Genomic DNA, 57671 nt, shown 5'->3' on the forward strand with positions numbered 1-57671 from the left:
ATATCTTTACGAAGAATATGGTCAAATATAGTTTCCTTTTCTGCGATCTTTACCGCTGTTGAGGCGGGCCATTTAGGGTATCCAAAAAGCTTTTCATCTAAAGGAAAAGCATTGAGGTCTTTCAGGTTATGATAGGCCCCTCCCTGCACTACAGCTGCTTTTTGCAGATTTAAGGCATAAATCATCCGGTACAAATTCCTCAATGGGAGTCCAGGTTCAAAAAGAAAGCGGGTGGCAAAGCCAAAGTCACGGGCTTCGAGTTCTTTCTCTAAAGCAATGGTCATGTCTTCGGAATAGTCCTGTCCTATTTTCAAGGCCGCATTGCGGGTGATTTTCAGGTTAAAAGCTCCCTGGATCTCATCATTTGGAAATAAATAGGCTAAGTTATATTTAATGATATCTTCTAAAAACACCACATATTGTGCGCCCTCCACTGGAATTGCATATAAGCGCTGTAAATCTTCAGAAGGAATACTGATCAGTTCCATTCGCTCTTCCGCATCAGCGTTCTTCAAGATCACCACCTGATACAGCTTGTTGTTTTCGGCAAAAAATGCTGTCAATCCATGGTCAATACATTCAGCATGAATATAAGCCAGGACTTCATTAAAAAACAGTTCAGTTACCTTTTCAGAAATGGCTGCTGGAATAGGTTTATTATAGAGCCAATATACCTGCTGAGCTTCCAATGCCGGTAAAATTTGCTGGCTGATGATTTCCCCATAACGCTGTTGCTGCTGGTCTATCTTCGCCTTCGCGAGCTCATAATCCCACATCATCACCGGCATCCTTACCCGGTAAAATTCATCAAGGTTAGAGGAATAGATGGATAGGAACCGAATTCTTTCCAATATAGGCACTTCTGCCCGGCTTGCTTCCATGAGTACGCGTTCATTGAAACTTAGCCAGCTTAAATCCCGGTTAAAATAAATAGCAGAGTCCATAACAGGCTATAAGGTCACTAATACTGAAGCCGTAATAAAGGCCAGTACAGCTGCAATAATTCCAAACATAAACACATTATAGGCAATTCGCAATAAACGGTATTTACGGCCTAAAACTACGCCCTGCGCATATAAATCCCGGATTAAACTGCCATAAAGAAACTCACGGTCGTCCATCATTTTTAGCATTCCACCTTCATAATCCGGCAGCGACATTCTATAGAAATTACCAAAAAACAAAAGGTTCACACGTTTCTGAGCGATATCTTCTGATGTAAAAACTCCTTTAGGAATAGATGGGCGTGTTGCCAGAATAGAGAATACCATGGTCACGACACAAATGATCAATAAGATTAAGGTAGGAATAATGAGATGTGGATTATCTTCCAGTTTCCTGAGCAGAATACTCAGGATCACCGATAAAATAATAGAGTTGGTAGAAATCATGATGTGGGCCTTATTATCAGCCATATCACTCAGCCTCTGGTGGTTTCCAGAAGTGATCCTGAACATGGTTTCAATTCCTTTATCGGGACGGTCACTCTTTTTCTTTTTTTCTTTTTTTATCTCCAATGGGATGTTTTTATCGGTTAGCAGCGGTGCATTTCCAGTATTTAACACTGTAGGGCTATCTGTTGTTTTATGTTCTGCCGCTGCTGCTTTATTTTCCAGCTCTTCCAGGTTTTCTGCTTTTTTCGCATTCAGCAGGTTCTGACAATAAGTAGTGTGGTAATGGTGATTTTTAAACAACTGTATCGTTTTTAATCTCCATTCATCTTTATCCAGTGCCCTGGCGCAGAAAGCTTCTGCTTCCTTACGCATCAGTTTATTTCTTTCTTTAAAAGAATCACTACCTAAATGGTACAAATCGGCATCACAGACAATCTGTTCTAACAATCCATTTGGCTGCTGAGGCATTTTGGTGGCCATGATACAATTGACGATTTTGGTACTGATCTCTTCAGTAAGTCCTTTTTCTTTTAAGAATTCAGCGGCAAGACCTGCTCCACTAGCCTCATGATGCGCACAATCGAAGAAATATCCCAGATCATGAAACCAACTGGCCGCAGTAACAATAAAGAAATCCTCATCTGAAAGCTGATAATGGTTGGCAATCTTGATGGCATTTTCTACTACTTGTTCAGTATGATTTAAGTTGTGGTAGATCAATCTCGAGTCGGTTTTTGCCTGAAAAATGCTGGCGACGTGCAGTCTTAACTGATCTAATATTTCCCTATAATTCATGAGGTATACTTTTGTTTTTCAATAATAAAACAATTTGTCCTATTTGTGGTTGAAGATATAAATATGAGAGTTTTAATTCTCATATTTAATAGAAAGTTTAAAAGATGTCATTACGAAGGTTTTTCTGATTTATATCAGGGTCGAAAGTGATGAGCGTCATATTTATACTTGGGGGGAAGGCTGAACTTTGAACACATCAATTTGCCCCTATGATCTTACAAAAAAACATAGCCCAGGACACCCAATGTTACCATTGCGGTGATGATCTTCCAAAAACGCCCTACCTGCTGGACAGCAAGTCTTTCTGTTGTCTGGGCTGCAAAGGTGTCTATCAATTGCTCTCTAATCATAACTTGGGTAACTACTACGCGTACAACGATGTACCTGGACAAAAACAAAAAGACAAGCATTCTCATTTTGAATACCTGGATGAAGCGGCGATTGCTGCGAAATTAGTGGACTATACGGATGAGAAGACGAGCGTCATCACGCTTTATATTCCAGCCATTCATTGCAGCTCCTGTATCTGGCTGCTCGAACATTTGCACCAGATCAATCCTGCGATCATTCAATCGAGGATTGATTTCTTAAAGAAACAGGTGGTCATCAGCTTTAAAAATCAGGAATTATCTTTGCGTAAACTGATAGAAATTCTGGCTTCTATAGGATATGAGCCACTCATCAGCTTACAGGATGTCGTAAAAAAACAGCAGTCAGACCATTCGGAAGGGCAACTGATCCGCAAAATCGCGGTAGCTGGTTTTTGCTTTGGCAATGTGATGTTACTCAGCTTCCCGGATTACTTCGGACTGAGCGACCTGGAGCAAGAATTCAAAACCTTTTTCGGCTGGTTGAACCTGGCATTTGCCATTCCTGTCGTATTCTATAGCGGACGGGATTATTTTACCTCTGCCTGGACTAACCTTAGAAATGGCATTTTAAACCTTGATTTTCCATTGGCATTAGGCATTGCCGTGATGTTTATCCGCTCTACACTGGAAATTGCAGGCAATATAGGTGCTGGTTTTGTGGACACATTATGCGGTCTGGTTTTCTTCCTGCTGATTGGAAAATGGATGCAGCACCACACTTATCACCACCTATCGTTTGAAAGAGATTACCGTTCGTATTTCCCCGTTGCAGTTACTTTGATTGAAGAGGATAAAGAAAGGCCAGTCCCGCTGAATGAATTAAAAGTAGGCAACAGGATTTTGATCCGCAGCAATGAAATTATTCCGGCAGATGCCATCCTCTTAAAAGGGGAAGCAGAAATGGACTTTAGCTTTGTTACGGGCGAATCTTTACCGGTAAACAAGGTTTTGGGAGAAGTAGTTTATGCGGGTGGAAGGCAATTAAAAGGCGCTATAGAACTGGAAGTCGTTAAACCGGTTTCACAAAGTTACCTGACTCAATTGTGGAACAACGAGGCTTTTTTCGGGGAGAAAACCAGGATCAGAACCTTTGCCGACCGCGCCAGCAAATATTTCAGTATTGTATTGCTGAGTATCGCCATTGGCGCTGCAGCTTACTGGATGTTACACCAGGACACGACTAAAGCCGTTGCCTCTTTTACTGCAGTTCTGATTATTGCCTGTCCTTGTGCCCTGGCTTTGAGTTCTCCTTTTACCCTTTCTGCAGTACTGAGCATTTTCGATAAGAATAAGTTTTACCTTAAAAATACGGCAGTAGTAGAAGAAATGGCACGCATTAATACGTTTGTATTCGACAAAACCGGTACGATTACCAACCCTGAAAACACAGGTTTCACTTTTGAAGGACACATTACCGAAGAAGAAAAACAATGGGTAAATGACCTGGCAAGGAACTCTGGACACCCATTAAGCAGAGAATTGGTGAAATGGCTGAACAGGCCATCCAAATATACGGCGGTCAAATACATGGAAAAGGTAGGCCGTGGAATTTCAGGCATGATCAATGGTCATGAATTGAAGCTGGGCAGTGCATCTTTCCTTGGTTTGAAAATGAATACACCGGCACAAGGCGCCGTAGTTCATATTATTATCAACAACAGATACCTTGGCTTCTTCTGTTCTACACAGCAATGGCGGAATGGATTTAAAGACCTGGTCTTCAAACTGGGTAAAGACGCGGATTTACACCTGTTATCTGGTGATCAGGACCAGGACAAGCAAACCCTGATTCCATTCTTCCCAAGGGCGCAGCAGATGCATTTCGCTCAGAGTCCGCAGAACAAGCTGGATTACATTCGCAGCCTGCAATATTCTGGTAGAAAAGTACTCATGTTTGGTGACGGCCTGAATGATGCGGGCGCTTTGAAACAGAGCGATCTGGGCATTGCGGTGACGGATAACATCAACAATTTCTCACCAGGCTGTGATGCCATTCTTGATGGTGCGAGTTTTGAAAAGATACCTATGTTTATCAAACTGGCAAAGGATGCCGTAAAGGTGATTCACATCAGCTTTGCGATCTCTTTGACTTATAATGCAATAGGCCTTTACTTTGCCGTTCAAGGCATGCTTTCTCCATTGATTGCAGCGGTATTGATGCCCATCAGCACCATCACCATTATCCTTTTCACCAGCATTGCAGTCCGACTGTATGCTAAAAAAAATCAGCTCTTATGAACATCCTCTATCTCCTGATCGGCTTTAGTATTTTATTGGCATTGATCTTTCTTGCGGCATTTTTCTGGGCGAGTAAAACGGGTCAAAATGACGACACGTACACTCCTGCCGTCAGAATACTCTTTGATGATGACATTCAACAGAAAAATGAGGAGATAAAAAGTGATGAAGATCACGCATAGCCACAATTGATGTCATTCTGTAGCTAAGCACACCGACCTAATTTTACATCCATAAACAAGCAATCCAATTTTTAACATGACTGAAAAATTTTACTACGACAACAAGATCGTCAGGAACTTCGCAGTAGCCACCATTATATGGGGCATCATCGGAATGACGGTCGGATTGCTCATTGCCATGCAGCTCTTCAAGCCTGCATTAAATATGGGCTCCCAGTACACGACTTTCGGCCGTATCAGGCCACTACACACCAACGCAGTAATCTTTGCCTTCGTAGGGAATGCGATCTTTATGGGTGTTTACTACTCTTTGCAGCGACTCCTCAAAGCGAGGATGTTCAGTGATGTCCTCAGCAAAATACATTTCTGGGGCTGGCAGCTGATCATCATTTCTGCGGTCATCACCCTTCCTTTAGGGTTTACCTCTTCCCATGAATATGCGGAGTTGGAATGGCCAATAGATATTGCCATTACCGTTATATGGGTTGTTTTTGGGATCAACATGTTTGGAACCATTATCAAAAGAAGAGAGAAACACATGTATGTGGCCATCTGGTTCTACATTGCGACTTTCGTGACCGTTGCTGTTTTACACATTGTTAACTCTTTCCAGCTGCCAATTTCTGCCTTTAAAAGTTATTATTTATACGCAGGTGTACAGGATGCGCTGGTACAATGGTGGTATGGACACAATGCGGTAGCTTTCTTTTTGACCACTCCTTATCTGGGAATGATGTATTATTTCCTGCCTAAGATGGCAAATCGTCCCGTTTATTCTTATAAATTGAGTATTCTCCATTTCTGGTCATTAATTTTCATTTACATCTGGGCCGGGCCTCACCATTTATTATATACTTCTTTACCGAGCTGGGCACAATCATTAGGGGTTGCCTTCTCCATTATGCTGATTGCCCCAAGCTGGGGAGGGATGATCAATGGATTGCTCACTCTTCGTGGTGCATGGGATAAAGTAAGGGAAGACTCCAGACTGAAATTCATGGTAGTCGGGATTACCGCTTACGGTATGGCCACTTTTGAAGGACCAATGCTTGCTTTAAAACAGATCAATGCCATTGCCCATTATACTGACTGGATAGTAGCACACGTACACGTTGGAGCGCTTGGCTGGAATGGTTTCTTAACCTTCGGTATTTTATATTGGTTGATTCCAAGAATCTACAGAACAGAACTATACTCTAAAAAACTGGTTTCTTTCCACTTCTGGATTGGAACATTAGGGATTCTTTTCTATGCAGTTCCTTTATATTTTGCAGGTTTCACACAGGGATTGATGTGGAAAGAGTTTACAGAAGATGGTTTATTGCGCTATCCTAATTTCCTGGAAACCGTAATTCAAATCCTTCCTATGTATGTACTGAGAGCTATAGGCGGTGCGCTATACCTGATTGGTGTCATCGTGATGACTTATAACTTAATCAGAACAGTTCGTTTAGGTAAACTATTGGCGGATGAGCCTGCAGAGGCAATGCCATTGCCAAAAGACTATGTTCCTCAGGGATCTGAGAAGAAATTCCACAGGGTACTGGAGCGTAAACCAATGGTTTTCATGGTACTTTCCTTAATTGTCATCCTGATAGGTGGTATGATTGAGATGATGCCGACGTTTACGATCAAGTCGAACATTCCGACGATTACCAGTGTACAGCCTTATAGTCCGCTGGAATTACAGGGACGTGATTTATACATCCGGGAAGGTTGTGTAAACTGTCACTCTCAGATGATTCGTCCATTCCGTTCTGAAACAGAAAGATATGGCGAATACAGTAAAGCAGGGGAATTTGTGTACGACCACCCGCATTTATGGGGTTCAAAACGTACCGGTCCTGATTTACAGCGTGAAGGCGGTAAATATGGTAATGCATGGCATTTTAACCACATGCTGGATCCACAAACGATGTCGCCGGGAAGTATCATGCCTCCTTACGAATGGCTAATCACTCAGACACTGGATACCACCACTACCATCAGCAAGATCAATGCGATGCGCACTTTAGGTGTTCCTTATGAAGAAGGTTATGAGCATAAAGCGAACCGCGACCTTGACAAACAGGCCAAGGCGATTGCGGCAGACCTGAAACAGAACAACATCAAAGTAAAAGATGATAAAGAAATCATTGCGCTGATTGCCTATCTGCAACGCCTGGGAATGGACATTAAAGCACAATAACCTAAACAACAACATTATGTTTAAGCAATTTTTAGATCAAGTAGATGGAAGCCAGGTGTATTTAATCACCTCCCTTGGCATATTCCTGCTCTTTTTTATCCTGGTCGGCATACTCTTGCTGACCATGAAAAAAGAAGAAATAAAATATATGAGTGAGTTACCTTTAAAAGACGATGTACAATGACGAATTTACTAATTTGGGCCCTACTCATCACTGCAGTGATTATACTTGTGGTTTCCCTACTGGTTTTGAAAGTCATCAAAATCTATGTAAAGGAAACCCTGCATCCTACCCGATTCGCTTCTGAAGAAGAAAGGAAAAAATACTGGCTGGAAGAAGAGCGACGTGCAGCAGCAGCAGCCGACAAACCTTCCTTCTGGACTAAGTTAATGGGGTTGAGGCCGATCTCTGAGGAGAAAGACATCATGATGGAGCATAAATTTGATGGCATTGCGGAATTGGATAACCCTACTCCTGCCTGGTTTATGGTACTCTTTTATGGGACGATCATTTTTGCCATCGGCTATATGCTCAACTACCATGTATTTGGCTGGGGCAAATTACAGGAAGAAGAATATGCGATAGAACTCCGTCAGGCGGAAGCGGATCGCATCGCATTTCTGCAAAAACCTGGTTCGGGAGGTCCGAAAATCAATGAGAACAACATGGAGAAAAGTGACGATCCGGCAGTCATCCAAAAGGGAGCTGCGTTGTTTAAAACAGTTTGTACCCCTTGTCATGGAGAACATGCAGAAGGTGGTGTGGGTCCCAATTTAACGGATGAGTACTGGCTGCACGGTGGTACGCCAAAGGATATTTTCAAGACCATCAAATATGGTGTTCCTGAAAAAGGAATGGTGGCCTGGGAGAAATCTATGAATGCCCAGCAGATCTCAGACATTACCAATTATATCCTTTCTATACAAGGAAGCAATCCTGCTGGCGCGAAAGCACCACAGGGCAAAAAAGATTAACATGTCATCACAAAGCCCAAGTCATTTCAGAGATCAGATCTCCACTTTAACCGACGACGGACAGCGCCGTAAATGGCTCTATCCGAAAGTCATTAAAGGTAAGTTATATCAGTACCGCTCTGTAGTCAGCTATTTTTTCCTGACCTTACTGTTTGCCGCCCCATTTATTAAATTAAATGGGGAGCAATTGGTGTTGTTGAATGTTTTAGAGCGGAAATTTGTATTCTTTGGGGTGATTTTCTGGCCCCAGGATTTTTACCTGTTTGTCTTGGCTTTACTGACCTTTATGGTATTTATCGTCTTGTTCACAGTGGTTTTTGGCCGGGTATTCTGCGGATGGGCCTGTCCTCAGACGATTTTCCTGGAAATGGTATTCAGGAAGATAGAAATCTGGATAGAAGGCGATGCTAATAAACGGAAAAAGCTGGATGATGGCCCGCTAACCAGCGAGAAGTTTTTCAAAAAAGGATGGAAGCATTTTCTTTACTTATTGATTTCCTTCTTTATTGCCAACATCTTTCTCTCCTATTTAATCAGCTCAGATAGCCTGATCAAAATCATAACTGAACCGGTATCACAGCATTGGAGCGGATTCATTTCGATCTGTGTATTTACCTTTGTTTTTTACCTGGTTTTCTCTAGAATGAGAGAGCTGGTTTGTACGGTAGTTTGCCCCTACGGACGTTTACAGGGCGTATTACTCGACAACCAGAGTATCATTGTAGCTTATGATTACGAACGTGGGGAGCCACGTGAAAAGCGCGTAAAAGGAGTAGAAAACGCTGGCGGAGATTGTATAGACTGTAAGCTTTGCGTACAGGTTTGCCCCACTGGAATAGACATCAGGAACGGGACGCAAATGGAATGCGTCAACTGCACCGCCTGTATTGATGCCTGTGATATGGTGATGGAAAAGATTGACCGCCCAACCCGTTTAGTCGGCTTCAAATCGGAGGATGAGATCAAAACGAAACAGCCTTTTAAACTGAACAAAAGAGTCTATGGCTACGCTGCTGTATTGGCATTGCTGATCGGCGTACTCTCCTATCTTTTGATCACGAGAACAGCCGTTAAAACCACCATCCTGCGTGCCAGTGGAACTTTGTATCAAATGAGAGATAAAGAAAAGGCGGTGAGCAATTTATTCAATGCAGAGCTGATCAATAAGACCAGCAAATCACTGAAATTTAAAATCGTACCGGATGATCCAGAGGTGAAAATTCAGTACATTCAAAAACAAGATACCATTGCTTATGGTGGAGTGGCAAAATTGACGTTTTTTGTCATTATGCCGCAGAGAAAATTAAAAACATACAAATCAGATATTGGTTTTAAACTGGTGTCAGATGGCAAGGTGGTAGATACTTTTGAAACGACCTTCATCGCACCGCTTAATGATTAAAGAAATGAAATGGAACTGGGGAACGAAATTGGTAATTGGAATGGCTTGTTTTATGAGCTTCATCATCATCCTTGCGGTCAAGATGTTTAACAGCTCGCCCGATGCGCTGGTAGACAATGATTACTATGAGAAGGGGCTGGCTTATGACAAAGAGTACCACCTGAAAGAACAGGTAAAAACCGACCATGCCAAACCTGAGATCCAGGTAGGTACGGATGGAATTATCCTGACTTTTAAAGCCCCTGCTGAAGGAAAAGTAAACCTGGTCCGCACGGCAGATAAGCGGATGGATAAAATGGTTCAAATCAATACAGATGAGCAGTACCGTGCTGCAATCCCTTTAACAGGGATTGCTAAAGGCCGCTGGAAACTGATCATCAACTGGAATAGTGCAGGTAAATCCTATTTGGATGAACAGGAGGTCATGGTAGAATGAGCAACGAAAAGCTTGCCTTCATGATTGGATTGTTAGGGAGCGTACATTGCATTGGCATGTGCGGTCCCCTTGCCTTTGCTGTGCCCTCCTTAAAACAAGGATGGCTTTTTCTGGTATTGGACAAATTACTTTACCAGTTAGGGAGAATTGTTTCTTATTGTTTCTTAGGACTGGTGATTGGCTTAATCGGACAGCAATTATGGATGGCAGGCTTACAGCAGGTCATCAGTATTTTTAGCGGGATCCTGATTGTGATGGCTGCCTGCTCCAGGTTATTTAAGATTCAAATGCTTAAAAATACCCCTTCGGTATTCCTAAAACCCTTCCATCAGTTATTTGGCTATGCCTTAAAACACAAAGCCAATCATTTGATCATAGGCATCATCAACGGCTTTCTACCCTGTGGCTTCGTTTACCTGGCCATGGCAGGAGCTTTAAATACGGGCAGCTTAACCGGCTCTGCTATTTATATGTTCTGGTTTGGGTTAGGCACCCTCCCTCTCATGTTTATCGCCACACTCAGTATCGGTTTTACCGGTGCATTGGTCCGTAAAAAGATCAACCGCGTGATTCCTTATTTTATGCTTTGTCTGGGAGTCTGGTTTATATTGAGAGGAATGGAATTAAACATTCCTTATTTAAGCCCGGCACCTGTTGAACAAGGGGCTCCTGAATGTAGGTAATCCTTCAAATCATCGTAAATTACTACCCTCATGACACTTACTCCTATAAAAAGAGATATTAAAGATCAGGAAGACATCCGTTTTCTAGTGATTGAATTTTACAATAAAGCCCTCAGAGATGAAGTGATTGGGCCTGTATTTAAAGCGGCAAATTTCTCTTTAGAGGGGCATATTCCGGTAATGGTTACCTTCTGGGAAACCATCTTATTGGATGTGGTCACTTATAAAGGAAATCCTATGCTCAAGCACATTGCTTTAAATAAAGAAGTGCCTTTGCATGGGGAGCATTTTGACCGCTGGATGAAAATCTGGGAAGAAACCATCAGGGCTAATTTTGAAGGGCCTGTAGCGGATCAGGCGATCTCCAGGGCCTCTTCCATCGGACAATTGATGCAATATAAGATCAAACAGGCGACTGCTCCAAATGGCTTATAAACACAAATTGGCGACCGTTTATCACGGTCACCAATACTGACATTTGAGACGTAAAACTAATATTTTTATCCGGTGAGGCTGAACAGTTCCGTTTTCGGTTGATCTGCCCAGTATCTATAATCCAATGCCATGCAGATGTTTCTTAAAAACCGCTTGCCCAATGGCGTTACCCGCAAATGGTCTGTCGACAAGAACACCAATCCATCCAGTGCCAGCCAGCGCATGCGCTGTAAACCTTCAGAAAACTCCGGAGAATTCGCTTCCTCCTCTGTCCAGGAAGTATGTCCTTTACACATGATGTTCAAAATATGCTGACGGGTGATCCTATCTTCTTCATTTAGTAAATGGCCTTTTACCACAGGCAATCTACCTTCATTCACTATCGTTAAATATTCTTCCACCGTTTTCACATTCTGTGCAAATGCTGTCCAGGTATCACTTATGGAAGATACTCCTAAACCAATCATTAACTGACTGTACTGATGGGTATAGCCCATGAAGTTCCGGTGCAGTTTTCCTTTAATTTCTGCCTCATACAAGCTGTCTGTAACCAATGTAAAATGGTCCATTCCCACATCCAGGTATCCTCCATCTTTTAATTTTTTACAGCCCAGTTCATACAGTTCCTGTTTTAACTTTTGAGAAGGAAGATCCAGCTCTGTATACCTTCTCTGTCCTGGTTTAACCCATGGAACATGCGCATAACTGTAAAAAGCAATCCGGTCTGGTTTCAATTGCAGTACTGAATCCAGTGTATCTGAAAGCCCCTGGATCTGTTGGTGAGGGAGACCGTAAATGAGGTCGTAATTGATCGAGGTATAGCCTAAAGCCCTTGCTTTTAAGGTCACTTGTTCTACTTCTTCATAGGTTTGCACCCTATTGATCACCAGTTGCACATGCGGATCAAAATCCTGAATACCTAAACTTAATCTTTTGAAACCTAACTGGTTCAAAGTCATCAAATGTTCGTCGGTGGTATTTCCAGGATGTGCTTCAAAGCTAAATTCGGCTTCCTCATGCAGGTCAGCGTATTTTAGGATGCCTTCCATCAGCAGTTTTAAATTCGCTGCACTGAAAAAAGTAGGTGTGCCACCCCCCAAATGTAACTCCTTGATCAATGGGCGGGTTACAAATAGATTCAGGTACAATTGCCATTCCTTCAGTAAAGCCTCGATATAAGGCGATTCTACTTTATGATTTTTAGTGATCCTGGTATTACAGCCGCAATAAGTACATAAACTTTCACAAAAAGGAAGGTGGATATAAATGCTGATTCCTTCTTTGTCGTTACTTTCCCTAAAGGATTGCGTAACGGCTTTTTCCCAGTCCTTTACTGTAAAATCTGTTGTTTTCCAATATGGAACGGTAGGATAACTGGTATAACGAGGGGCAGCAACATGATATTTCGAGATCAGATGATTCATACTAATGGTGATGAGGTTTACTACCTGGACGTATTAATGAATGCGCCTGATCGCAAGATCTGGAGCAAACACAAGCATTCCCTAAACACTTCTTTTGCTGCCATTTATCCAGATTAACGATGGTTTCTACAGCCAATGCCATAGGCAATTCCTTTTCTGTAAGCGCTATTAATGCATCTAAAGGAACATTGGCAATCTTTATATTTCTAAGTGCAGCTGCTTCCTGATCGATATGACTGGTAGCGGTAGAGCGTGTCGCAATGAATTTCACCCCAAGATCCGCTAACCTGTTGATCACTTGTGCAGAAACATCATCTTCATTGAATACAATGACAGCTTCTTTCCCTGCGGCATAAGAAGCTGTCTCAGAACCCAAAGAATTGGATATCAATGTAATATCATGTTTTTTATTATTGGCAATGGCCAATGGTTCTTTCTCAAAAGACTTTATACTATATGCGACAACTCTCATGCTGGTTCGATTTATTAATAATCAAAGTTAGCATGTAGTGGTAGCGGGGAGAATGAGTTTAATCAATTGAAAATATGATCCTCATCAGTTTTTCATCTGCTGTAGTCTAAGCTGATCGAGCACAATGATCTGACTGCCTTTCCTTTCTATGATCCCTTCATCCTTAAAATCACTGAGGATCCTGCTCACCGTTTCAGTAGCCATTCCGGCCATTGCAGCAAGGTTATCACGGGAAACCCGAAGGATCATTTCCGCATCCTGTACCTCCTGTTTACATAACCTGGCCAATACTTCGGCCATACGTTTTCTAACAGAATGGTAGGCCAATTGCAGTAATTGTTCCTCTTTATCCTGAAGGTTATTGGAGATCAATTGAATAAATTGTCGGGCTACATCAGGATAGCGATTGAGTAAATTATCCATTAAATCTTTTGGCAGCATGCACACCGTGCTATCTTCTACTGCCTCTGCTGTTTCTGCATAGGGTGCATTGAGCAGCAAAGAGGTAATGCCAAAATAGTCTTCTGAGCCATACATTCCGGTCAGCAACTCCCTTCCATCCTCACTTAACTTAAAAGTTTTCACCTTTCCATTCATGACCAGGTAAAGGCCTGAAACATTGTCGCCTTCATAATATACCACTTGTTTTTTCTTCACAGAGCGGACTTTTCTGGCAGCGATGATTTTCTCCAGCTCTTGTAAGCCGGAACTATTGCTGAACAATACACTCAGTTTTTCTAGCGATTGGCTATAAAAAATCTGCTGTTTATCTCTTTTACTCAGTCTGCTTTCTATGGCATTTAACAATTCCACATCATCGAAAGGCTTTGTCAGGTAATCATCAGCACCCATTTCCATTCCCTTACGCATGTCAATGCGTTCTGCTTTTGCAGTCAGGAAAATAAAGGGTATGGTGGCTGTTTGTTCATTTTTATGGAGCAAATACAATACGCCATAGCCGTCCAGCTCTGGCATCATGATGTCACATAAGATTACATCCGGCAATTCACTGATCGCCAGATCTACCCCTACCCGCCCATTAACGGCTTGTAATACTTCATAGTTTGCCAGTTCCAATATCTCGGCAGTACTTTCCCGAATGTCATCGTTATCTTCTATAATGAGTATCAGTGTCTTCTTCATTCGTAACTTATTTATTAAAGGACAAAACAAATTTAGTCCCAGTGTGGAGTGTACTTTCAAAATACAGCTCGCCTCTCATCAGCGTTGCATAACGCAGTACGATATTTAATCCTAGTCCTGTTCCGGGAATATTTCCGGTATTGTTTGCCCGGAAAAACGGCTGAAACAGGTGTTTATGGTCAGATTCAGGAATTCCTATTCCATTGTCTTTTATCGTGACCATACATTGTGAATCTGTAATTTCTGTATTAAATTCAATAAAGGTGTTTTCGCCTGAATATTTGATGGCATTAGAGATCAGGTTGATCATGCAGTTTTTTAACAGGTTAAGGTCTAACAGCACGGTACTTTCCAGTCCGGTATGCTGATAAATGATATTCTGATCCTGTTTGGCCATCATCTGCATTTCTTCGGTGATCTCTTCGGAGAGTTTCACCAGGTCAAAAGCTGTAAAGGTAGGTTCTACTTTTCCTGCTTCCAGTCGTTCCAGCGACAAGAAATCATTTAGTATTGTGGTGAGATTGCTGACCGCATTTTTGATCTTACTGACATGCTTTGTGATGTTTTTATTGTCGTAAGGTTCTGCATATTTATCAATTAGCGAGGCCGAAAGCTGCACTGAACTTAGGGGTGTTCTGAATTCATGGGAAGCCATAGACACAAACCGGCTTTTCAATTGATTGAGTTCCTTTTCTTTTTCAAGAGAAAGACTGACCTCTTCTTTGGCTTCACTTAAGGCCATCACTGTTTTTTTGAGTGATTTTGTACGCTCCTCTACGAGTTCTTCTAACTCCGCAGCATATTCCCTCAGACGCTCTTCTGCTTCTTTTTCTTTGGAAAGATCATGTATAAATCCAGTGTAAATGATTCTATCTTCGTATTGCACCTCACTCACCGCCAAGCGAAAAGGAAAAGTACTCCGGTCTTTTCTCAGACCTTTTACTTCTCTGCCTTTTCCGATGATTCTTTTCTCACCAGTCGATTGATAACGGTGAATGTAACCATCATGTCCGCTTCTATCAGGTTCAGGCATTAGGAATGAGATATTTTTTCCTTCCACTTCACCGATAGTATAGCCAAATAACCTTAATGCTGCTGGATTAAGACTTTCAATTTTGCCCCTGTCATCGATGGTAATAATTCCGTCAATTGCAGTTTCAATAATGGCCTTTAATAACCTCGCCTCTTCCATGTATTAATTTTTACAAATATAATGATAACGATTGCACTGGGCTAATAACCTCAATCATACAAAAGTGTGACTAATATCATGTTTTTAAATGTAAATAGTCAGTTCTTTTGCGATTCAAGTAAATTTTTCTCAGCAAATGAACCATACTTTTCACATTCCAGTTTTAGGCTTAGGCTATTCAATTGATACTCCGTTAAAGGTGGCCAGATATGGCATCTCCTCTGTTGTTTCCATCGTAGATGATGAGTTGACGGAGCGCATGAGAAAATTTCATGCAGAAAAGACAGGAGAAACATTTACACTGATCGACAAAAAAGAATCGGATAGCCGGGCGAGAAGAATTACGGCCTATCTCAACTTACTTGATGTGCTGGTAAAGCAGCAATTTTCCAGTTTAAAGGCACAGTCTTTTGAAGAGGGGACAGACCTGAACCTATATTTCGAGCTGCTGCCAGAGCGATCGATCTGGAGGTTAAAATACCAGGAAATGAAAAGTTTACCGGATGGCCTGCAAAAAACTGCAATGCAATCTGAATTAATTGAAGGCATTACACCTGGTGCAATTGATGTGAATATCATGTCTAAAGTAGACAAGGTAAATTACAATGCGAACCATGAAACTGAGGGTGATGATTTTACAGATGCCTTAGCCGCGATGCGTGGTTTTACAAATAGTACGCTAGATTCCTCCGTGATTATTTCCGCCGGATTGAACCCGCGTTTATATGCCTATATGGAAAAATGTACGGCCTTTTATCCGGATGCAAATGGCGCCTTCCAAAAGAAGATCATTCTTAAAGTCAGCGATTTCCGATCTGCATTGATCCAGGCAAAAATGCTGGCAAAAAAAGGATTATGGGTGTCCGAATTCCGTGTAGAATCGGGATTAAACTGCGGGGGACATGCCTTTGCAACGGAAGGCTTTTTATTGGGCCCTATCCTCGAAGAATTCAAACAAAAACGTGGAGAACTGGCCGCTGAGCTTTACCAAATGTATATTAGTGCACTAAAAACTAAAGAAATCCTTGAAATAGCTTTACCTGAACAGCGCATTACTGCACAAGGTGGAATTGGTACTGCTGAAGAACATGAGTTCCTCCTCAATTATTATGAGCTGGATGCTGCCGGATGGGGAAGTCCTTTTCTCCTGGTACCGGAAGCGACAAATGTGGACGATGAAACCTTAAACCAATTGACCAATGCTGTTGCGGAAGATTATTACCTGAGCAACTCCTCCCCGTTAGGTGTACTTTTCAATAACTTCAAAAAGAGTACTGCCGAAGAACAGCGCCTACAGCGAATAGAAAAAGGCAGACCAGGCAGTCCTTGTACCAAGAAATTCTTATGTACCAACACAGAATTTACTGCAGACCCCATCTGTACTGCATCCAGAGAATATCAGCACCTGAAAATAAAACAATTAAAAGAACAGGAGCTGTCTGAAACCGATTACCAGCGACAATTCCAATCCATTACGGAAAAAGTGTGTCTCTGTGAAGGTCTATGTGCCTCTACCTATATAAAAGTGGGTATTATGAAACCAAAGGAAAGTAAAGCAGTAAGTATATGTCCCGGTCCTAATCTAGCCTTCTTTTCAGGTAAATATTCTCTAAAAGAAATGATCAATCATATATACGGTCGTGAAAACTTGCTGGTTAATATTACCCGTCCTAACTTATTTATCAATGAACTTCATTTATATGTAGATTATCTGAAAAAAGACATTGCCAATCAACTGGAAGAATTAACCACTAAAAAAGATAAATACTTCAATAAATTTAAACTGCAATTACTGGATGGCATCGCTTATTATCGTGCCCTCATTCCAGAATTAAAATTACAGGACAATTTATCAGTCGAGGAAATGCTGAAGCAATTGCTGCTGGCTGAAAAAAGTTTAGGTTAATTCCATACAGACGCTTTAATCGCATACAGACGCTAAAAACATAAGGCCACGTGTTAGAAAAGAACTTTGGTGTACAGTTCTCCCCCCTTCTTTCCGTGGCTTTTATGGAACATATTTTTTCACTATATTAGTTAAAAGGAATTTCGATACTATAATCAAAAATAACATGGAAAAAGAAGCTATGAAATCATTACTGGGCATCATTGACCAGCAAGTTAGTTCTTCGATTTTAGGAGGAATGGAAGAGCAGTACGAAGAATTGGAAAATTTAGGATATATCCACATCAATCGCGACCGTGTTCAGCACGCCGCTTCTATCACCCCTGAAGGCATGGAATTTTTATATCACGATAAAGAATAAGGGAATATTGTCATTAAATTGTTTTTATTTTTCATACTTAAAACTTTTTGACAACAAACTCCGTTATATGATCAGTTTGTTTGGTTTAGGTTGATCTGTGGTGGGTCAGCCATTATTAAAACAGGGATAGATCTCTCCGATTCATCCCTGTTTTTTTTGTTTTAAACACTAGTCTTTAAAGGTTTCAATTGTTAGACTACCATATTTCTATTCGACCACAATACTTCGCCCTCCTCTATTCGTTACATCAAAAGCACAAAACTTCGCACCTTTCTGAAAAGGAATCGCCTGAGTATATATTTTACTGCTGGCTATGGGTTCCTTTCCATCCGTAGTATAACGAATGATGAAGCCTGGCAACTGTATATTTGCCGCTATCTGGCCATCAATCAGTTGTAGTCCTGGAGTTGGAATTCGGTATTTAAACCCACCAGCATAATAATTTAATCTTGGCAGTTCTTTTTTGCCCAGCACATTTACAAATTCCGACCAAGCCTGATCGTATAATACTTTCCCTTTTTCCGGATCTGCTTCCAATGCCCATGCCGGATCTTTTGCCCAGGCACGTTCTGCCAATCCTAATAATTTCGGCAATAGCATATATTCAAATTGTTCGGTTGTTTTGATATTTTCGCTCCATAATGGCGCCTGCAACCCGACAATATTTGATTTGCCAACCTCCGTTAAACCGGCTTTATTTTTATAGCGCTCTGGATTTGCAGGATTTCCTTCCTCATCTTCCTTCATATTCTTATAATAATCGAACGGAATGAAATAGAAAAGCTTGTCTACATCTACATAACCACCCCAATTCTGACCATTTTCTAAGAAGCTTTTGTTCGAAGCCAGGTCTATGTAAAAATTAGTAACTGGTGTTAACACCACTTTATAGCCTTCATTGGCCATTTTATAAGCTAGATCTTCATTGCCATGCAGGTTATTCCAAACATCTACATGAAAATTCTCCTTAAAAAACCGAGGTTCCGGCACCATTTTCATTGCGCCATTTATTTCTTTTTTATGCAATCCTATTTCTTCCCATCCAGATAAGTAGAGCGATTTAGATTGCAGCATTTTGTTCAATTTACTAAAGAAATAGAACCACAATTCATCGGTTCCTTTTACTGCGGGTTCTTTTATAGCGAGTTGGGCTGCAGCTGGTGATTTCTCCCATACACCTGCCGGCACCTCATCACCGCCAAAATGGATCGTAGTTAAGGGTGCATTTGCTGCTTTATGCATGGCGATCAGCTCATTGGTCACCTTTTCCAAAAAGTGATAGCTGGAAGGTAAAGCTGCATTGATCACATTATCATCAAAACCCTGTACGGAGCGATATTTACTCTCATCTTTTAAATCACTTAACAAATAATATTCAGCGGCTTCTTTGTCGCCGGCCTTCATCAAACGGTGGTAACGGGCCTCCATTGCTTTTATGGCCGCTCTGGCATGACCGGGTGTTTCAATTTCTGGGATTACCCGGATATGTCTTGCCTTTGCATACTTCAAGATTTCTATATAGTCTGCTTTGGTATAAAAACCTGTACCAGAATTTAGGCCTGGTTGTGGTCCAGAACCATAAGCAGGTATGATTTGGGCGCTTTCCGTTACAGAATGACCGCGCGTTGCGCCTACAGTAGTTAATTCCGGTAATCCTGGAATTTCCAAACGCCAGCCCTCATCTTCCGTCAGGTGAAAATGAAAAACATTTAACTTATAGAGGGCCATTAAATCCAGGACCTTCAGTACTGCTGATTTGGGTTGAAAGTTTCGGCCCACATCCATCATAAAACCTCTAAAGCCAAACCTCGGATTGTCATTGATCACCGCTGCAGGTATCGCGATCGACTTTTCAACTTTCAACCAGGAACTTGCTGGGAACATCGTTTTCAAGGATTGTATTGCATAAAAGGCACCTGCAGCATCTGATGCTCCAATGCTGATCCGACTCGGAGTGATGGTTAAGGTATAAGCTTCCTTAGCCAGTTTCTCATCTTTCAGAAAAACAATTTCCCCGGCAGCAGCATTTGATTTCCCTGCGGTCTTTTTACCTAATGCGCGACTGATTTCCTGAGACAGCAAAGCGGCTTCATCTGCAAAAGCAGGTATCCCCAGTACATTCACCGCTTTGGTTAAGCTGAAAATACCTTTACCCTGGACATAGTCAGCGGGTGTTGGAAAAACCAATGGCAGTTGATTTACGGGAATATCTTTGATCTTTTTGTTCTCTTCGTAAGCTTTCTTTGCCAGCTCCTGCTCGAAAGTGGTATGAGCTGGCAAATGCTCAAATACTACATTTTTAATTGCAGTACCCTGATCAGGGGTTTTATCCCAAACCAGGTAAAACCCTGAAGGACGTTCGGAAACATTATACATGGTCTCCGTGGCCATGTTGAGTTTAACCCTTCCAGCCGGCGGAACTGCTTTAAAGGAAGGCAATGGCGACAAACGGAATAAAGCTCCGTTAACAAGGCTCACCTTCGCCAATAGGCTATCGGCCCCAACTGTATTTAACACCCTGGAATTGAAGTAAATTTTCCAGCCAGAAGCAGGTAAAGGCACTTTCCCATTGTTCTTAATGGTCAATACCATTCTATCGTTATCATTGGTTTGCGACCAGTTCAGCTCTAAATCGGCAGCAGCCACAAGGCTTGCTTGTTGAGCAGTAGCCGATCCGTTGATGCTGAGCATAAAAAAAGCAGCAAGTACGTAAATTTTCATGAGCATATATTTTTATATGTTTTCAATTGATTCTTATTTAAATCTTCCAATCCTGACATTTGAACGTGCCGTTGATAAAGTAATCAGCGCGAATTAAACCCTGATGTATATCTTTTTCTTGTCTAAAACGTAGCCAATTAACCAGCAGACCAGCATAAAGCAAATCGCAAACAATAGCGAACCAAAAGGTCCTGGGGCAATCGCCTGAAAAAACACCGTATTGATCCAGCCTGCAAAATCAGATTTTGGGAATATGGTATTGATGATCACTAACAAAAGATCCGCTACAATATAAATAAACAAGGGATTCTTCCCGAATACGGTAAAGAAACCCGTCCATTTCACATAAGATTTAAGTTCGATGATATAAATCAATGCAGCGATAATGATGAGGTCCAATCCACAGGTGATCAATACGAAAGAACTCGTCCATAATTTCTTGTTAATCGGGAAAGAGAAGTTCCAGCACCAGGCCAAAAACACCAATAATACGCCTGCGAGTAATAGTCTGGCAATGCTTTCAAAACCTTTTCCTTTTTCCTGAATAAACTTACCTGCAAAGTAACCGATCACTACATTTACACAGGATGGAATTGTGCTTAAAATCCCTTCAGGATCAAAAGGAATACCTTCACCATGATACAGATGCGCATTTCCGAGCAAAAACTGATCGAGGTACTGGCCTGCGTTTCCGGTCATGCTTAATGGATCGCTGGAATTCCCAAAAATGAGCAGCAGGAACCAATATCCAATTAAGAACAAAACACTCAGCACCATGACCCATCTCGTAGATAAATAATGGACCATTAAAGAAACGATCCCATAACATAGCGCTATCCTTTGTAATACCCCCATAATCCGGGTGTTTCCAATAGGAGAAAAACTGATTCCACCGGCCTCATTGTAATGAAAAAACGGGAACCAATACATCAGATAGCCGATTAAAAAGATAAGCAGCGTCCGTTTAAATATTTTACCGAGCACTTCTCTGTCACTCATGAGGGCAAACTTTTTCGCAGAAAAGCTCATGGCATTCCCTACTGCAAAAAGAAAAGAAGGAAAAACCAGGTCGGTAGGTGTAAATCCATGCCATGCCGCATGCTCCAGCATCGAAAAAGGCTGGGCACCACTTCCTGGTGTGTTCACAATGATCATAAAACAGACTGTCATACCCCGGAATACATCAAGGGATAAAAAACGTTGTGGTTGGTTCATTAGCTATAATATAGGTTACAGGTAAATTTAATAGCGAGGAAGGAGCGACATCCGCCCCTCCTTCCTACAAAAGTTATCAATAGAAATGGTCATTTCCTAATTGTATCCTGGATTTTGTTTGAGTACAGATCCCCCACCTACATTGCTCAAATCAATTTGTCGCTGTGGAATCGGGTAAATATCATTTTTACCCTTTATAAATTTTCCATTTCTAACATCAGAAGTTAATTTCCCCTGGTAATTAAAATAAGCATTCAGCTCAGTTTCCGCGATTCCCCAGCGTACCAGGTCAAAGAAACGATGACCTTCCATAGCCAGCTCAATTTTACGCTCAAAATAAATGGCAGATAAAGCATAGTCTTTTCCTTTTCCAGAAAAATCGCCGGCAGGATAAACATTAATTTTATAATTTGCTGCAGGTACATTTGAAAACCCTGCTAAAGGATTTCCAGCATCCAGGTATTGATATACCCAGCCCACTGGGTTTGCCGCACGTGCCCTTACTATATCTACATAGTCCTGAGCTTTAACCAGACTTCCTGCCTGTGCTTCGGCCTCCGCAGCCATCAAGAGTACATCAGCAAAACGAATCACCAGATAATTGATAGAAGAACCTGGCGCCCAGGTTGTTTTATCTTCATCAGTTGCTCGGGTTGCCTGCCAGTAAATATTTTTTTTAGGACCGTACGGACCACCATAACGCTGATCTCTGATCCAGGTTTCTCCAGGATAATTGCCCCAGTCTAAATATGGAATCCCACGTCTTCCTGCTGTCCAGTCCAATCGGGGATCTAAAGTTCCCTGGTCCGGCTGAAAAGGTTCAGCACCTTTAATTCCCATATCATTGGCTACAGCATGGTCATTATAATTGCTCAGGTATGGCAGGCCAGTTTGTTCATCCGTTCTATAATGATTGACCAAATCAATAGAAGGCTGAAAAAACCCACAGCAACCAAAAGGACTCTCGCCATAAGGGAAATTCAGCATATCGCCGTTATTTCCTAATGAAGGACCATTAGCATCTACGTTTGCCGACATCTGAATTGCAAAAACCACTTCGGAATTGTCTTCTTTACTAGGTTTAAAATTATCTGCGAATTCATCATTCAGTTTGTATTTCTTACCGCTGCTGGTGACTCCTGAAGCGATCACGACATCAAATAAATCTCGTGCTTCCTTAAATTTATGCTGGTACAAATAAGCTTTAGCGAGGTAAGCCCCTGCTGCCCATTTATTGACTCTGCCAATCTCCGACTGTGTAGGGGGTAAATTCTCGTAAGCAAATTTTAGGTCCTCGGTGATCCTGGCCCAGATATCGGTATTGTTAGGCTGGTTGTACATGGTGGTGTTCTCATCAATCCAAGGCACCATATTCCACATTTTCTTCAACTCAAAATAATAATGTCCTCTTAAAAACTTATCCTCAGCCTGGATTCCTACGCGTTCTTCAGGCGTCAGATCCGTCGCCTTAGCTAAAATCATCAAAACATCATTTGTCCTTTTGACCCCTTCATATAAAGCTCTCCATTTGGCATTGAAAAAGGAGTTTGTCGCATCTGCATAGAATTTAGCAATGGGATCTATTGCTGGCTGATCGGTTCCATCACTTCCTTTAGAGGCATCCCCACCGGCAATTGCGCCAAATACCCAATTGCTTGGAGAGCCGCCATAAACATCACCACCACCAAAAGAAGTGTTTCCGCCAGCCATCCCATCCAGTGCAGCATAAGCACCGATTAATAAACCATTTACTCCGTTTTTATTGGTCAGAATTTCCTGTGTCAAGGATCCCAGGGGCGGTTGTTCTAATGCTTTCTTGCAAGAAAAAAATGATTGTCCTGTAAAGAATAATACAGTTAACAATAGATATGTTGATTTTTTCATCTCTTTAAACTGTTATGATTAAAATTTCAAATTTATACCCAAAAGGAAGGTACGCTGACTTGGGTAAGCACCATCATCCACTCCATAAGCAGTTTGGTTGTCTGTTTCGCTGGAAGTTCCAATTTCAGGGTCAATACCAGAATATTTAGTGATGGTGAATAAGTTGGCTGCAGAAAGATAGACCCTCAATCGGCCGACGCCGAATTTCTCCAGCGTTTTCGCGGGCAGTGTATAACCCACCTGGATATTTTTAAGTCGCAGGTAAGAACCATTCTCTACAAAATAAGAGTTAGGTACTGCATTGGAACTGAATGTTCTATCTTTTTCCTGAATTGGCGCCTTCGCATTTCTATTGTCAGGAGTCCAGGAATCGTACAGCGCGGTATGACTTTTTGCTCCTCCAAAAGAAGAAGAGAAATCTGTCCACCATTTTACCTGATTCCAGATAGAGTTTCCTTGTACACCGTAGAAGAACATGCTCATATCGAAATCTTTGTAGTTCATAGCCAGGTTTAAGCCATAACTAAAATCAGGATTGGCATTGCCTAGAAAGGTACGGTCGTCCGCATTAATCAGGCCATCACCATTCACATCTTCATACTTGAAACGACCTGGAGCCACCGCATTCTGGTACACGGAATTGGGATCTGAAGTTTGTTGCTGAACCTTTAAATTTGCCGCATCAATTTCCTCCTGCGACTGCCAGAAACCGGCTACTTTATATCCAAAAAACTCACTTACAGAATGTCCAACCTGATTGCGAACGATGTTATTTCCATCAAAACGTCTGGCATCAAGGTCATAATAATTCGCATCACCGGAAACTTTTTGGATCAGGTTATTATAGGTCGTAACCGTTGCCGTGGCACTCATTTTAAAATCCTTACCAATCCGCGTATGTCCGGTAATGGACAGATCAAGTCCATCATTTTTCATCTTTCCAATATTAAGAAAGGGTGTACTTGATGCTCCGGTTGTACCAATCATTTCTGGATTAAACAGGAGGTCAGTAATGTTTTTTCTATAGTAATCAGCTGAGATCTCTAATTTACCTTGAAATAAGGTTGCATCAATACCAATATTGGTATTGGTATTTTTTTCCCATTTAGCACCTGGATTTCCGGTTCTGTTTTTATAAAAACCAGATACTACGTTATTTCCGCCGCCAATGGCATAATAAGAAGGTGCAATATCACTGCTATACGTATCAAATGAATTCCCTTCCGATACATTGAGCTGGTTACCCATTACTCCCCATCCACCTCTGACTTTTAAATCAGAGATCCATTTTACATCTTTCAGAAAAGATTCCTGAGAAATCCGCCATCCTGCGCTTACTGCAGGAAACCAGCCATACACATTTTCCAAAAACTTGGAAGAACCATCTCTTCTTAGCGTACCACCAAACAAATACTTATCATTAAAGTTATAGTCTAAGCGTCCAATTAAGGAGAACATCGCACTGGCAATACGTTCGCTATTGGTATCTTTTGGCCCGCTGCCGGTAGTCAGGTTTGTATAGTTTGGATCAAAAGAAAAATAACCCCTGTTGCTTCCGCTCATTGTACTGTAACGGTTGCGCAGATATTCTGTACCCACCAATGCTTTCAAACTATGTAAGCCGAATTGCTTATTGAAGGATAAGGTATTGGTCCAGGTATAATCAAAACTGGCATAAGAAGATTCTGAATAAGAATTGCTCGTATTGTTTTCTGCATTTTCATACTGAGGATATACAAAGGCCCGGCTATTCCCATTCGAATTGGAACCACCGAATGAACTTCTCAAAGTAAGTGCTGCAGGAAGATCGGCCTCAATATATACGTTACCAAATAGCCGGTTGTCTGTTGCCTTATTGTTTTTGGTTCTGGTAAGCATGGCTACCGGATTAAAGGCATCTCCAAGTGCTCCTCCATAAGAACCAGCAAAGTTACCCCTGATGTCATATACCGGAATAATCGGCTGCTCTCTAAACGCGTGACCAATGGCATTATCACCGGTTAAACCTCCGATTTTAGGGTTTGTACTAATGGAATAAGAAAGATTTTCCCCTACCCTCAGTTTTTTACTGATGTTGAATTGTGTGTTGGAACGTAAAGTATATCGCTCCAGATACGTATTCATTAACGTTCCCTGCTGGTTAAAATAATTAGCAGAAAGCAGGTAATTCCCCTGGTCAGAGCCACCACTTACCGCCACATTATGACTAGTGATTGGTGCTGGACTAAAGATCTCTTCATACCAGTTCGTACCCGTTTTATTGGCACGTGTAATCCGGTAAAACTTTTTGTATTCTGCATCAGAAGTAAAAAATGGGATGACATTATAGAGGCTGGGATTTACTGAAGGATCGCCTTCTTTTGCCCCCTTTGGCAGGATATAATCCGGCAATACATACGTCGGACCATTTCCATAAAGATCATCATTAAGATTGGTTTCTCCGGAATTGATCAACATCTGGCGTTTTAGTGTAGCCATTTCTGTTGGATTAAGGATATTCCATACATTGCCGGTTTTTGGGCGCTGCGTACCATAGTAGGCATCATAAGTCACCTGCACTTTTCCCTTTCCTTTTTTAGTGCTGATTACAATCACTCCATTGGCAGCACGGGAGCCATAAATAGAGGCTGAACCTGCATCTTTTAACACCTGTACAGATTCAATATCATTGGGATTGATATCTGCAACACTTTCCGTTGGCACACCATCTACTACATACAATGGGCTATTGTTCCCGAAAGTATTGATCCCCCGGATCTTGATCTGAGGCTCTTCTCCTGGTTGTCCGGAACCAAGTACGGTTACACCAGAGGCTTGGCCCTGTAACAGATTGGCCACTGATGCTGTGGGTTGTTTCAGCATTTCTGAAACGTTAACCACCGATACGGCACCTGTCAGGTCTTTCTTCTTTTGCGTAGAATAGCCAACTACGACTACTTCACCTAGAGAAGTGGGTTCTTCAGTTAACTGGACGTTGACTACCGTTTTACCTCCGGCTGCGACTTCCTTAGTCATAAAGCCGATATAAGTGAAAACCAGGGTCACATCAGCAGAAACCACATTGATGGCATAATTACCATTTAAATCGGTCATTGCGCCAATTGAAGTCCCTTTTATTTTAACACTCACCCCAGGTAAAGTTTCTCCTTTAACTGAAGTTACCTGTCCTTTAATGATGACCACAGGTTTTTCTACACCTGCTGCTACGGCGGCAAGGCTGCCTTTGTCATATAATAAAATATGCTGATCTACTACCTTATAGGTAATATTTAGCGGTCCAAGCACCTCTACCAGGATATCTCCCAAACGCCTGTTGACGACATTTAAAGAGGTAATCCTTTCAGACCTGATGGCCGAAGGACTATAAATAAACTTCACTTTAGTCAGGCTTTGTATTTCCTGTAAAAGCTGTTTGATTTTACCTTCGTTAATGTTTATGGAAATTTCTTTGTTGAGTACCCCCTGAGCTTCTGCTTTTTTCGCAAAAGTACTGCAGGTGAATAAGATGACAAGAAATATTTGGCTTACAGATATTCGCATTGCTGTTATTATTAAAGCAACAAATCGCTTTTTATTCATACCTTTAGAAGTTTTTGTTCGTTAATGTGAAAAGTTTCGTTCAAAATCATTTTAACTGGCAATGTTCCGCAACATTGTCAGTTTTTTTTTTGCCCTGGGCTGCTAGTAAAAGTCTTTCTTTTTCATGCGCATTTGGTTTAGGTTTAGGTTTAGGTTGGTGAATTAAACAGCCCGGTTTAATGGGCGTTACTTTTACTTTTAATGACGATTGTGGTTCCTGAGATCTCATAAGACGCCTTGATGGCAGCACATAGAAAATCCAGTTTACTGTATAAATTCTGCTCGGTCAGGTCGCCGGTAAACGTGTCCTCCAGCAAGTGCTGATCTGCAATCAGAAATTTGATCCCGTATGTCTTTTCCAGCATGGCAACCACCTCCGCAAGTGGTGCATCGTTAAAAGAAAACAGTTCTTTAACTTCCGTTTTAGTCGTGATATGTAAAGGTTCCGGGTTAGCAACGAGGCTTTGTTCGAAGGTTTGGTCGGCCAGTTTAAACACCGTTTTTTGATTTGGGGTTAAGATCACTTCTTTGCGATGACCCAGAATGCTTTCTACCAGCTCCAGTCTGCCGAAAACTGGAGAAACTGCAACTTTTCCAGTTTTCACAGCCACTTCCGTTCCTTTGCTGCTTCCATTTGTGCTCATCAGGAAACTGGTTCCTAATACTTTAGTGACCACATCTTTACTGTACACCATAAAAGGCCTGGAGGCATCCGGGCTAATCTCAAAAAAACCTGTGCCTTCCAGTACGACTTCACGTTTATCTTTCAAAAAATGAACAGGATACTGGATACTTGCATTTGATTCCAGCATCACAAAGCTACCATCCTCAAAGACTACCTTTTGCGGCTGCTGACCAAGATTCTGCTGCCGTTTAATTTCATTGGATAAGGCTGCAGTCATAAATTGTGGGCTAGCCACCTGCTCTTTAAAGAACAGGTATCCTGTGATTAAACAAAAGCCAGTGATGGCTGCAGCAATTCCAGACCATAACCAGCGCCTTGAATGCTGGATTTCAGGAAGGGGTTCAGCAACTTCAGAAATATCTGTATGAATCCGGTCCCAAAGTTTCTGCTCCAGCGTAGTGATTTCTCTGGGATTGATTTCTTCCAAATCTTCTTTATCCAGCATCCCGTACCATTCTTCAACAACACGTTTTTCTTCCGCTGTACATTTTCCTTCCAGATACCGATCCAATAAAAGATGAAATGCTTCTCTACTCATTCTTATAGCTTTTAAACTATATGTCAATTAAAGCAGGGCGATCCCTAAAGAAAATTAAAATATATTTTTATGCCTATAGAAACAGCAGCACAATTAAAGGGAGTAAGAGGTAATCTTTCAAATGAAACCGCATAGATTTAAGCGATTGGGTGATGTGGTATTCTACGGCTTTTTCGGAGATATTGAGTTCCCGGGAGATGTCTTTCACGGAATAATGCTCCATTCTACTCAGTTTGAATACTTCGCCGGTTTTTTTTGGCAATCTGGCGATGCCCACATTCAGCGCTTCCGACAATTCATTCAGCATCAATAAATAGTCCGTATTGGCTACATAATCATTATTGCAGCTTTTCAGATGATCCTGATATTTTGTACGCACCAGCTGTGCCCTGTAATGATTGATAATATTATACTTCAGGCTCCCAAATAGGTAATTGCTAATCGAAACAATATGGACACTTTCTCTTTTCCTCCAAAGTTCTACAAAAAGGTTTTGTGTGAGCTCTTCTGCCAGTTCCTTATGGTGAACCTTCTTAAAAGCGACCTGGAATACCCCTTTCCAATAACGACTATAGATTTCCTGGAATGCACGCTCGCTTCCGTGCTTAAAAAGCACGATCAACTCATCATCGGTTAGAATTGAGAGATTCATACGGTCGTTAAGATAGGTTAGTTAGGGTCTGGCTATAACAAACTTAACAATTTAAACCGAAGGTTTATCACAAATTCTTTACAATAAATCAGCAAATGACTCAGCAGGATTCTCCATTTCTGCTGAGTCGTTTAAATTAAAATGGATTAAAAAGGAAGAGAAACGTGTACCATCATACGGTTTCCAGCCTTTGCTCTACCGTCCGCAAGATTCTGTGAACGTACATTCTGATAATTTGCGCCCAGCGTTATTCCTTTCAATGCGAGTTCCATACCAGCCACTGCAGATAATGAATAACCGCCGGAAACCTGTACGTCATACTTGTTGTTTTCTACATCTTTTTGTGCGGTTTCATACAATACACCAGCATTTGGTGCTACCGTTATTTTTTCTGCAATCCGAAACTTATAATAAGCCAGTAAATTAGCCGTCAGCTTATTCCCATAGCGATAATCGTATTTATTTTCCGTATTCATCTTATAATTGACATTGGCATTTAAACCCAGGTCATTGTAACGGATATCATAAGCTGCATTGAGTGTAAAATCGGTACTGGCCGTACCCAATTGAAAATTATTAGGTGATTCGCTGACTGCTAAACGTTCTGTCGGTTCATATTTTCCGGTGGGTACTTTTATGCCGCCGCCAATCCAGATCGACTGTACCAATAAACGGTCTCCAAGCGTTCCCGTCTGGTCCAGTAATTTATAATACCCCATCAAGGCAATGTCGCCAAGCCCCGTTTTTGTTCCGTTTCCTGTCTGACTAACCCGTTCGTTAAAATTATAAGGAAGGAAAGCCAGTACCCTGAATTTAGAACCGAAATTCCATCCTCCCCAAACCTCCATACTCTGATAAGTTTCATCAGCAGTGATTGGGGTCCTTTCTCCTAAGGGTCCTAAATGAGTCTGCAAGGTTTTATGCTGATACCTTAACCCTATAAAACGCTTATTATATTCCGGCAAAATCCCAAGGTAATAACTTCCTACACCGCAGCCACAAATGTCACATGCCTTACTTGCAGTGATGATAAACAGCATAAATAGGGTCAGCACTATTGTTTTATTTCTCATTTCTATTTGAATATTATTGTTCTGAAAAGCGTTTATCATTGATAAATACTTCATCGTTCAGCGTTCCTAGGAACGCAGTTAATTTTAATTTGTCTGTTGCCGATAATACCATCCCCAACCTGCCGTTTTTACGAAGCAGGGGATCAAGATTTGGTGTATCTCTTACTTCAGAATTGTAATGCTCCAACATCCCGTCCAACGCTAAAAAACGACCATCATGAGTAAAAGGAGCTGTATACTTCAGGTTTCTCAGGGAAGGCACTTTAAACTTATAGCGATCCGTTTCGATCAAAGTAACCGCGTATAATCCCTGGTCATTTACAGCACTGGTTCCTAAACCATTGTTTCGAAAAGAGCCATCTGTAAATAAGGGTTCTGAGTGACAGGAAGCACATTTCTCCTTAAAAAGAACATAACCTTCCTGTTCATCAGCCGTAAAAACCGGACCTTCTTTTCGCATCACCTGATCGTACTTTGAATTACTGCTCACACACATCAGCATAAATTGCGACAATGCTTTCATAAACCTGGCAGTAGTCACTTCTTCCGTTCCGAAAGCCTGTTTAAACATGGCGGTATATTTAGGCAGCGCCCTGATTTTATTCAAGACATTTTCCAGGTTTTCATCCATTTCCTCATGGGTAGTAATTGGGGTAATTGGCTGAAGATCCAGATCATACACTCCTCCACCCCACATAAAGGCTTTACTCCAGGCCAGATTCATGATCGGCGGAGAATTTCTGGTGCCCAAACGGTCGTCGATCCCATGGCTCACATCATGCCCATGCTGTGTAAATGCTGCAGATTGAATGTGACAGGAACCACAGCTGATCGTATTGTTTCTGGAAAGCCTTGGCTCATAAAACAAGGCCCTTCCCAGCTCAAAACCTTCCTTGGTGACCTCATTATTGGCGAAATTATAGACCGGATCAGGGAAATTTGATGGCTTATGAAAACCTAAAAACCTGTCTATTTCTTCTTTAATAGGATGATCCTTCTTACAAGCCAGAATAAACAAGCCGAATACCAGTAAAACCATCCAATGTTTCTTCCTCATCTTCGCTTAATTTTCAGTGTGATCGTGCTTAAACATATCCACATAATTCCCAGCTACCGTGCTGCTAAAATCATTAAACATCACGTTTGGATGTGCGGCAATGCTGAAAGGAGTCTTTCCGTTAAACACCTTCATCAGGTCTACAAAAAGATGCACATTGCTCTGTCTGTCTTTTCTTACTTTAGCAATTCCCGCAGCATTTAAGTCTATGGTGATCACTTTAATATTATTGATAGTAGGCACGGAATAACCGCCAAAAAAACCGATATGATATTTAAACTGCTTTTTGCCCGTTGGATCTCCCGTGGCATCATCAGAAATTACGTTAGAATTCCCCTCATATTTAAAGAAGATATAGCCGTTGTTCCATCCCCAATACATGCCACCATTCTCATGATCGCCGCCCGCCGCAGGATCTAACACGCCGGTACGCTTATCTATAGGCATTGTGCTGCGCAGGCTATCCACGCCTAACGTAAAAGTAACTTTGGTATAATCTCCTTCCGGTACCTGCACCTTCGCAAAGCGGGAGGCTTTATCTGCCCCTTTAATCAGGAAATAACTGCTATCCGGATTCACGGTATAGCTTTTACCAGCAGCAGTTTCCACCTTAATATTGCTGATAAAATACTGTAAAAAAGAAATCGTAAACTCCTCTCCCGCAGCATTTTTATAAGGACTTCCGGTATTGTTTAGCGTGAAAGTTCTGGCGCCAACAATATTATCGAACTCTATAGATAATGGAGCTAGATTTGTTTCCTGAAACTCAGGAGTGGGACTGTCTTTTTTGGAACATCCGGCAAAGCCGATGCTTAAAACGGACAATAGGCTTGCTATTTTGAAGTATGTATTTTTCATTTTGATTTTAATTAGTCGGACCTTGAAGCTTGTTTTTTATAAATTCATGGTCCGTAAGTGTGTTTAAGAAGGCTAGAATGGCCTTCCTTTCTGTTATTGACATTGGGATACCTGGTTTTCCCTGATCCTGGAACAAGCTGACATCAGTAGTTGAAGACAGCTTGATACCATACTGATAATGATCCAGTACTTCTTTCAGTGTCTTGAACCTGCCATCATGCATATAAGGGGCGCTGAGCACTACATTTCTCAGGGAAGGCGTTTTAAATTTCCCTACATCTGAAGGATTAAAACTGACCCTGAAATGTCCCTGATAAATCCCTTCATTGGCTTCAGAAAAATGATCATCCAAACCATTGTTGTGAAAATTATGGTCGGTAAACAGCACTCCGGTATGGCAGCTGCCGCATTTATCCTGAACAAGGTTCATCCCCAGCAACTCCTCCGCATTCAGCACCGTTGATTTTTCCTGACGGATGTATTGATCATAGCGGGAATTCCCGGAGATTAACGTCCGCTGAAATTGTGCTAAGGCCTTTACCACATCCGCAGATTTGATTGCTGAGTTAAAAACCTGTTTAAAGCGGCTGACATAATCTGGCACTGCTTTCAACTCTGCTTCGAGTTCATACAAATCCTGATGCATTTCGTCTGCACTGGTTAAAGGGCCAAAAGCCTGAGATTCCAGGTTTTTAGCACCTCCATCCCAGAATAGGCCCTGATCTGCCCAAGCCAGGTTAAACAAAACCGGGGCATGGCGATCCAAAGTTTTCCCAGAAGTACCTTGGTTGCTTATGGCCAGGCCATCTGAGAATGCCAGTTCCTGATGGTGACAAGAAGCACAGGAGATCCGGTTATTACCAGACAATCGAACGTCGTAAAACAACCTCCTACCCAATTCAATTCCTTCTGCTGTGAGTCGGTTATCAGGCTGTTTCATCACTGCAGGGAAGTTTGCAGGACGCGGTAATTCCAGGTCATGCAAGCCATCTGGATTCACAAGCTCCGGATCTGACTCCTTTTTACAGGAAACAAATAACAGCAGCAGCAGTATTGCACTGAAAAACGAGGCCTTAATCCCTGTAAACGATCCGAAAAAAGATCGCTTGAAAAAGCCCTGAAAATCAAGCAGTAGAAAAGTTGAATTACGACGCATGATTTATTAATTCACTGCTTTTACGGTAAACACTTTATTGCTGTAATTGGTGGCTACTGCCGCCATAGCCGAAGCTTGTGCTGCACCTACAACTGGAGTAGTCATGACATCAATCCCATCAAAAGCCTTTGCCAAATCCACATTTAAGCTAACCCCAGAGCTCTTTTCGCCACTAACTTTCAAAGTCTGTGGCAAATCCAGGACTACTGTTTTGTAGTTTGCATTTAATCCAGTTTCAATTTTTAAGGTTTTAGAATTGGCGCCCTCAGTGACCTTTCCGGTTGCCGAAGTAAAAATATAGCTGGTCAGCCACATCCAGGAAACATTGGTCATCCCGTTCAATGGGGAGAGCTCTCCGGCCAATAAACTCAGGTTATCATTGTATTTCGGATCCACGCCTACCGCGAATTTCAGTGTTTTATAGTCTCCTGCTTTCAGGTCTTTCAACACCACTTCTTCTCTTTTTGTAGCCGGGTAGACCGTAGTAGGCAGGTCGTTATTTACCCCTGTCAGCGTAATCGTTCCGGTTTCTTCCAGTAAATAGTAGGAACCGGGCACTTTGAATTCTTCACCATTGGTATTCACCAATACAACATTACTGATCCAATACCTGAATTTATTGAAGTTGAAAGTTTTTCCCTCAGCAGTAAAATCGGTATTCAATGCAAAATCCTGATTTCCAAACCTTGCATCGAAGCTAAGGGTGGTTTTTCCGTTAGTTTCAACGGCATTAATTGGATCTTTATCTTTTGAGCAAGCGCTGAATAGCAATGCTGATACCGTCATTAGGGTAAGTATTTTTTTCATTTTATTTGAAATAGTGATGCCATAGTCCTCCCCTTAAGTCGGAAAAATGGACTTTTTATAAAAAAACTGATAAATTGTAAGGGAATAGCGGGAGCTTTTTTTGGTCAAAGAAGCAGCCTGCTATCTTTAAGAATAAATGAAAAAGATGCTGGGAGGCGGGTGAGGAATCTCGTTATTGCTTTCCGGAAGATCAAAAGAAAACTCGCCAGGAAATTCAGGCGTTTTTAAACAAAGCGGAAGCAGAGGCAAATCAATTGCTTTCACAAAGAAAACATCCTGTGCGTTTTTCTTTTGTGCATCTCTTTCCTGTTTCTTTTCTTTTTCCTCTGCCTGTTTCAGCTTTTTAGCGAGGTAACATTTACCATTGCAGTGCATGGCTGGCTTGTCTTTATTTTCACAAAGAACCGTCGCAATGTACTGCTGATTGAGCTCAAACCCCGCGTATACGAAAACCCTGCTGAACTGTGCCAGCAATAAGGTCATCAATAAAACAATTGCGGTAAAGCGTTTAGGCATCTACTTATTTTTTATACTCTTTTAACAGAATATCCATATCAGACATCAACTGCTGTACATCCTTGTCCAGCGTTCCGTCATAAGCCCCTCTGATGCGTTTTTCTTTGTCTACCAGCACCAGGTATCCCTGATGGATAAAACCGCCGGGTGCATTCTTATCTTCTTGTGCGGAAACCAGGTAATTACGTTCCGCAAGGGCATAAATATCATCCCTGCTGCCCCATAAATACTCCCATTTCGTACCGTCAACACCTAACTTTTTCGCGTAAGCTTTCATTCTGGAAGGGGTATCATATTTCACGTCAATGGTATGGGAAGCCAGTTTAACTTCGGGATTGCCTTTATACTTTTCATACACTTTCATTAAATTCCGGTGCATGGTGGGGCATATCGTCGGACAGGAGGTAAAAAAGAAATCGGCCACATAAATCGCTCCATTGAAGTCTTTCTCTGTCACCACCGTACTGTCCTGATTGAAGAGTTTAAAGGCAGGAATCGTTCTAAAAATGCTATCTATCACCGTTTTGCCATCGACCACCCGCTCTGTTTGTTCCAACTGCAGAAAAGGCAACCTTTTCGGTTGGTCTTTACAGCTAGAAAGAAACAAGGCAGCGAGGGTCAGGCCAGCTAAAATTCCCCTCATTACTTTTTGAATTTACTGAAGTAAGCTTCCGATGATTTGATCTCTTTTTTATAAAGGCTGTCGACTGCCACAATCTTTGCTTTTTCCGCCTGGAAATACTGGATGGCTTCCTCATTTGATTTACCGGTAATATCCGGCTCAAATTTATGCATCCAATCGTTCATACTGTCTTCAGCAACCGTCAGCTCCTTCAAAAGCGCCTTGATATTTTCCTTTTCTTTCAGCGTATCGATTTCAGGAAATTTGGTTTTCAAATCTGCCATATTCCGCTGTAACGTATCTAGTTTCATTTGATAGTTTACAATCGTACTATGATCGCCCATAACCAGGTCATGAAATTTCATGACTTCATCGCGTTCTTTTTTATAATCAACAGGGGCCGTGCAGGCCATAGCAGTAATTGCCAGTAGCATTGCGCCAACTAATTTCTTCATTTTTACTCTTTTAAAAGACACCAAAATATTAAGCGCGTCAAAAACAGCGCATTCCCAAAAAGGCATAAAAAGGCGGAAACCCGATTATCAAAAACCAGTATTCGCTTTTTATCCTAAAATTTGTTAATTATACTGGAAATTGTGGAGGGTGGAAAATGGCATTTAGCAGCTCCTGCGGCATTCCGGTAGAAACGGGAACATGTAAGGTAATTTCCGCAAAAGCATATTGTTTGAATACAAATGGATTTACTACGAGTGCATCTTGAATTTGTGTTTTCTGTGCTTGTCTTTCCTGCTTTTGTTCTTTGTCTTGCGCTTGTTTTAACTTTTTCATTAAATAGCACTTCCCATTACATTGCAGCTGGGGTTTATCTTTATTCACACAGAGTTCGGCAGCGATATAACGCTGATTCATCTCAAAACCAGCAAATACAAAGGCATTGGCAAAGTTTACAGTAAGTAAACTGAACAAAAGCAATATGGCTGTTGGTTTGATTAACATCTGGCGCAAAGATAAGGAACAAATCCGGGGATTTACCCATTAAAAGCATAAAAAAAGCAGACCAGAGCCTGCTTTTCATTTGATTATTTTAATATTTTAATCGGTTTCTTGTGTTCATCGATGGCTACAAATGAAAATTCTCCGGTTACCGCTTTTTCGCGGTCTTCGGAGTACATCTGCTCTACATATATTTCGACTCTCACTTTCAAACTCGTATTTCCGATATGTGTAACAGTGCCTATCAGCTCAACAATGGTTCCGGCAGGAATAGGCTTTTTAAAGTCAATCCTGTCGCTGCTTACTGTCACCATAATCTGCCTGCTGAAACGCGTAGCGGTGATAAAAGCCACCTCGTCCATCATGTGCATGGCTGTTCCGCCAAATAAGGTGTCGTAGTGGTTGGTTGTATTAGGAAACACCGCTTTAAAAATGCGGGTCTCAGAAGCTTTAATTCTATCTTCTACGGTAATGCTGTTTTCTGTGGTAATATTATCTTGTACTGTCATTTGATTTTCTTTAATCATTTTCCCTGCGGGGAGGTTCTATTTCCCTCTCAGTTTGCCCCATTTTAAATAGGTAGCACCCCATGAGAATCCAGCGCCAAATGCGGTTAACAATAGCTTGTCACCATACTTGAAATCATCTTTAAAATCCCATAAAACCAATGGAATAGTAGCGGCAGTGGTATTTCCGTAACGTTCAATATTCACTTTCACTTGTGATTCCGTTAAGTTCAGCTGCTCTCCTACCGCCTGAATGATTCTTAAATTTGCCTGGTGAGGAATCAGATAGTTGATTTGTTTGATGTCCAGATCATTTGCTTTTAAGATTGCTCTGCAAGTATCTGTCATGCCCTGGATTGCTGCTTTAAACACTACACGTCCATCCTGGCGCACATAATGCAATTTCTGGTCTAAGGTTTCTTGTGATGCAGGGTGTTTAGAGCCACCGGCAGTAACAATAAGATTTTCCTTACCGCTGCCATCAGTTCTGAAATAACTATCAATTAATCCTACTTCTTCTTCTGTTTGTTCTAATAAAACCGCTCCGGCACCATCACCAAAAAGAATACAGGTATTGCGGTCTTTATAGTTTACGATCGAACTGTTTTTATCCGCACCAATGACAACTACGCGTTTGCATCGGCCGCTTTCAATCATACTTGCGCCTAAGGTCAGGGCATAAAGGAAACCACTGCAAGCAGCGTTGGTATCAATACCCCAGGCATTTTTCAATCCTGCTTTTTCACACACCATACTCCCCGTAGAAACCATCACATAATCCGGAGTGGATGTAGATACAATCACACAGTCTATATCATCCGGATTCACATTCCCATCTTCCATTAACCTCATCAAGGCCTTTGTAGCCATATCCGAAGTGGCTATACTCGCATCATTTACTATTCTCCGCTCCTTGATTCCGGTTCTGGACACGATCCATTCTTCGTTGGTATCCACCATTGTTTCCAGATCATGGTTGCTCAAAACAGTTTCCGGAACATAACCTCCAACTCCGGTTATCACCGCATTTTTACGTATTCTCATTCTGTGTGCTGTATGTATTGAAACAGGCAAGTATACCGATGCCTGTTATATTTTTTTTTGCAAAGTTACGGCTTCTCCAACATATTCCCGCAGTACTTTTGCAGCTGCGGCCATTTCTATCCGTGCTTTTTTTGTTTCCTCTCCAGCTCTGGTCTTCAAACCGCAATCTGGATTTCCACAAACTTGGCCTGCAAGACGCCATGCAGGCGCTTTTTTAAGCAGTAAAAATGGTACTTATTTTGATGAAACACCCGACAAAACACAACCATAAACATCTGATGATGTTTTACTTAGCTCATTAAAACCAGGAAAAACAGCCTATAATCCTATGTAAGCAGGAGCTCCTGCCTGATGTTCAGCGCTGCATTCCTATCCCCATTGTTCTGAATACTGTCATAAAATTCAAAATAACCTATAGGAATGTGAATTTTTCTATCATTTAATACCTTAAACCGCAACAGGCAGAGAGAAACAGAACCTACTGCCTTCTCCTAAGGCACTTTCCACCCAGATCGTACCCCCTTCCGCTGCTATAAAATCTTTAGAAATCGCCAATCCTAATCCTGATCCGGATTTATTATTCCCGTCTGTAGGTACTTGAAAGTACTTATCGAACAACCTTTTTTGGTAAACCTCTTCGATACCTTTTCCAAAATCCCTTACAGAAAACTCGATATGTTCCGCATTTTCAATCACCTGAATCACCACTTTAGATTTTTCAGGGCTATAGCGGAGTGCATTGGAAAGGAAATTGACCAATACCCAGGCTGTTTTTTCCACATCTACATAGATTTTCGGCAGGTTATTTCTGCTGATCAGCTCCAGCTCAATAGATTTTTGCTCTGCCTGGAAGCGTACTGAATCCATGGCATAAATCGCAATCTTACGGGGGTCAGATTTCACAAAATTCAATTGCAGGTTACCGGTTTCTACCTGTGCCAGGTCTAAAAGTTCTGAAGTGATTTTCAATAGTCGCCCGCAATCTTCCCTGATGTGCTGTACCAGTTCTTTCTGCTCTCCATTCATCAAACCTACGCGCTCATCGTCCATCAATTTTAAACTCATTTTTATAGAAGAGATTGGCGTTTTCAGTTCATGGGATACCGTAGCAATGAAATTGGTTTTTGCCTCATCCAGTTCTTTAAACTGCGTGATATTTTTTAAGATGTACACCTCTCCCGCTGTTTTTCCTGTTTGCGACATCGCTACATCAGCCTCCGCATCATAACTGGGAACCGTAATTTCTCTTTTCTCCAGCTGGAAATATGACTCTTTCTGATCGGCATAAATTTTCATCGTTTTCTCTGCTGTTTTATCCTGAAGAATCCGGTTGAGCAGGTCATTTTTTTTCATCAGTTCCTGCGCATTTTTACCGATCACTTCCGGACCATTCAGGTTTAAAAGTTCACCAGCCACTTTATTAAAGAAAAGGATTTCTTTTTTCTCATTTAAACCGATAATGGCGTCCTGCATCTGCTCTATAATCGCTTCAATCCTTAGCTTTTCGGACTGGATTTTGGAGAGGTTGCTATTTTCCCATTTATTCAATTCCTGGGCCATCGTATTAAAAGAAACCGCCAGTTCAGAAAACTCATCAGTACCATTAAATTCCAGGCGCTGTTTGTAATTTTTACGCGAGATTTCGCGGATAGCTTCAGAAAACTCCTTTAAAGGGTTGGCTACGAAACCAGGAAAATTCACGATAAAAGAGAATAGAATCAGGAAGCAGATAGAAGCGGTAAAGATTACATAAAGTGCTGCTTTTTCCACGGCTTTTTGGGCGGTATCATTTTTACGCACAATCGCCGCCATATTCAATTGATCAATCTTTCTCAATTCCGCTCTTAATGCAGTAACGGCCTCATGAACCTGATCGTCAGTGGCACCGGGAAGCATCATGGCCTGATAAGCCTGCCCCAAAGCGGAAACTGCTGCCCCCTCTCCTTTTTCCGTTATATTTTTACCCTCCATGGTCATGTAACGTTCAAACTCCTCCCTGGTAGCGCCGGAAAGCGGTAGAGGCTGTTCGTCCAGTACCGCTCGCATTTTACTGGTATAGCTCAATGTTTCATAGTTATCCTTCAGGATCACCTTTGAACTCAATGAAATCTGATTCATGTAAAACAAAGAAATTGCCCCAAAAAAGAGTACCACAATGAATAGGAATCCGAATCCAAGGCGGAGTTTGGTTTTAATTTTCATGACTGTTAGTTGTTATAAAGAATTATATTCTGGTTAAATTGTCCTTCTATTTTATACTGCGCCAGTGACCTGCATGGAATGGGGATTATCCCATTATGACAAAATCACAAGATCAGTTTCTGTGGTTGAAATGTGTTTTAAAAGCTGGTTAAAAATAGCTGTTCTCCATACGACCTGAAAAATATTTAAATGCGGTTTTCCAATACAAATTGTGGTGACCTCTTTTTCATCTGCAATCCGCATGATGGTTTGCGTGACTTCATCACTTTTCACTTTGATCACCTCTGCGCCAAGCTCTGTCGCCAGCTTAAAATTATTGATCAAATGCCGCTGCAAATCTAACTTAATTCTATTACCGCCCTCATTGCTATTCTGCACATACAACACAATCCAGGGGGAATTGTAATAGGAAGCCAGTCTTGCGGTTTTCCGGATCACCGTCTTCGCCGTTTCATGGTTGCTGGATATACAGGCCAAGAAACGCTCCGGTCTTAATTTGATTTGCTTAGGAATTTCCAGACTGATCTTCCTTTCCAGGCGATGTGCCACCTCCTTCAGGGCCATTTCCCGAAGCTGCAGTATCTTTTCCGACTGGAAAAAGTTCCCCAATGCCCGGGCAATCTTACTCTCATCATATATTTTTCCCGCTTTTAAACGGTCAATCAGTTCATCAGCGGTCAAATCAATGTTGACCACTTCATCAGCAAATTCTAATATTTTATCAGGAATCCTTTCAGTAATGGCAATTCCGGTAATTTTTTCAATTTCCGCGTTCATACTTTCCAGGTGCTGAATATTGACAGCAGAGATCACACTGATTCCAGCTTCCAAAATATCAATTACATCCTGCCAGCGTTTAGTATTCTTGCTTCCTTCCACATTGGTATGGGCCAATTCGTCTACAATAACCACTTCCGGATGAATATTCAAGATCGATTGCAGGTCCATTTCTTCCAGCTCCTTTCCTCTGTAAAAGAGCTTACGTCTCGGAATAATGGGAATACCTCCTAGCAAGGCCTGTGTTTCTGCGCGGCTATGTGTTTCTACATAACCAATCTGCAGGTCTATCCCGTTTTTTAACAATGCATGAGATTCCTGCAGCATCCGATAGGTTTTTCCTACCCCCGCACTCATACCGATATAGACCTTAAACTTTCCCCTTCGGGAGCGCTTTACAAGGTCTATAAAATCTTTTACTGCGCTTGGTTTTTGCTCTTCCATCTGGGCTTACCATTTAATAATCACGTAGGCTTGATCTATCAAATACCACAACAATATCGCCAATAGCAGAGCAACACTCAGCAAGGGGATTAGTTTAACAGCTGTGGTACTATAATTTCTTTTTCTCATGAATAGCTGTATAATATTTAACATAAACACGTTCATCATTTTGAGATCACGAAAGGGACCGGAGGGGGAAATAAGTCGCTTTTGAGCAACAAAATGATGAACATATTTCTTCAACTATGATTTTAAAAAGAGACCGCAATACTTGCAGTCACTGCAGCATTATAATTTACTGCGGATGCGCGACGTGTAAAGATTTTGTCTTTGCTATCATACAGTTTTCCTTCCAATCTAACCACGGCGTTGGTTACCGGCGCATAGTCAAGGTTTAAAGAATATCCGGTTGTTTTAAATCCCTCGGCTGTTCCGGTAGCGATCAGCATTCCCTTTCTATCTTCATAATATTCTACTCTTCCTGCTACTGCCCAATTTGGGTTAAAGCGGTACTGCGCGATCGCTACCGGCGAAAGCACTTCATTTTTCGCAGATTTACCCTTCTCTTTTTGCTGCGTACCATAGTCAAATCCAAGCGTCAGACCTAAATGATCCGTGACCTGGAAAATCCCGTACACATTGTGGTAAAAACGCTGTACACGTATCGAATCTGCACCTTCCGAACCTAAGTAGTTGCTATAATTGACCGTGATCTTATCTGTAGGTTTCCAGGTCAGCTGCAGCCCCCCGGCAGGCTTTGAATTTTCATGCTGACGGGTAATGCGCTGCCATCCGTTTAAGTAAAGCACCGTTGCGCTAAACTTCCCATCAGCGGTTCCGTAACTGATTTTCGCTCCAGTCTCAAAATAGGGCGTATTTTCCGAAGAAATATTCCGGGTCAGTACCCAGCAATCTTTTGATACCGCACTTTCAAAACCGATGTGTGAAGAGAACACCCCTGCATCGATCCATAAGTTCTGAGTTTTTGACAGTTTAACACCTGCATTTGCTTCATAAATATTTTTCAATACCCCAGGCTCAGCAGCCAGGTTTGCATTGGTATAAGAACCGGCCATGAGGGCCATATTTGCACGTACAGCGCCATTGTCGTACGCTGCTTTAATAAACCCTAAGTTCAGGGCTACTTCATTACTGCGGTTATGAGAATAAATAAACCCAGGTCTGTTGTTGTCTGAAGGTCTGTTGAAATCATAACCATAAGACGCTTCTACATAACCTGAGACTTTAATCTTTGATTCTTCCTGCCCATAAGAACAAATGGCAGTGCCTAATACAGCTGATAATGCTATTAATTTTTTCATTGATATATCTATTTTTAACTATTATAAAACTTCCGCCAGTCTATTCACAACGTTTGTAAACACCTGCTGATCGCTTCATTTGTAATTTCATTTAAGGGATTTACACAGGCCCCTTTCCGCCTTTTTTATTGTTTTTTATGGATGAGCTCCAAATTTTCTAAGCATAGTTTCCCCGTCGGGCTGCCAAACCTTATGGTTTGGCAAACGCGTTTAGTTTAGGCAGCACAATCGGGAGGGATACTTATTTTTTTAACTCATCGAGGGCAACATTTAATTTGAGCACATTCACTTTTGACGGACCGAATAGACCGAACAATGGGCCTTCGGTATTTTTCAGTACCAATTCTGCTACTGTCCTATCGCTCAGTTTACGGTAAGCCGCTACTCTTTTGATCTGCATAATGGCTCCGGTTTCTGAAATATCAGGGTCTAATCCACTTCCAGAAGCAGTTACCATATCCGAAGGGATATCTGCTTTTTTCAAATAAGGATGGTATTTCAACAACGTATCAATTCTCTCTGAGACCTGTTTCAGATACTCCTCGTTTGTTGCGCCTTTATTGGAACCTCCGGAACCTGCCGCATTGTAACCTACAGCTGAAGGTCTGCCCCAGAAATATTCTGGTTTTGTGAAGGACTGGCCAATTAAAGCATACCCCACCACCTTACCGTTTTTAGTGATTTTCTCGCCACCTCCTTCACCTGGTGTAAATTTCCCGATGAAAGCAATAGTTAATGGGTAAATGATGCAAAGCAGTACCAGGAGTACTCCGGTTAATCTAAGTGATTGTATGATGTATTTTTTCATGACAATGTGTATTTTAATATTTTATATGATCTTTTTACAATGCGATTAGGCCATCAGGGAAATCACCATATCAATTAATTTTATCCCGATAAATGGAGCGATTACGCCTCCAATTCCATAAATCAGCAAGTTGCGGCGTAACAATGCACTTGCGCCAATTGGCTTATAAGATACCCCGCGTAAAGCAACCGGAATCAATAAAGGAATCACGATTGCATTGAATATCACAGCGGATAAGATGGCTGTTTCCGGGCTGTGCAGATTCATGATGTTCAGACTGCGTAAAGCAGGAATTGACACGATGAACAAAGCAGGTACAATGGCAAAATATTTGGCCACATCATTGGCAATGGAAAACGTAGTCAGGGTTCCTCTGGTGATCAATAACTGTTTTCCAATTTCAACGATTTCGATCAGTTTCGTTGGATCGTTGTCCAGATCCACCATATTACCTGCCTCTTTTGCGGCTTGAGTACCACTGTTCATGGCCACACCTACATCTGCTTGTGCCAGTGCTGGCGCATCATTGGTACCATCACCCATCATGGCTACTAATTTGCCCAATGCCTGTTCTTCTTTGATATAGTTCATTTTATCCTCAGGTTTAGCCTCTGCGATAAAATCATCTACTCCTGCTTTCTGCGCAATAAACTTAGCCGTTAATGGATTATCACCAGTCACCATTACTGTTTTCACCCCCATTTTACGCAAACGCTCAAAACGCTCAGAGATCCCAGGTTTAATGATGTCCTGCAGTTCAATCACACCTAAAGCATGCTCATTTTCTGAAACTACGAGCGGCGTACCCCCATTGCTGGCAATTCTTTTCACCTGCTCTTCAATGTCCATTGGGAAAGGATTTCCTGCAGCCAGCACTATGTTTCTGATCGAATCAAAAGCACCTTTTCTAATGCGTCTGCCATCCTGAGTATCTAAACCACTAGACCTCGTTTCTGCGGTAAATTTGATGAACTTCGAACCTTCAGGAGCAGTAGTAATCAGCTTAGGGTCTTGTGCTGCTGCCAGTTCAACAATCGACTTTCCTTCCGGAGTTTCATCCGCTAAAGAGCTCAGTACACAAGCATCAGTAAAGCTTTTAATGATGATTCCAGCGGTTGGATAAAAGTGAGTAGCCTTACGGTTACCAATGGTAATTGTTCCGGTTTTATCTAATAATAACACGTCAATATCACCTGCAGTCTCTACAGCTTTACCCGATTTCGTGATTACATTAGCCCTTAAAGCCCTGTCCATTCCCGCAATACCGATTGCCGATAACAAACCGCCAATTGTTGTTGGAATCAGACATACAAATAGTGCGATGAAAGAAGCAATCGTAATCGGTGTATTGGAGTAATCAGCGAATGGTTTTAAGGTGATACATACGATGATAAACACCAGGGTAAAACCGGCTAGTAAAATCGTCAATGCAATCTCGTTTGGTGTTTTCTGGCGGGAAGCGCCTTCTACTAAAGCAATCATTTTATCCAGGAAGCTTTCTCCGGGGGCAGTGCTTACCTGCACTTTAATCTGATCTGACAGGACTTTTGTACCACCAGTGACCGATGATTTATCACCACCAGACTCACGGATTACCGGAGCAGATTCTCCTGTAATTGCCGATTCATCGATGGTGGCAATCCCTGAAATGATCTCTCCATCTGTTGGGATGGTATCTCCGGTTTCACAGAAAAACACATCTCCTTTTTTCAATTGATTAGAAGAGCGAACTACAATAGTACCATCGCTCATCACTACTTTTGCAGGTGTTTCTTCTCTGGTTTTACGTAAACTATCTGCCTGTGCTTTACCTCTTGCTTCGGCGATAGCCTCTGCAAAATTGGCGAACAAAACAGTTAATAACAGCACCAGGAATACCACAAAGTTATATCCGAAGGAACCCTGACTGGAATTACTGATGGAATAAATGGTGACAAACAGCATCACAAATGTTCCAATCTCTACGGTAAACATTACCGGATTCCGGATCATCAAACGCGGATCAAGTTTGATAAATGATTGCTTTAATGCGGTATTCACTAAAGCAGGTTCAAATAATATGTTGGATTTATTTTTCATTATAATCTTTTGTTTTTCAATGGTGATCAGGAGATCTCAGCTCTTTTCATCACCATATTTTTGTTTTTTATAGATGCCTAATGTTGTTTTCTTACTTGACCATACTGAAATGTTCGGCTAAAGGACCAAGTGTGAGCGCAGGGAAAAAGGCAAGTGCCGCGATGATCACGATGACCACAAACGTCATCACACCAAACGTTAACGTATCTGTTTTTAAAGTACCTGCAGATTCAGGAATGTATTTCTTCGAGGCCAATAATCCAGCAATAGCTACCGGACCAATGATTGGAAGGAAACGTCCAAGGATCAGCACAAAACCAGTCAGCACGTTCCAGAAGACGTTGTTATCACCCAAACCTTCAAAGCCAGATCCGTTGTTGGCAGCTGCTGAAGTGTTTTCATACAGCATCTCAGAAAAACCATGAAAACCAGGATTATTTAACCAGCTTGCCGGTTTCACCAACCAATCTGCATCCGGGAAATTAGTGACAGTATAAGCGGCAAGGGCCGTCCCAACCAGGATAATAAAAGGGTGTAAAAGCGCGATGATAGAAGCAATTTTAACCTCTCTGGCTTCTACTTTATGTCCGAGGAATTCCGGTGTTCTACCCACCATCAATCCCGAAATGAATACCGCAATAATGATAAATATGAAGTAGTTTAAGATTCCTACACCACAGCCGCCGTAAAAGCAGTTCATCATCATGGCAATCAATTGATACATCCCGGTTAAAGGCATGGCACTATCGTGCATCGAGTTCACCGAGCCGGTCGAAATAATTGTCGTTACTGTGCTCCAGTAAGCAGTTGCGGTAGGTCCAAACCGGATTTCCTTCCCTTCCATCGCTCCTGTGAGCTGACTAACGCCCATTTTTGCAATATTCGGACTGCCTCCAGTTTCAGATATGACGGTAGGCACGAGCAACAACATCATCCCTAAAGTCATGATCCCGAAGATCACCCAGGCCATTTTCTTCCTGCGGATAAAATACCCAAAAGCGAAAACCATGGCAATTGGAATGATCACTTGTGAAATCAATTCCACCATATTGGTGAGGTAGTTTGGATTTTCCAATGGATGCGCACCATTGACCCCAAACCAACCACCACCATTTGTTCCTAAATGTTTAATGGCTACAAAACCTGCTGCCGGACCACGGGAAACATGTACTGTATCGCCTTGCAATGAAATAAACTGGTCTTTACCTTCATAACTGGTAGTGGTACCGTTAAAGGCAAGAATAATAGCAACCACTACTGAAAGTGGCAGCAGCAAACGGGTAATTGCGCGGGTAAAAAACACCCAGAAGTTACCAAGATTAGTCGTTGTTTTATCTCTGAAAGCTTTAAATAAGACTACTGCAGCAGCAATACCTGTAGCGGCACTCACAAATTGTAAGAACATAAATACAAAGTGCTGTGTGAAATAGGTAGCCCCGCTTTCGCCTGAATAATGCTGCAGGTTACAGTTCACCACAAAACTGATGATACTGTTAAAGGCAAGATCCGGTGATTGGCCAAGGTTACCGTCTGGATTTAAAGGCAATTTATCCTGATAAATCAGTGCAAAAAAGCCATAAACCAACCAGACCATATTGATCATCAACAGCGCTTTCATGTGCTGTTTCCAATTCATAGATTCCTCCGGGTTAATTCCGGATAATTTATAGATTCCTTTTTCAAAGGGTTTTAGAAAGTCAGTCCAGACTTTCTCACCTGCAAACATCTTTGCCAGATAGATACCCAAAGGGATTCCGATCAGCAAGGTTAGGGCGTAGGTGGCAATGATACCTAGTAATTCAGTGTTCATAACAGTTAATTAAAATTTTTCGGGTTTAATCAGCACGTATACCATGTAGATAAATACTGCGATTGCGATAATGAATAATGCGATCATAATTTTTAGATTTTCTCGAACCAGTCGATTGATTTGTAGAATACCCAGACCATCAGGAGTAGGGCAAGAAGTAATGCGATTGTTAACATAATATGGTTTGTTTTGACCGGGCTATGCCAATCTATATACCAAAAGAGAAGACCAATACACAAAAGACTGACTATCAATGAATAAAACAGGTTTTTATCAAAACGAAAATATTGGAAATAAAAAAACCCTTCCATTTTGGAAGGGTTTTTTATCATATTGAATGGTTGGTTATTGATCAGTTTAACTGATTTTATACTCTTCCATCTTACGGTATAGGGTGGTTAAACCAATTCCTAATAGCCTGGCGGCTTCCGTTTTATTCCCTCGGGTATGTTTTAATACTTTATTGATGTGCTGTTTTTCCATCACCTGCATTTTCATAGAATCTTCTTCCTGAACTTCAGCATGGAACTCATAAGGCAGCAAATTGGCCGTAGCCACATTCCCATCTGCAAGAATCACCACCCTTTCCATCACGTTTTTTAATTCCCTGATGTTTCCTTTCCAGATATGCTTCATCAGCAAGTCGGAAAATTGCTCATCCATTGTAAAGTCCTGCTTATTCACTTTCGCGGCAAACTCCTTTAAATAATGCCTGGCAATCATCATGATGTCGGTTTTCCTTTGTGCGAGGTTTGGCAGCTCTATAGAAAATACCGAAAGCCGGTAATACAGGTCTAACCTGAACCTTCCCGCATCGGCTTCTTCTTTTAAGCTCCTGTTCGTAGCCGCAATGATCCTGACATTGACTTTACTAGTTTGTGTGTCTCCAAGCTTGATGAAAGTTTGATTTTCCAATACCCTCAGTAATTTGGCCTGCAAATCCAGGTTCATCTCTCCGATTTCATCTAAGAATAAAGTTCCTTCATGGGCTTCTTCCAATAAACCTCTCTTATCCTTGTTCGCTCCCGTAAATGCACCTTGTTTGTACCCAAAAAGCTCGCTTTCTAAAAGCTCCGGATTAAATCCGCTGCAATTCAACGCAACAAAAGGTTTATTTTTTCTGGGGCTTTCATAATGAATCGCCTGTGCAAAAACTTCTTTACCAGTACCAGTTTCTCCTAATAAGAGTACCGTAGTGTCTGTACCAGCAACTTTCTGCGCCAGGTCCAATGCCTCTTTCATGGCTTTCGACTGTCCCAGAATGCTGCTAAAGCTATATTTTTTGCTGATTTTATTCTCCAGGTCATACACCCTGCGTTGAAGTTTCACCTTGTCCATTGCTTTATAAACCAGTGGAATGATCTTATCATTATCATCACCTTTGGTGATGTAATCAAAAGCACCATTCCTCATGGCCATGACCCCATCCGAAATGGTTCCAAAAGCAGTAAGGTTAATGACTTCTACATAAGGCTTTATCTTTTTGATTTCTTTTACCAGCTCTACGCCGTTGAAATCAGGTAATTTCACATCGCTGATCACGACATTCACATCCTGCATGGCAAGGGTTTTCAATCCTTCCTTTCCGGTGTTAGCCTGAAACACCTTAAATCCCTCCAGCTCAATAATCCTGGCCAGAAGGCTGCAGATCTTTTTCTCGTCATCAATGATTAGGACGGTGTCTTGCATATCGTTAATTTCAGCAATTATAATAATTATCTGACACAACTAAGTTTTTCTTGCGGTCATGATGGCTAAATAAATTTTCCAGCATCCAAATGTACGTCACAATTCCAGACCTGATTTCCTCTACATAAATAAATTCATCGGCAGTATGGGATCTGGCAGAATCACCAGGCCCCATTTTTAAGGAAGGCACTTCCAGCCAGCCCTGATCGGAACTGGTTGGAGAGCAATACGTTGTTTTTCCAATTTCTTTACCTGCCATGACTAAAGGATGGTAACCATCAATAAAAGATGGATTCATCACATTTGGCCTTACTTTAACCTGGCAGTTCGTATGGTTTTGAATCGTAGTTAAAATTTCTTTTGGCGTCCAGCTGTGGGTAAAACGGATGTCTACTGTAAATTCGCATTCTCCAGGCACAATATTGTGCTGCAAACCGGCATGGACTTCGGTCACAGTCATTTTAACCGGGCTCTGCAAATCTCCTTCAATGGGAAAAATAAAGTCCGAGAACCATTGAATGTCCTGCAATGCTTTGTAGATCGCATTGTCGCCCTCTTCCCTTGCAGCATGTCCTGGTTTTCCGAAACTGATACAATCTAATACCATAGATCCTTTCTCTGCGACGGCCATTTCCATTTGTGTAGGTTCTCCTACGATGGCAAAAGCAATATTGTGAAGTTCAGGGAGAATAGATTTTAATCCATATTCTCCAGAAGTCTCTTCTTCTGCTGTTGCCGCCAGACAAAGGTTGTAAGGTAGGTTTTCGAATTGATGAAAATGAAGGAAAGCAGCAATCAGAGACACTAGACAGCCTCCTGCATCATTACTGCCCAGACCATACAATTTTCCTTCCTCAATAAAAGGAAGAAAAGGATTGAAATGATAGGCTTTTGTTGGCCGAACCGTATCGTGGTGAGAATTTAACAGCAAAGTAGGTTTTGCAGGATCAAAATTCTTATTGTAACACCAGATATTATTGCGTTTGCGAAAAGTAAAAACATGGTGTTTGTGAAGGAAAGCCTCGATCAGGTCGGCAGTATCCTGCTCTTCGCCACTAAAAGAAGGCGTGGCAATCATTTTTTTTAATAGCTCCAGTGGGTCATCACTCAAAGTATACAGGTCTGGCATTTGACCATTGCGATTATCGTTATGGGTGTTCATCATTGATTTCATTAGGAAGGAAGATTAGTTTTAGAAAAATATCGTTGATAGGATTCGGTGGCAAACTCCTGCGCTTGTACCTGTTTTATCTTTTCAGGGTCGAATAGCATGGCGGTACACAGGCAATTGCATTTTTTCTTGCCTTCCAATACGTCATAGTTGACACAGCTTTTACAGCCTTCCCAAAAATTAGGGTCATGGGTAATTTCCGCAAAGGTGACCGGCTCAAAGCCAAGCTGGGTATTCATCTTCATAATGGCCATTCCAGAGGTGATACTAAACACCTTTGCCTGAGGATACCTTCTCCTAGAAATTTTGAAAACACGGTCTTTTATAGCTCTGGCAACGCCAGACTTTCTAAATTTAGGAGCAACAATTAGTCCGGAGTTGGAAATAAACTGGTCATTCTCCCAGGTTTCAAAGTAGGCGAAACCTACCCATTCCCCAGTACTGGTTACCGCGATTACGGCTTTTTCATCCCTCATCTTCTGTGCAAGCGATTCTGGCGTTCTTTTTGAAATACCCGATCCGCGGGCAATAGCAGAGGATTCCGTTTCCTGAATTATTTCATCTACGTATTTTATATCATTTATGGTAGCAATACGCACAAAGATCATTGGATTTTCCATTAGTATTCTAATTTTACCAAAGCCCTATTCAAAGTCGGTGCCTAAGCAGGAAAAATCAACGAAACTGGGTTTTAACGTTGATTAAGGCAGGAATATTAATTTCATGACGTTCTGATGTCAATAGTAAACCTTACCAGAATGAAAGGGTTAATTTCATTTTAGTTACCTTTACCGAAATTCTATAATCAAAAAATTATGAAGCTAAACTTTTCCATTCCTACTACATTTCTATTTGCGCTCGCTCTCTTTGTTTCTTCCTGTCAGGATACTAAAAAACTGCCTATTCTCGGGCCCAGAGAAGCGGTTACGGTAAAAAATGCAGATGGTTCAATGGGTGTGGATACAGTTTATAAAACTATTCCTGCATTTAGTTTCTTAAATCAGGATAGCGTTTTGATCAATAATGATACTTTCAAAGACAAAATCTATATCGCTGATTTCTTCTTTACGTCCTGTACTACGATTTGTCCGACGATGCACAGAAATATGAAAACCATTTTTGAGGAGTATAAAGAAAATCCGGAAGTGATGTTTCTATCTCATACCATCGACTTTAAATACGACAAGCCATCTGTATTAAAAAAATACGCGGAGAAGCTGGGTGTTGATGGTCCAAAATGGCAGTTTGTATATGGTTCAAAAGACAGCATCTATAAAATTGCAGAAAAAGATTATTTGGTAGCGGTAATTGAGGACAGCACCAATAAAGATGGTTACATTCATCAGGGATGGTTGATGCTGATCGATAAGAACAAACGTATTCGTGGTGCTTATGATGGCACTGACGATAAACAAGTTGCACAGCTTAAGAAAGATGTGGCCGTTTTACTTGCTGAAGATAAAAAATAACCATGCGCAAATTACTGATTTCTATCCCTGTACTTTTCACCTTCATCATGATGATTTACTCCTGCCAAAGTGCGGATCAGGTTACTCAAGATTTGTATTATGTGAGCGGAAGAGACTATTATATCAAATATTGTCAAAACTGCCATGGTGCTAAAGGTGAAGGCCTCGGCGCTCTTGCTCCACCACTTACCGATACTGTTTTCCTAAAAGAAAATAGAAATAAGCTGGCTTGTTTTATTAAAAACGGAATGTCTGAGCCCATTACGATTCATGGCAAGAAATATGAAGAAAAAATGCCCGATTTCCAGACGCTGGGCAATATAGACATTGCAAAGATCGTGGTGTACATCACCAATTCATTTGGAAATAAGCAAGGTATGTATCCTCTTGAACAAGCCAACGAAGACCTTAAAAAATGTAAATAGGTTTTCTTTTTATTACTCCTGTTTTTAAAAGTAAAGGCTGAATTTTCTAACGTTTAGAAAATTCAGCCTTTTTGCTTAGAACGCTATAATATAGGTTTAGCTCTTCTGACCTACGTTTTGCAGATTGGAATTTATGGCGCCGAGTAAAACTAATTATAGTTGCGTCAAATACTCTTTTTTCTTTTGATCGAATTCCTCCTGCGTAATGATTTGCTCATCTAGCAACAGTTTTAAAGTCTTCAACTGTTCAACAGGATCTTTTCCCGCAGCAGGCTGGATCACTTCATCTATTTTATCATGGAATACTTTTCCCATATTCATGGCGGCACCCAATGCAATTCCGGCACCAGCCATACCGCCTTCATTTTTGGCAGCATCTCTTAAGGCGCGTAGCTTTTCTAATTCAAAGTAGGATAATCCACCTTTGGCGGCAGCCATAGCATCTGCTGACACATCGGCAACTCTACCGATTCGAAGTTCGGTTTCTTCATCAAATGAATTTCCTTCTACTCTGAAATCAGTCAGCACAGTCCCTAGTTTCGCAAACTCAACTTCCAGCTCGCTTTTCATTTCCAAGGCAATGCTGTTCAGTTCTGAATCGATTCTCGTAAAAGGGATTTTAGATCCGGAAAGGTACGAAGACAGCATTTGAGGGATACGAGACTGAATCAGATCACGAAACACTTCAGTCGTATATTCCTGTTGTGTACCGGCATATTCCGTAAAAAGTTTTTTCGCATCGAGCAGTCGATAAGAAAAGTTTCCAAATGCAGAAAGCTGTACAGGAATCTGGTATTCCGCATCTATATATTTCACTGGTGATGAGGTCCCCCATCCCTGATTAACCACTTCAGCTTTGCGATAAAAGTATAGCCCCACTTTGTGCTCAGACTCGAAAAGCTGTGCTGCTTTGAGTAAAGAGGTCACAAAAGGATGGTTATCTGTAGCAATATGATACACACCTTCGCTGTCGAGCACATCGGTAACCTGTCCTTCGTAGATCAGGATGCAGCCTTGTCCTGGCGCAATGACTAGCTTACTTGCATTCTTGATCTCGTCTGTAGCGCTGGGATATTTCCAGAGCAGCACATCAGGCTGTTGAGGCTGCCACTCAATAACGGTGGCCAGTTGTTTTTTTAGAAAATTAAAAAATCCCATATCTCCTTTTTTTATTTTGAGTCAAACAAATTATCCGAATCCAATTCTTTAATCACTTTTCCAGCATTGTCTATGATCACTATTTTATTGACACGCCCTGGTGATCCATAATTGTAATAGTTGAAAACCAATCCATTTCGATAACCGTAGAAATTATGGTCATCAAAAGAATACTTTACGACAGGCGGCGTATAGGACCAAATCACTTTTCCTGTTTTGCTGTCGATTTTCTGAACAAAGGGATTACCCTGAGGATTGGCATTCGGCAGTCCTTTAATGTAAAGATTTGCACTATCCTGGTAGACAATATCAGCATCGAAAAACATTCTATCAGGTGTAAGGTCAATGAACCTGGTAAAACGTGGCTCAGCAAACAGTTTTTTTTCATAGGTATACGTACCTGTATACCTACCAGAGCCTGTGGGGTCCATGCGGACTTTCCGCCACTTCAGCTCGTAGTTATACGGATGCTGCACAGGAAAACCCGGATTATTTTTATACCAATATTTGATGAGCTGTACCTTTTCCTCAGGATATTCATTACTCTTTTCCGAGAAAACATAATGTACCGTTTCTACCGCGCCTGGATATAGACTTTCTAATCCTTCCCTTGCTGCTCTTAATTCCTGGTAGCCAGGATAGATTTTCCTCGCCAAGGGATAATAAGAGTATTCTTTGCCATCATTACTCATAATTTTAAAACCATCTCCTTGTTTCTCAGAAATAAATCCCAGCGTGGCTATACCTGAACTCAATTCGGGTAAATTCCCAAAAAACTTGGTGGTCATATCCTCCAGGGTGTTGCGGTCTTGGTTTACCCGGTACACCCGATTGCTTTTGTCCGGGCAGATATAAATATGCCCATCGCTAAACAGCTGAGAACGCAAATAATAACTTTCCTTCCAATCCGTCATTGGCTCATCATTTAATACCTTATTTTTGATTGGGTCGTAAAATCGCATCAGATACTGATCAGCCCCCCGCTCTCCATAAGTGCTCCTTATGATCTTAAACAACAGTATTGGATATGGCGAATCTTTAGTGCTATACGCAACAAAAGAGTCAAAACGCTCGTGGTATTCCTTGGCTTTGCTGCTTCCTGTACCCGATTTCGTTTTTCCACTAAAAAAAACACCAAGAAACATTTGTAAAAATGCCACTAAAATGATGGCTCCTAAGACACAGAAAATAATCTTTCTTGCTTTTGGATTTAAGGAGCTGGTTCCAGGATCATTGTAGCTGTGCCTAATATTCACATTAATATCATCATTATCCAGAAAATATTCAGTACCACAATTGTTGCAGACATAATGGTCTTCTTTAATCTCCTGCTTTTTAACGCTGCCACATTGTGGACATTTTAATGCTTTTATTTGTTTCGACATATCTAATCATCCATCAGGGCCTGTTCCATCATTCAATAAATCAGTATTTATCAGTCAATAGTGACCCTTTAATTTTTTAAATTTAAGAATATCTTTTCTTTTCCTTAGTGAACATCCCGCTTTAACATTAATGCGCCATTCAGCTCTTTTAATTGTAGACTAGATTTAACTCGTAATTAACCCCGATATACGCTATATTCTTTTCATAGATTTCCCGCAGTTACACTTGCTCCTGCTTTACTTTCGTGTTGTTCAAGCAATACCAATGCAAGACAAATACAAAACAAAAGCAAAACAAAAGCAAAACAAATGGGCCATTCAACCTGGTCAAATTACGACTTCTACTCCTTCATTTTCTTTAATTTTTAAAACCGATCAAATACACTATCCTATTTTTTGAAGAAATCATAACTCAGCTCATGAAGAAACATTGATTTCCGTATAAATTATTTTATTTCTCCTAAAAAACAACAGAATTGGATGATTACAGCAATCTTCATGTTAAAAATTATACCTAAGATTACTTTAGGTATCAATGAAACCACTAAAATCTCATTGAATCCTGCAGCAGCAGGCAAACAACAGCTAGAGCTTACCAAAGAGAAAATGGCTAAAACAGAAAGAACTAGTCCTGAACCATTTAACCACAGAAAGCCGCGGCACAACCCTTGAACAGGAAACAGCTTAAAAATAAATGAAGCATACGAATAATTATATCCTTAGCAATGAACTGATCTCAAAGGGATAAAAGACCTGCTTTATAGCAAACAACACTGTTTTTTTGTATCTTTGTCGCACAAAAAATGCAAGCTGTTCTATCGCTGCGATTTATCGGAGAGGAAAGTCCGGGCAACACAGAGCATCCCGCTTCCTAACGGGAAGAGGCTTAGGAATGAATACCTGAGTTATGGAAAGTGCCGCAGAAAATATACCGCCAATGGCTTTTTAAGCACAGGTAAGGTTGAAAACGTGAGGTAAGAGCTCACGAGTATTCCGGGCAACCGGATTGCTGGTAAACCCCGGGAGTTGAAAGACCAAATAGGCTAACGCATGTAGGGCTGCTCGTCCGATGTTAGTGGGTAGGTCGTTAGAGATAAATGGTGACATTTATACTGGATTAATGGTAGAAAGGCTGAGCAATCAGCTTACAGAACCCGGCTTATAGGCTTGCATTTTTTTATTTAATCCCTACGTGCTAAAAAGCAGGTAAATACGTTTTACCCCTGGTTACAAAAAGAGTTTTATTCAATTGAAATAATTGCAGGATCAAGCATCATCAGTGTTAAAAGCAATTATATTCAAATGAAAATAATATATTCGTATTCCTATTAAAATTGATGAGCAATACCTATGGCAAAATTATTAATAATTGATGATGAACGCGCAATAAGGAGCACACTTCGTGAAATCCTAGAGTATGAAAATTACGATGTAGAAGATATTGATAATGGTGTTGACGGTTTAGATTTGATCAAAAAAAAGAAATTTGATCTGGTATTGTGTGACATTAAAATGAATAAAATGGACGGTATGGAAGTGCTGGAACAAGCACAGGCCTATAGTCCGGACCTTCCTTTTATCATGATTTCTGGTCACGGAACCGTAGAAACAGCGATTGAAGCTAGTAAAAAAGGAGCCTTTGACTTTATCTCTAAACCACCAGATTTAAACAGGTTATTAATTACCGTAAGAAATGCGCTGGACAGAGGCACATTAGTCACCGAAACTAAGGTTCTGAAAAGAAAAGCCAGCAAGACAAGAGATATATTGGGTAGCTCTGAGAGTATTGGAAAAATCAAAGAAACTATTGAGCGTGTTGCCCCTACTGATGCCCGTGTATTGATTACCGGCGCAAATGGTAGCGGTAAAGAACTAGTTGCAAGGTGGTTACATGAAAAATCCAACCGTGCAGACAGCCCGTTAATTGAAGTTAACTGCGCAGCTATTCCTTCGGAACTGATCGAGAGTGAACTATTTGGACATGAAAAAGGATCCTTTACTTCGGCTGTAAAGCAGCGTATTGGTAAATTCGAACTGGCCAATGGCGGAACTTTATTTCTGGATGAGATTGGTGACATGAGTCTTTCTGCTCAGGCGAAAGTTTTACGTGCTTTACAAGAACATAAAATCAGCCGTGTTGGCGGAGAAAAAGAGCTTGAAGTGAACGTAAGAGTACTTGCAGCAACCAACAAAGATCTTTTAAAAGAAATCGAAGATGGTAATTTCCGTATGGATTTATACCACCGTCTGAACGTCATCAACATTCATGTCCCTCATTTAACAGAGCGTATTGAAGACATACCGGAGATCGCACTGCACTTCCTGGAGGAAATTTGTAAAGAATACGGCATGCCGGTTAAAAAGATCGGTGATGCGGCTATGGCAGCCTTACAGGCTTTACCATGGACTGGAAACGTACGTGAGCTGCACAATATGATCGAACGTTTAATTATCCTGAGTGATAAAGCGATTACTGAACAAGACGTAGCTGCGTTTGCGAACCCTGGCGGTGGCACCAACATCGGAGCTGCACATGCTGCTACTGGTCAGCAGGCGGTACGTAGTGTAGGTCAGAATTATGACAGTTTTAGCAATTTCCAGGATTATAAAGACCATGCGGAAAAGGAATTTATCAAGTTCAAGTTGGAGAAAAACAACTGGAATGTGTCTAAGACCGCTGACGATATTGATATTCAGCGCAGTCACCTTTACAGTAAGATTGAAAAATTCGGACTAAAAAGAACTGCAGAATAAATCGCATTTCAACGGCAAACCATAAGAAAGCCAGCTTCCTATAAAGGAGCTGGCTTTCTGTTATTCCATATAATCGGCCTGTCGGGCCAGTAATTTACGGTATTTATTAAAGATGGCCGTTTTGGATACAAAGCCAAGATAGCGGTCTTCTTCTGTCAATACCGGCAGGGCCCATACATTTTCCTTTTCCATCTTCTGCATCACAATTCTCATGGAATCGTTGATATGAACGGTATCAGGAGCCTCCTGAATTAAATCATTGGCCCTTACTTCCAGATGGTCCACCTGATTGATCCCTTTTTTCAGGAGTTCTTCCAGATAAATCAAACCTTTAAAGCTCTGGTCTTCCTGAGCAACAACCGGAAAAACACTGCGTTTAGATTGTAAAATCTCCGGTAAGCGGTCTAGGATTAAATCATCCTGATTTAAAATCAGGTAATCTTTCTCTACCAGGAACCTTAATTTCATCATGTTCAACACTGTAGAGTCTTTGTCTTCATAAGACAGCAGCTCTCCTTTTTCCGCAAGGGGTTTGGTATAGATCGAATATTTGTTTTTACTTCTGTTGATCAGGTAAGAAATTGCTGAAACAATCATCAGTGGTACCATTAATACATAACCACCAGTAATTTCAGCGATCAAAAATATCCCCGTTAGCGGCGCATGCATGATGGCACTTAAAGAACCTGCCATTCCCGCAACAATAAAATTGGC

The 57671-nt window shown here is 41.4% G+C and carries 51 protein-coding genes and 1 other RNA gene (2 of these 52 cut by a window edge); 16 read left to right on the top strand and 36 right to left on the bottom strand.

Annotation, left to right across the window (positions count from 1 at the left end):
* Together ppk1 and AQ505_RS18235 are read right to left on the bottom strand one after the other, a co-directional pair.
* A protein-coding gene (ppk1, locus tag AQ505_RS18230) for a polyphosphate kinase 1 (RefSeq protein ID WP_062549493.1) crosses the window boundary here: on the bottom strand, positions 1 to 944 show its 5' portion. It extends 1051 nt beyond the left edge of the window; 944 of the gene's 1995 nt are visible here — the first part of the coding sequence; it begins with the start codon at positions 942 to 944; its stop codon lies beyond the left edge, outside the window.
* Between the two features lie 6 nt (positions 945 to 950).
* Positions 951 to 2189, bottom strand: coding sequence for a Pycsar system effector family protein (locus tag AQ505_RS18235; RefSeq protein WP_062549494.1), 1239 nt, complete (start codon positions 2187 to 2189; stop codon positions 951 to 953).
* A 209-nt stretch (positions 2190 to 2398) separates the two neighbouring features.
* Between AQ505_RS18235 and AQ505_RS18240 the strand changes: the two genes are divergently transcribed.
* The 9 genes from AQ505_RS18240 (at position 2399) to AQ505_RS18275 (ending at position 11099) form a co-directional block, all read left to right on the top strand.
* Positions 2399 to 4798 (top strand): heavy metal translocating P-type ATPase, encoded by a 2400-nt coding sequence (locus AQ505_RS18240; protein WP_062549495.1) that lies wholly within the window; start codon positions 2399 to 2401, stop codon positions 4796 to 4798.
* Positions 4795 to 4980, top strand: coding sequence for a cbb3-type cytochrome oxidase assembly protein CcoS (gene ccoS / locus AQ505_RS18245; protein ID WP_062549496.1), 186 nt, complete (start codon positions 4795 to 4797; stop codon positions 4978 to 4980). Before AQ505_RS18240 ends, ccoS begins: the two co-directional genes overlap by 4 nt.
* Positions 4981 to 5056: 76 nt before the next feature.
* On the top strand, positions 5057 to 7168 hold the full coding sequence (gene ccoN / locus AQ505_RS18250) for a cytochrome-c oxidase, cbb3-type subunit I (protein ID WP_062549497.1): 2112 nt from the start codon (positions 5057 to 5059) through the stop codon (positions 7166 to 7168).
* Between the two features lie 16 nt (positions 7169 to 7184).
* On the top strand, positions 7185 to 7352 hold the full coding sequence (locus AQ505_RS26710) for a hypothetical protein (RefSeq protein ID WP_182959486.1): 168 nt from the start codon (positions 7185 to 7187) through the stop codon (positions 7350 to 7352).
* Complete coding sequence (locus AQ505_RS18255; RefSeq protein ID WP_062549498.1) at positions 7349 to 8143, top strand: cbb3-type cytochrome c oxidase N-terminal domain-containing protein; 795 nt, start codon at positions 7349 to 7351, stop codon at positions 8141 to 8143. Before AQ505_RS26710 ends, AQ505_RS18255 begins: the two co-directional genes overlap by 4 nt.
* Before the next feature lies 1 nt (position 8144).
* On the top strand, positions 8145 to 9545 hold the full coding sequence (gene ccoG / locus AQ505_RS18260; RefSeq protein ID WP_062549499.1) for a cytochrome c oxidase accessory protein CcoG: 1401 nt from the start codon (positions 8145 to 8147) through the stop codon (positions 9543 to 9545).
* A 4-nt stretch (positions 9546 to 9549) separates the two neighbouring features.
* Entirely contained in the window at positions 9550 to 9981 is a 432-nt protein-coding gene (locus AQ505_RS18265; RefSeq protein WP_062551103.1) for a FixH family protein, read from the top strand.
* Complete coding sequence (locus AQ505_RS18270) at positions 9978 to 10664, top strand: sulfite exporter TauE/SafE family protein (RefSeq protein WP_062549500.1); 687 nt, start codon at positions 9978 to 9980, stop codon at positions 10662 to 10664. The genes AQ505_RS18265 and AQ505_RS18270 overlap by 4 nt, the downstream gene beginning before the upstream one ends.
* A 30-nt stretch (positions 10665 to 10694) precedes the next feature.
* Positions 10695 to 11099 carry a group III truncated hemoglobin gene (locus AQ505_RS18275; RefSeq protein WP_231634928.1) on the top strand — a complete coding sequence of 135 codons (405 nt, stop codon included), beginning with the start codon at positions 10695 to 10697 and terminating at the stop codon, positions 11097 to 11099.
* A gap of 65 nt (positions 11100 to 11164) precedes the next feature.
* Here AQ505_RS18275 and hemN read toward each other — a convergent pair whose 3' ends face one another.
* The 4 genes from hemN to AQ505_RS18295 all read right to left on the bottom strand — a co-directional run bounded on the left by hemN (position 11165) and on the right by AQ505_RS18295 (position 15330).
* A complete protein-coding gene (gene hemN / locus AQ505_RS18280; RefSeq protein WP_062549501.1) occupies positions 11165 to 12523 on the bottom strand; it encodes an oxygen-independent coproporphyrinogen III oxidase in 1359 nt (452 codons plus the stop codon).
* A 1-nt stretch (position 12524) separates the two neighbouring features.
* The gene (locus AQ505_RS18285; protein ID WP_062549502.1) at positions 12525 to 12995 is read right to left on the bottom strand and encodes a lactate dehydrogenase; all 471 of its coding nucleotides are present in this window, start codon (positions 12993 to 12995) and stop codon (positions 12525 to 12527) included.
* Between the two features lie 84 nt (positions 12996 to 13079).
* Entirely contained in the window at positions 13080 to 14138 is a 1059-nt protein-coding gene (locus AQ505_RS18290; RefSeq protein ID WP_062549503.1) for a response regulator, read from the bottom strand.
* 7 nt (positions 14139 to 14145) lie between these two features.
* Complete coding sequence (locus tag AQ505_RS18295; RefSeq protein ID WP_062549504.1) at positions 14146 to 15330, bottom strand: PAS domain-containing sensor histidine kinase; 1185 nt, start codon at positions 15328 to 15330, stop codon at positions 14146 to 14148.
* A 136-nt stretch (positions 15331 to 15466) separates the two neighbouring features.
* On the opposite strand from AQ505_RS18295, the gene AQ505_RS18300 reads away from it, so the two are divergent.
* Positions 15467 to 17236, top strand: coding sequence for a hypothetical protein (locus AQ505_RS18300; protein WP_062549505.1), 1770 nt, complete (start codon positions 15467 to 15469; stop codon positions 17234 to 17236).
* Positions 17237 to 17402: 166 nt separating this feature from the next.
* Positions 17403 to 17597, top strand: coding sequence for a hypothetical protein (locus AQ505_RS18305; RefSeq protein WP_062549506.1), 195 nt, complete (start codon positions 17403 to 17405; stop codon positions 17595 to 17597).
* Positions 17598 to 17804: 207 nt separating this feature from the next.
* Here the strand turns inward: AQ505_RS18305 and AQ505_RS18310 are convergent, their stop codons facing one another.
* The 27 genes from AQ505_RS18310 to AQ505_RS18440 form a co-directional block, all read right to left on the bottom strand.
* Positions 17805 to 20318, bottom strand: coding sequence for a family 20 glycosylhydrolase (locus AQ505_RS18310; RefSeq protein WP_197286222.1), 2514 nt, complete (start codon positions 20316 to 20318; stop codon positions 17805 to 17807).
* Between the two features lie 93 nt (positions 20319 to 20411).
* Entirely contained in the window at positions 20412 to 21473 is a 1062-nt protein-coding gene (locus AQ505_RS18315) for an acyltransferase family protein (protein ID WP_231634929.1), read from the bottom strand.
* Positions 21474 to 21629: 156 nt separating this feature from the next.
* Positions 21630 to 23417 (bottom strand): RagB/SusD family nutrient uptake outer membrane protein, encoded by a 1788-nt coding sequence (locus tag AQ505_RS18320; RefSeq protein ID WP_062549509.1) that lies wholly within the window; start codon positions 23415 to 23417, stop codon positions 21630 to 21632.
* Positions 23418 to 23435: 18 nt separating this feature from the next.
* Entirely contained in the window at positions 23436 to 26957 is a 3522-nt protein-coding gene (locus AQ505_RS18325) for a SusC/RagA family TonB-linked outer membrane protein (RefSeq protein ID WP_197286223.1), read from the bottom strand.
* Positions 26958 to 27172: 215 nt separating this feature from the next.
* On the bottom strand, positions 27173 to 28219 hold the full coding sequence (locus tag AQ505_RS18330; RefSeq protein WP_062549511.1) for a FecR family protein: 1047 nt from the start codon (positions 28217 to 28219) through the stop codon (positions 27173 to 27175).
* Positions 28220 to 28292: 73 nt separating this feature from the next.
* On the bottom strand, positions 28293 to 28871 hold the full coding sequence (locus AQ505_RS18335; RefSeq protein WP_062549512.1) for an RNA polymerase sigma factor: 579 nt from the start codon (positions 28869 to 28871) through the stop codon (positions 28293 to 28295).
* 146 nt (positions 28872 to 29017) lie between these two features.
* The gene (locus AQ505_RS18340) at positions 29018 to 29944 is read right to left on the bottom strand and encodes a transporter (RefSeq protein WP_062551105.1); all 927 of its coding nucleotides are present in this window, start codon (positions 29942 to 29944) and stop codon (positions 29018 to 29020) included.
* Positions 29945 to 29957: 13 nt separating this feature from the next.
* Positions 29958 to 31001 (bottom strand): cytochrome-c peroxidase, encoded by a 1044-nt coding sequence (locus AQ505_RS18345; RefSeq protein WP_062549513.1) that lies wholly within the window; start codon positions 30999 to 31001, stop codon positions 29958 to 29960.
* Between the two features lie 6 nt (positions 31002 to 31007).
* Positions 31008 to 31859, bottom strand: coding sequence for an MbnP family protein (locus AQ505_RS18350; protein WP_062549514.1), 852 nt, complete (start codon positions 31857 to 31859; stop codon positions 31008 to 31010).
* Between the two features lie 7 nt (positions 31860 to 31866).
* Positions 31867 to 33015, bottom strand: coding sequence for a cytochrome-c peroxidase (locus AQ505_RS18355; RefSeq protein ID WP_082461621.1), 1149 nt, complete (start codon positions 33013 to 33015; stop codon positions 31867 to 31869).
* A 6-nt stretch (positions 33016 to 33021) separates the two neighbouring features.
* The gene (locus AQ505_RS18360; RefSeq protein ID WP_062549515.1) at positions 33022 to 33822 is read right to left on the bottom strand and encodes an MbnP family protein; all 801 of its coding nucleotides are present in this window, start codon (positions 33820 to 33822) and stop codon (positions 33022 to 33024) included.
* Positions 33823 to 33948: 126 nt separating this feature from the next.
* Complete coding sequence (locus AQ505_RS18365; RefSeq protein WP_062549516.1) at positions 33949 to 34338, bottom strand: hypothetical protein; 390 nt, start codon at positions 34336 to 34338, stop codon at positions 33949 to 33951.
* A gap of 4 nt (positions 34339 to 34342) precedes the next feature.
* Positions 34343 to 34981 (bottom strand): SCO family protein, encoded by a 639-nt coding sequence (locus tag AQ505_RS18370; RefSeq protein WP_062549517.1) that lies wholly within the window; start codon positions 34979 to 34981, stop codon positions 34343 to 34345.
* A complete protein-coding gene (locus AQ505_RS18375; RefSeq protein ID WP_062551107.1) occupies positions 34981 to 35415 on the bottom strand; it encodes a hypothetical protein in 435 nt (144 codons plus the stop codon). Before AQ505_RS18375 ends, AQ505_RS18370 begins: the two co-directional genes overlap by 1 nt.
* Positions 35416 to 35542: 127 nt before the next feature.
* Positions 35543 to 35917 (bottom strand): hypothetical protein, encoded by a 375-nt coding sequence (locus AQ505_RS18380; RefSeq protein WP_062549518.1) that lies wholly within the window; start codon positions 35915 to 35917, stop codon positions 35543 to 35545.
* Between the two features lie 83 nt (positions 35918 to 36000).
* Positions 36001 to 36387 (bottom strand): acyl-CoA thioesterase, encoded by a 387-nt coding sequence (locus tag AQ505_RS18385; RefSeq protein ID WP_062551108.1) that lies wholly within the window; start codon positions 36385 to 36387, stop codon positions 36001 to 36003.
* Between the two features lie 72 nt (positions 36388 to 36459).
* Positions 36460 to 37464 carry a beta-ketoacyl-ACP synthase III gene (locus tag AQ505_RS18390; protein WP_062549519.1) on the bottom strand — a complete coding sequence of 335 codons (1005 nt, stop codon included), beginning with the start codon at positions 37462 to 37464 and terminating at the stop codon, positions 36460 to 36462.
* 447 nt (positions 37465 to 37911) lie between these two features.
* Positions 37912 to 39666: an ATP-binding protein gene (locus AQ505_RS18395; protein ID WP_062549520.1), complete on the bottom strand. Its 1755-nt coding sequence runs from the start codon at positions 39664 to 39666 to the stop codon at positions 37912 to 37914.
* A 93-nt stretch (positions 39667 to 39759) separates the two neighbouring features.
* Positions 39760 to 40887 carry a sensor protein KdpD gene (locus AQ505_RS18400; protein WP_062549521.1) on the bottom strand — a complete coding sequence of 376 codons (1128 nt, stop codon included), beginning with the start codon at positions 40885 to 40887 and terminating at the stop codon, positions 39760 to 39762.
* Between the two features lie 251 nt (positions 40888 to 41138).
* On the bottom strand, positions 41139 to 42209 hold the full coding sequence (locus tag AQ505_RS18410; RefSeq protein WP_062549523.1) for a porin: 1071 nt from the start codon (positions 42207 to 42209) through the stop codon (positions 41139 to 41141).
* Positions 42210 to 42450: 241 nt separating this feature from the next.
* Positions 42451 to 43017 carry a K(+)-transporting ATPase subunit C gene (locus AQ505_RS18415; RefSeq protein WP_062549524.1) on the bottom strand — a complete coding sequence of 189 codons (567 nt, stop codon included), beginning with the start codon at positions 43015 to 43017 and terminating at the stop codon, positions 42451 to 42453.
* 45 nt (positions 43018 to 43062) lie between these two features.
* A complete protein-coding gene (gene kdpB, locus AQ505_RS18420; protein WP_062549525.1) occupies positions 43063 to 45096 on the bottom strand; it encodes a potassium-transporting ATPase subunit KdpB in 2034 nt (677 codons plus the stop codon).
* Between the two features lie 91 nt (positions 45097 to 45187).
* Positions 45188 to 46906 (bottom strand): potassium-transporting ATPase subunit KdpA, encoded by a 1719-nt coding sequence (gene kdpA / locus AQ505_RS18425; protein WP_062549526.1) that lies wholly within the window; start codon positions 46904 to 46906, stop codon positions 45188 to 45190.
* Between the two features lie 9 nt (positions 46907 to 46915).
* Positions 46916 to 46993, bottom strand: coding sequence for a K(+)-transporting ATPase subunit F (kdpF, locus tag AQ505_RS26110; protein WP_082461871.1), 78 nt, complete (start codon positions 46991 to 46993; stop codon positions 46916 to 46918).
* A gap of 270 nt (positions 46994 to 47263) precedes the next feature.
* A complete protein-coding gene (locus AQ505_RS18430) occupies positions 47264 to 48595 on the bottom strand; it encodes a sigma-54-dependent transcriptional regulator (RefSeq protein ID WP_062549527.1) in 1332 nt (443 codons plus the stop codon).
* 10 nt (positions 48596 to 48605) lie between these two features.
* Positions 48606 to 49769: a M20/M25/M40 family metallo-hydrolase gene (locus AQ505_RS18435; protein ID WP_335337970.1), complete on the bottom strand. Its 1164-nt coding sequence runs from the start codon at positions 49767 to 49769 to the stop codon at positions 48606 to 48608.
* Complete coding sequence (locus AQ505_RS18440; RefSeq protein ID WP_062549528.1) at positions 49769 to 50386, bottom strand: GNAT family N-acetyltransferase; 618 nt, start codon at positions 50384 to 50386, stop codon at positions 49769 to 49771. Before AQ505_RS18440 ends, AQ505_RS18435 begins: the two co-directional genes overlap by 1 nt.
* Before the next feature lie 195 nt (positions 50387 to 50581).
* Between AQ505_RS18440 and AQ505_RS18445 the strand changes: the two genes are divergently transcribed.
* Positions 50582 to 51235 carry an SCO family protein gene (locus tag AQ505_RS18445; RefSeq protein WP_062549529.1) on the top strand — a complete coding sequence of 218 codons (654 nt, stop codon included), beginning with the start codon at positions 50582 to 50584 and terminating at the stop codon, positions 51233 to 51235.
* 2 nt (positions 51236 to 51237) lie between these two features.
* Positions 51238 to 51660 carry a c-type cytochrome gene (locus AQ505_RS18450; RefSeq protein ID WP_062549530.1) on the top strand — a complete coding sequence of 141 codons (423 nt, stop codon included), beginning with the start codon at positions 51238 to 51240 and terminating at the stop codon, positions 51658 to 51660.
* Between the two features lie 153 nt (positions 51661 to 51813).
* Here AQ505_RS18450 and AQ505_RS18455 read toward each other — a convergent pair whose 3' ends face one another.
* A complete protein-coding gene (locus AQ505_RS18455; RefSeq protein ID WP_062549531.1) occupies positions 51814 to 52818 on the bottom strand; it encodes an SPFH domain-containing protein in 1005 nt (334 codons plus the stop codon).
* An 11-nt stretch (positions 52819 to 52829) separates the two neighbouring features.
* Positions 52830 to 54203 (bottom strand): hypothetical protein, encoded by a 1374-nt coding sequence (locus tag AQ505_RS18460; RefSeq protein WP_062549532.1) that lies wholly within the window; start codon positions 54201 to 54203, stop codon positions 52830 to 52832.
* A gap of 498 nt (positions 54204 to 54701) precedes the next feature.
* On the opposite strand from AQ505_RS18460, the gene AQ505_RS18465 reads away from it, so the two are divergent.
* From AQ505_RS18465 to AQ505_RS18475, 3 genes are all read left to right on the top strand, one after another.
* Positions 54702 to 54875: a hypothetical protein gene (locus AQ505_RS18465; RefSeq protein WP_197286224.1), complete on the top strand. Its 174-nt coding sequence runs from the start codon at positions 54702 to 54704 to the stop codon at positions 54873 to 54875.
* A gap of 130 nt (positions 54876 to 55005) precedes the next feature.
* Positions 55006 to 55381: RNase P RNA component class A (gene rnpB, locus AQ505_RS18470), an RNA gene on the top strand.
* Between the two features lie 172 nt (positions 55382 to 55553).
* Positions 55554 to 56957, top strand: a complete 1404-nt coding sequence (locus tag AQ505_RS18475) for a sigma-54-dependent transcriptional regulator (RefSeq protein WP_062549534.1) — start codon at positions 55554 to 55556, stop codon at positions 56955 to 56957.
* A 60-nt stretch (positions 56958 to 57017) separates the two neighbouring features.
* Here the strand turns inward: AQ505_RS18475 and AQ505_RS18480 are convergent, their stop codons facing one another.
* Positions 57018 to 57671 carry the final stretch of a chloride channel protein gene (locus AQ505_RS18480; protein ID WP_062549535.1) on the bottom strand. Its footprint extends 1140 nt past the window's final position, so only the last 654 of its 1794 coding nucleotides appear in the window; its start codon lies beyond the right edge, outside the window; it ends in the stop codon at positions 57018 to 57020.

Origin of the sequence: Pedobacter sp. PACM 27299, assembly GCF_001412655.1 — a bacterium.
Classification (GTDB): Bacteria; Bacteroidota; Bacteroidia; order Sphingobacteriales; family Sphingobacteriaceae; genus Pedobacter.

Coding starts and splice junctions, on each gene's coding strand:
- AQ505_RS18235 (WP_062549494.1), bottom strand. CDS start 2,189: ATGAATTATAGGGAAATATTAGATCAGTTAAGACTGCACGTCGCCAGC.
- AQ505_RS18240 (WP_062549495.1), top strand. CDS start 2,399: ATGATCTTACAAAAAAACATAGCCCAGGACACCCAATGTTACCATTGC.
- ccoS (WP_062549496.1), top strand. CDS start 4,795: ATGAACATCCTCTATCTCCTGATCGGCTTTAGTATTTTATTGGCATTG.
- ccoN (WP_062549497.1), top strand. CDS start 5,057: ATGACTGAAAAATTTTACTACGACAACAAGATCGTCAGGAACTTCGCA.
- AQ505_RS26710 (WP_182959486.1), top strand. CDS start 7,185: ATGTTTAAGCAATTTTTAGATCAAGTAGATGGAAGCCAGGTGTATTTA.
- AQ505_RS18255 (WP_062549498.1), top strand. CDS start 7,349: ATGACGAATTTACTAATTTGGGCCCTACTCATCACTGCAGTGATTATA.
- ccoG (WP_062549499.1), top strand. CDS start 8,145: ATGTCATCACAAAGCCCAAGTCATTTCAGAGATCAGATCTCCACTTTA.
- AQ505_RS18265 (WP_062551103.1), top strand. CDS start 9,550: ATGAAATGGAACTGGGGAACGAAATTGGTAATTGGAATGGCTTGTTTT.
- AQ505_RS18270 (WP_062549500.1), top strand. CDS start 9,978: ATGAGCAACGAAAAGCTTGCCTTCATGATTGGATTGTTAGGGAGCGTA.
- AQ505_RS18275 (WP_231634928.1), top strand. CDS start 10,695: ATGACACTTACTCCTATAAAAAGAGATATTAAAGATCAGGAAGACATC.
- hemN (WP_062549501.1), bottom strand. CDS start 12,523: ATGAATCATCTGATCTCGAAATATCATGTTGCTGCCCCTCGTTATACC.
- AQ505_RS18285 (WP_062549502.1), bottom strand. CDS start 12,995: ATGAGAGTTGTCGCATATAGTATAAAGTCTTTTGAGAAAGAACCATTG.
- AQ505_RS18290 (WP_062549503.1), bottom strand. CDS start 14,138: ATGAAGAAGACACTGATACTCATTATAGAAGATAACGATGACATTCGG.
- AQ505_RS18295 (WP_062549504.1), bottom strand. CDS start 15,330: ATGGAAGAGGCGAGGTTATTAAAGGCCATTATTGAAACTGCAATTGAC.
- AQ505_RS18300 (WP_062549505.1), top strand. CDS start 15,467: ATGAACCATACTTTTCACATTCCAGTTTTAGGCTTAGGCTATTCAATT.
- AQ505_RS18305 (WP_062549506.1), top strand. CDS start 17,403: ATGGAAAAAGAAGCTATGAAATCATTACTGGGCATCATTGACCAGCAA.
- AQ505_RS18310 (WP_197286222.1), bottom strand. CDS start 20,318: ATGAAAATTTACGTACTTGCTGCTTTTTTTATGCTCAGCATCAACGGA.
- AQ505_RS18315 (WP_231634929.1), bottom strand. CDS start 21,473: ATGATCATTGTGAACACACCAGGAAGTGGTGCCCAGCCTTTTTCGATG.
- AQ505_RS18320 (WP_062549509.1), bottom strand. CDS start 23,417: ATGAAAAAATCAACATATCTATTGTTAACTGTATTATTCTTTACAGGA.
- AQ505_RS18325 (WP_197286223.1), bottom strand. CDS start 26,957: ATGCGAATATCTGTAAGCCAAATATTTCTTGTCATCTTATTCACCTGC.
- AQ505_RS18330 (WP_062549511.1), bottom strand. CDS start 28,219: ATGAGTAGAGAAGCATTTCATCTTTTATTGGATCGGTATCTGGAAGGA.
- AQ505_RS18335 (WP_062549512.1), bottom strand. CDS start 28,871: ATGAATCTCTCAATTCTAACCGATGATGAGTTGATCGTGCTTTTTAAG.
- AQ505_RS18340 (WP_062551105.1), bottom strand. CDS start 29,944: ATGAGAAATAAAACAATAGTGCTGACCCTATTTATGCTGTTTATCATC.
- AQ505_RS18345 (WP_062549513.1), bottom strand. CDS start 31,001: ATGAGGAAGAAACATTGGATGGTTTTACTGGTATTCGGCTTGTTTATT.
- AQ505_RS18350 (WP_062549514.1), bottom strand. CDS start 31,859: ATGAAAAATACATACTTCAAAATAGCAAGCCTATTGTCCGTTTTAAGC.
- AQ505_RS18355 (WP_082461621.1), bottom strand. CDS start 33,015: ATGCGTCGTAATTCAACTTTTCTACTGCTTGATTTTCAGGGCTTTTTC.
- AQ505_RS18360 (WP_062549515.1), bottom strand. CDS start 33,822: ATGAAAAAAATACTTACCCTAATGACGGTATCAGCATTGCTATTCAGC.
- AQ505_RS18365 (WP_062549516.1), bottom strand. CDS start 34,338: ATGCCTAAACGCTTTACCGCAATTGTTTTATTGATGACCTTATTGCTG.
- AQ505_RS18370 (WP_062549517.1), bottom strand. CDS start 34,981: ATGAGGGGAATTTTAGCTGGCCTGACCCTCGCTGCCTTGTTTCTTTCT.
- AQ505_RS18375 (WP_062551107.1), bottom strand. CDS start 35,415: ATGAAGAAATTAGTTGGCGCAATGCTACTGGCAATTACTGCTATGGCC.
- AQ505_RS18380 (WP_062549518.1), bottom strand. CDS start 35,917: ATGTTAATCAAACCAACAGCCATATTGCTTTTGTTCAGTTTACTTACT.
- AQ505_RS18390 (WP_062549519.1), bottom strand. CDS start 37,464: ATGAGAATACGTAAAAATGCGGTGATAACCGGAGTTGGAGGTTATGTT.
- AQ505_RS18395 (WP_062549520.1), bottom strand. CDS start 39,666: ATGAAAATTAAAACCAAACTCCGCCTTGGATTCGGATTCCTATTCATT.
- AQ505_RS18400 (WP_062549521.1), bottom strand. CDS start 40,887: ATGGAAGAGCAAAAACCAAGCGCAGTAAAAGATTTTATAGACCTTGTA.
- AQ505_RS18410 (WP_062549523.1), bottom strand. CDS start 42,209: ATGAAAAAATTAATAGCATTATCAGCTGTATTAGGCACTGCCATTTGT.
- AQ505_RS18415 (WP_062549524.1), bottom strand. CDS start 43,017: ATGAAAAAATACATCATACAATCACTTAGATTAACCGGAGTACTCCTG.
- kdpB (WP_062549525.1), bottom strand. CDS start 45,096: ATGAAAAATAAATCCAACATATTATTTGAACCTGCTTTAGTGAATACC.
- kdpA (WP_062549526.1), bottom strand. CDS start 46,906: ATGAACACTGAATTACTAGGTATCATTGCCACCTACGCCCTAACCTTG.
- kdpF (WP_082461871.1), bottom strand. CDS start 46,993: ATGATCGCATTATTCATTATCGCAATCGCAGTATTTATCTACATGGTA.
- AQ505_RS18430 (WP_062549527.1), bottom strand. CDS start 48,595: ATGCAAGACACCGTCCTAATCATTGATGACGAGAAAAAGATCTGCAGC.
- AQ505_RS18435 (WP_335337970.1), bottom strand. CDS start 49,769: ATGAAATCAATGATGAACACCCATAACGATAATCGCAATGGTCAAATG.
- AQ505_RS18440 (WP_062549528.1), bottom strand. CDS start 50,386: ATGGAAAATCCAATGATCTTTGTGCGTATTGCTACCATAAATGATATA.
- AQ505_RS18445 (WP_062549529.1), top strand. CDS start 50,582: ATGAAGCTAAACTTTTCCATTCCTACTACATTTCTATTTGCGCTCGCT.
- AQ505_RS18450 (WP_062549530.1), top strand. CDS start 51,238: ATGCGCAAATTACTGATTTCTATCCCTGTACTTTTCACCTTCATCATG.
- AQ505_RS18455 (WP_062549531.1), bottom strand. CDS start 52,818: ATGGGATTTTTTAATTTTCTAAAAAAACAACTGGCCACCGTTATTGAG.
- AQ505_RS18460 (WP_062549532.1), bottom strand. CDS start 54,203: ATGTCGAAACAAATAAAAGCATTAAAATGTCCACAATGTGGCAGCGTT.
- AQ505_RS18465 (WP_197286224.1), top strand. CDS start 54,702: ATGTTAAAAATTATACCTAAGATTACTTTAGGTATCAATGAAACCACT.
- AQ505_RS18475 (WP_062549534.1), top strand. CDS start 55,554: ATGGCAAAATTATTAATAATTGATGATGAACGCGCAATAAGGAGCACA.